This is a genomic window from Pseudomonas sp. R3.Fl (assembly GCF_023516765.1).
Lineage (GTDB): Bacteria > Pseudomonadota > Gammaproteobacteria > Pseudomonadales > Pseudomonadaceae > Pseudomonas > Pseudomonas citronellolis.
The window spans coordinates 5,117,000-5,174,670 of the sequence record NZ_JAMGSO010000001.1 but is presented as its reverse complement, the minus strand read 5'-3'; the positions used below and the strand labels follow the sequence as shown (position 1 = coordinate 5,174,670).

At 68.5% G+C, this 57,671-nt stretch carries 42 protein-coding genes and 2 pseudogenes (2 of these 44 running past the window's edge); 18 read left to right on the top strand and 26 right to left on the bottom strand.

Annotated features, from left to right (window positions below; all coding sequences use genetic code 11):
• Positions 1-2,828: the 3' portion of a valine--tRNA ligase gene (locus M8R19_RS22815; protein WP_249918998.1), read on the top strand. 22 nt of this gene lie to the left of the window's left edge; only the last 2,828 of its 2,850 coding nucleotides appear in the window; its start codon lies beyond the left edge, outside the window; the stop codon is at positions 2,826-2,828.
• Positions 2,829-3,296: 468 nt separating this feature from the next.
• Here the strand turns inward: M8R19_RS22815 and M8R19_RS22810 are convergent, their stop codons facing one another.
• Positions 3,297-5,201 carry a M14 family metallopeptidase gene (locus M8R19_RS22810; RefSeq protein ID WP_249918997.1) on the bottom strand — a complete coding sequence of 635 codons (1,905 nt, stop codon included), beginning with the start codon at positions 5,199-5,201 and terminating at the stop codon, positions 3,297-3,299.
• 209 nt (positions 5,202-5,410) lie between these two features.
• Here M8R19_RS22810 and M8R19_RS22805 point away from each other — a divergent pair, with 209 nt between their 5' ends.
• From M8R19_RS22805 to rlmF, 4 genes are all read left to right on the top strand, one after another.
• Positions 5,411-7,066, top strand: coding sequence for a thiamine pyrophosphate-binding protein (locus M8R19_RS22805; RefSeq protein WP_249918996.1), 1,656 nt, complete (start codon positions 5,411-5,413; stop codon positions 7,064-7,066).
• Between the two features lie 94 nt (positions 7,067-7,160).
• Positions 7,161-8,993 carry an SLC13 family permease gene (locus tag M8R19_RS22800; RefSeq protein ID WP_249918995.1) on the top strand — a complete coding sequence of 611 codons (1,833 nt, stop codon included), beginning with the start codon at positions 7,161-7,163 and terminating at the stop codon, positions 8,991-8,993.
• 17 nt (positions 8,994-9,010) lie between these two features.
• Positions 9,011-9,307, top strand: a complete 297-nt coding sequence (locus M8R19_RS22795; protein ID WP_249918994.1) for a winged helix-turn-helix domain-containing protein — start codon at positions 9,011-9,013, stop codon at positions 9,305-9,307.
• Between the two features lie 652 nt (positions 9,308-9,959).
• Positions 9,960-10,943, top strand: coding sequence for a 23S rRNA (adenine(1618)-N(6))-methyltransferase RlmF (gene rlmF / locus M8R19_RS22790; protein ID WP_249918993.1), 984 nt, complete (start codon positions 9,960-9,962; stop codon positions 10,941-10,943).
• Here the strand turns inward: rlmF and M8R19_RS22785 are convergent, their stop codons facing one another.
• Positions 10,944-12,479, bottom strand: a complete 1,536-nt coding sequence (locus tag M8R19_RS22785; protein ID WP_249918992.1) for an MFS transporter — start codon at positions 12,477-12,479, stop codon at positions 10,944-10,946.
• A gap of 162 nt (positions 12,480-12,641) precedes the next feature.
• On the opposite strand from M8R19_RS22785, the gene M8R19_RS22780 reads away from it, so the two are divergent.
• Entirely contained in the window at positions 12,642-13,532 is an 891-nt protein-coding gene (locus M8R19_RS22780) for a LysR family transcriptional regulator (RefSeq protein ID WP_249918991.1), read from the top strand.
• A 7-nt stretch (positions 13,533-13,539) separates the two neighbouring features.
• Here the strand turns inward: M8R19_RS22780 and M8R19_RS22775 are convergent, their stop codons facing one another.
• The 4 genes from M8R19_RS22775 to sbcD form a co-directional block, all read right to left on the bottom strand.
• The gene (locus M8R19_RS22775; RefSeq protein ID WP_249918990.1) at positions 13,540-14,082 is read right to left on the bottom strand and encodes a hydrolase; all 543 of its coding nucleotides are present in this window, start codon (positions 14,080-14,082) and stop codon (positions 13,540-13,542) included.
• A gap of 381 nt (positions 14,083-14,463) precedes the next feature.
• Complete coding sequence (locus M8R19_RS22770; RefSeq protein WP_174672433.1) at positions 14,464-15,150, bottom strand: Dps family protein; 687 nt, start codon at positions 15,148-15,150, stop codon at positions 14,464-14,466.
• 191 nt (positions 15,151-15,341) lie between these two features.
• The gene (locus M8R19_RS22765) at positions 15,342-18,782 is read right to left on the bottom strand and encodes an AAA family ATPase (RefSeq protein ID WP_249918989.1); all 3,441 of its coding nucleotides are present in this window, start codon (positions 18,780-18,782) and stop codon (positions 15,342-15,344) included.
• Positions 18,782-20,002: an exonuclease subunit SbcD gene (gene sbcD / locus M8R19_RS22760; RefSeq protein WP_249918988.1), complete on the bottom strand. Its 1,221-nt coding sequence runs from the start codon at positions 20,000-20,002 to the stop codon at positions 18,782-18,784. The genes M8R19_RS22765 and sbcD overlap by 1 nt, the downstream gene beginning before the upstream one ends.
• A gap of 106 nt (positions 20,003-20,108) precedes the next feature.
• Here sbcD and M8R19_RS22755 point away from each other — a divergent pair, with 106 nt between their 5' ends.
• Both M8R19_RS22755 and yejK read left to right on the top strand, forming a co-directional pair.
• Positions 20,109-21,476 carry a TAXI family TRAP transporter solute-binding subunit gene (locus tag M8R19_RS22755; RefSeq protein ID WP_116422883.1) on the top strand — a complete coding sequence of 456 codons (1,368 nt, stop codon included), beginning with the start codon at positions 20,109-20,111 and terminating at the stop codon, positions 21,474-21,476.
• A 64-nt stretch (positions 21,477-21,540) separates the two neighbouring features.
• A complete protein-coding gene (gene yejK, locus M8R19_RS22750) occupies positions 21,541-22,545 on the top strand; it encodes a nucleoid-associated protein YejK (RefSeq protein ID WP_074979075.1) in 1,005 nt (334 codons plus the stop codon).
• A gap of 307 nt (positions 22,546-22,852) precedes the next feature.
• Here the strand turns inward: yejK and M8R19_RS22745 are convergent, their stop codons facing one another.
• From M8R19_RS22745 to M8R19_RS22710, 8 genes are all read right to left on the bottom strand, one after another.
• A complete protein-coding gene (locus tag M8R19_RS22745) occupies positions 22,853-23,788 on the bottom strand; it encodes a glutathione S-transferase family protein (RefSeq protein ID WP_249918987.1) in 936 nt (311 codons plus the stop codon).
• Positions 23,789-23,862: 74 nt separating this feature from the next.
• Positions 23,863-24,162: a GIY-YIG nuclease family protein gene (locus tag M8R19_RS22740; protein ID WP_116422881.1), complete on the bottom strand. Its 300-nt coding sequence runs from the start codon at positions 24,160-24,162 to the stop codon at positions 23,863-23,865.
• Entirely contained in the window at positions 24,159-24,857 is a 699-nt protein-coding gene (locus M8R19_RS22735; protein ID WP_249918986.1) for a glutathione S-transferase C-terminal domain-containing protein, read from the bottom strand. The genes M8R19_RS22740 and M8R19_RS22735 overlap by 4 nt, the downstream gene beginning before the upstream one ends.
• A gap of 893 nt (positions 24,858-25,750) precedes the next feature.
• On the bottom strand, positions 25,751-26,467 hold the full coding sequence (gene pcsA, locus M8R19_RS22730) for a phosphatidylcholine synthase (RefSeq protein WP_135499956.1): 717 nt from the start codon (positions 26,465-26,467) through the stop codon (positions 25,751-25,753).
• Between the two features lie 262 nt (positions 26,468-26,729).
• On the bottom strand, positions 26,730-27,503 hold the full coding sequence (locus M8R19_RS22725; RefSeq protein WP_043273076.1) for an amino acid ABC transporter ATP-binding protein: 774 nt from the start codon (positions 27,501-27,503) through the stop codon (positions 26,730-26,732).
• Positions 27,504-27,515: 12 nt separating this feature from the next.
• Positions 27,516-28,613 carry an amino acid ABC transporter permease gene (locus M8R19_RS22720; RefSeq protein WP_074979079.1) on the bottom strand — a complete coding sequence of 366 codons (1,098 nt, stop codon included), beginning with the start codon at positions 28,611-28,613 and terminating at the stop codon, positions 27,516-27,518.
• Positions 28,614-28,622: 9 nt separating this feature from the next.
• Positions 28,623-29,807, bottom strand: a complete 1,185-nt coding sequence (locus tag M8R19_RS22715) for an amino acid ABC transporter permease (protein ID WP_074979081.1) — start codon at positions 29,805-29,807, stop codon at positions 28,623-28,625.
• A gap of 118 nt (positions 29,808-29,925) precedes the next feature.
• Positions 29,926-30,954, bottom strand: a complete 1,029-nt coding sequence (locus M8R19_RS22710; RefSeq protein ID WP_074979083.1) for an amino acid ABC transporter substrate-binding protein — start codon at positions 30,952-30,954, stop codon at positions 29,926-29,928.
• Between the two features lie 468 nt (positions 30,955-31,422).
• On the opposite strand from M8R19_RS22710, the gene M8R19_RS22705 reads away from it, so the two are divergent.
• The 7 genes and pseudogenes from M8R19_RS22705 to M8R19_RS22680 all read left to right on the top strand — a co-directional run bounded on the left by M8R19_RS22705 (position 31,423) and on the right by M8R19_RS22680 (position 39,447).
• Positions 31,423-32,076: an alpha/beta hydrolase gene (locus M8R19_RS22705; RefSeq protein ID WP_116422878.1), complete on the top strand. Its 654-nt coding sequence runs from the start codon at positions 31,423-31,425 to the stop codon at positions 32,074-32,076.
• 179 nt (positions 32,077-32,255) lie between these two features.
• A complete protein-coding gene (locus tag M8R19_RS22700; protein ID WP_116422877.1) occupies positions 32,256-33,194 on the top strand; it encodes a GGDEF domain-containing protein in 939 nt (312 codons plus the stop codon).
• A 104-nt stretch (positions 33,195-33,298) separates the two neighbouring features.
• Positions 33,299-34,855 carry an ATP-dependent RNA helicase RhlB gene (gene rhlB, locus M8R19_RS22695; RefSeq protein ID WP_249918985.1) on the top strand — a complete coding sequence of 519 codons (1,557 nt, stop codon included), beginning with the start codon at positions 33,299-33,301 and terminating at the stop codon, positions 34,853-34,855.
• A 327-nt stretch (positions 34,856-35,182) separates the two neighbouring features.
• Positions 35,183-36,055: pseudogene (locus tag M8R19_RS33510) on the top strand (cache domain-containing protein); the annotation flags it as partial.
• A gap of 579 nt (positions 36,056-36,634) precedes the next feature.
• Positions 36,635-37,141, top strand: a pseudogene (locus M8R19_RS33505) (methyl-accepting chemotaxis protein); the annotation flags it as partial.
• A 344-nt stretch (positions 37,142-37,485) separates the two neighbouring features.
• Positions 37,486-38,628: an NAD(P)/FAD-dependent oxidoreductase gene (locus M8R19_RS22685; protein ID WP_249918983.1), complete on the top strand. Its 1,143-nt coding sequence runs from the start codon at positions 37,486-37,488 to the stop codon at positions 38,626-38,628.
• 588 nt (positions 38,629-39,216) lie between these two features.
• The gene (locus tag M8R19_RS22680; protein ID WP_009616111.1) at positions 39,217-39,447 is read left to right on the top strand and encodes a hypothetical protein; all 231 of its coding nucleotides are present in this window, start codon (positions 39,217-39,219) and stop codon (positions 39,445-39,447) included.
• A gap of 291 nt (positions 39,448-39,738) precedes the next feature.
• Here the strand turns inward: M8R19_RS22680 and moaA are convergent, their stop codons facing one another.
• The 8 genes from moaA to M8R19_RS22640 all read right to left on the bottom strand — a co-directional run bounded on the left by moaA (position 39,739) and on the right by M8R19_RS22640 (position 51,260).
• Positions 39,739-40,728, bottom strand: a complete 990-nt coding sequence (gene moaA, locus M8R19_RS22675) for a GTP 3',8-cyclase MoaA (RefSeq protein ID WP_249918982.1) — start codon at positions 40,726-40,728, stop codon at positions 39,739-39,741.
• Between the two features lie 100 nt (positions 40,729-40,828).
• Positions 40,829-41,647, bottom strand: coding sequence for a peptidylprolyl isomerase (locus tag M8R19_RS22670; protein WP_249918981.1), 819 nt, complete (start codon positions 41,645-41,647; stop codon positions 40,829-40,831).
• 64 nt (positions 41,648-41,711) lie between these two features.
• Entirely contained in the window at positions 41,712-42,398 is a 687-nt protein-coding gene (gene narI, locus M8R19_RS22665; RefSeq protein WP_009616108.1) for a respiratory nitrate reductase subunit gamma, read from the bottom strand.
• A gap of 2 nt (positions 42,399-42,400) precedes the next feature.
• Positions 42,401-43,132 carry a nitrate reductase molybdenum cofactor assembly chaperone gene (gene narJ, locus M8R19_RS22660; protein ID WP_116423176.1) on the bottom strand — a complete coding sequence of 244 codons (732 nt, stop codon included), beginning with the start codon at positions 43,130-43,132 and terminating at the stop codon, positions 42,401-42,403.
• A gap of 17 nt (positions 43,133-43,149) precedes the next feature.
• On the bottom strand, positions 43,150-44,685 hold the full coding sequence (gene narH / locus M8R19_RS22655; RefSeq protein ID WP_074979100.1) for a nitrate reductase subunit beta: 1,536 nt from the start codon (positions 44,683-44,685) through the stop codon (positions 43,150-43,152).
• Positions 44,686-44,696: 11 nt separating this feature from the next.
• Positions 44,697-48,476: a nitrate reductase subunit alpha gene (locus M8R19_RS22650; RefSeq protein ID WP_249918980.1), complete on the bottom strand. Its 3,780-nt coding sequence runs from the start codon at positions 48,474-48,476 to the stop codon at positions 44,697-44,699.
• A gap of 63 nt (positions 48,477-48,539) precedes the next feature.
• Entirely contained in the window at positions 48,540-49,946 is a 1,407-nt protein-coding gene (locus M8R19_RS22645) for a NarK family nitrate/nitrite MFS transporter (protein WP_249918979.1), read from the bottom strand.
• 12 nt (positions 49,947-49,958) lie between these two features.
• Positions 49,959-51,260, bottom strand: a complete 1,302-nt coding sequence (locus M8R19_RS22640) for a nitrate/nitrite transporter (RefSeq protein WP_116422868.1) — start codon at positions 51,258-51,260, stop codon at positions 49,959-49,961.
• A 173-nt stretch (positions 51,261-51,433) separates the two neighbouring features.
• Here M8R19_RS22640 and M8R19_RS22635 point away from each other — a divergent pair, with 173 nt between their 5' ends.
• The 3 genes from M8R19_RS22635 (at position 51,434) to M8R19_RS22625 (ending at position 54,938) form a co-directional block, all read left to right on the top strand.
• The gene (locus tag M8R19_RS22635) at positions 51,434-53,296 is read left to right on the top strand and encodes a histidine kinase (RefSeq protein ID WP_249918978.1); all 1,863 of its coding nucleotides are present in this window, start codon (positions 51,434-51,436) and stop codon (positions 53,294-53,296) included.
• Positions 53,293-53,946: a two-component system response regulator NarL gene (gene narL, locus M8R19_RS22630; protein WP_249918977.1), complete on the top strand. Its 654-nt coding sequence runs from the start codon at positions 53,293-53,295 to the stop codon at positions 53,944-53,946. The genes M8R19_RS22635 and narL overlap by 4 nt, the downstream gene beginning before the upstream one ends.
• Before the next feature lie 623 nt (positions 53,947-54,569).
• Positions 54,570-54,938: a putative zinc-binding protein gene (locus tag M8R19_RS22625; protein ID WP_074984560.1), complete on the top strand. Its 369-nt coding sequence runs from the start codon at positions 54,570-54,572 to the stop codon at positions 54,936-54,938.
• A gap of 8 nt (positions 54,939-54,946) precedes the next feature.
• Here M8R19_RS22625 and ubiT read toward each other — a convergent pair whose 3' ends face one another.
• The 4 genes in view from ubiT to M8R19_RS22605 are tightly spaced (at most 59 nt apart) and all read right to left on the bottom strand, a layout consistent with a single transcriptional unit that may run on beyond the window.
• The gene (ubiT, locus tag M8R19_RS22620; protein WP_058072773.1) at positions 54,947-55,423 is read right to left on the bottom strand and encodes a ubiquinone anaerobic biosynthesis accessory factor UbiT; all 477 of its coding nucleotides are present in this window, start codon (positions 55,421-55,423) and stop codon (positions 54,947-54,949) included.
• Complete coding sequence (locus tag M8R19_RS22615) at positions 55,417-56,307, bottom strand: U32 family peptidase (protein WP_043273099.1); 891 nt, start codon at positions 56,305-56,307, stop codon at positions 55,417-55,419. Before M8R19_RS22615 ends, ubiT begins: the two co-directional genes overlap by 7 nt.
• Positions 56,308-56,318: 11 nt before the next feature.
• Positions 56,319-57,314, bottom strand: a complete 996-nt coding sequence (gene ubiU / locus M8R19_RS22610; protein ID WP_043273102.1) for a ubiquinone anaerobic biosynthesis protein UbiU — start codon at positions 57,312-57,314, stop codon at positions 56,319-56,321.
• Between the two features lie 59 nt (positions 57,315-57,373).
• Positions 57,374-57,671 carry the end of a molybdopterin molybdotransferase MoeA gene (locus M8R19_RS22605; protein WP_249918976.1) on the bottom strand. Its footprint extends 938 nt past the window's final position, so 298 of the gene's 1,236 nt are visible here — the last part of the coding sequence; the start codon falls outside the window, past its right edge; the stop codon is at positions 57,374-57,376.

Here is a 57,671-nt window from a genome sequence, read left to right as displayed (position 1 = left end):
ACGCCATCGAATCCCACTGGTACCCCACCTGGGAGCAGAACAACTACTTCGCCCCGCAGGGTTCCGGCGAGCCGTACACCATCATGATCCCGCCGCCGAACGTCACCGGCAGCCTGCATATGGGCCACGGCTTCAACAACGCCATCATGGACGCGCTGATCCGCTACCGCCGCATGCAGGGCCGCAACACCCTGTGGCAGCCGGGCACCGACCACGCCGGCATCGCCACCCAGATGGTGGTGGAGCGCCAGCTGGCCGCCCAGGGCGTGGCGCGCCACGACCTCGGCCGCGAGAAGTTCCTGGACAAGGTCTGGGAGTGGAAGGAACAGTCCGGCGGCACCATCACCCGGCAGATCCGCCGCCTGGGCTCCTCGGTGGACTGGTCGCGCGAGCGCTTCACCATGGACGACGGCCTGTCCAACGCGGTGAAGGAAGCCTTCGTCCGCCTGTTCGACGACGGCCTGATCTACCGCGGCAAGCGCCTGGTCAACTGGGACACCAAGTTCCACACCGCCATTTCCGACCTGGAAGTGGAGAACCACGACGAGAAGGGCCACCTCTGGCACCTGCGTTACCCCCTGGCCGACGGCCACAAGACCGCCGACGGCAAGGACCACCTGGTGGTCGCCACCACCCGCCCGGAAACCCTGCTCGGTGACAGCGCGGTCGCCGTGCACCCGGAGGACGAGCGCTACCAGGCCCTGATCGGCACCTTCGTCGAGCTGCCGCTGGTGGGCCGGCGCATCCCGATCGTCGCCGACGACTACGTCGACCGCGAGTTCGGCACCGGCTGCGTGAAGATCACCCCGGCCCACGACTTCAACGACTACGAAGTCGGCAAGCGCCACGACCTGCCGCTGATCAACATCTTCGACAAGGACGCCGCCGTCCTCGCCACCGCCCAGGTGTTCAAGCTCGACGGCAGCGTCAACCCGGATGTCGACGCCAGCCTGCCGGCCGCCTACGCCGGCCTGGACCGCTTCGTCGCGCGCAAGCAGATCGTCGCCGACTTCGAGGCCAAGGGCCTGCTGGAGAAGATCGACGACCACGCGCTGAAAGTGCCCAAGGGCGACCGCTCCGGCACCGTCATCGAGCCCTGGCTGACCGACCAGTGGTACGTCTCCACCAAGCCGCTGGCCGAACCCGCCATCGCCGCCGTGGAAGACGGCCGCATCCAGTTCGTGCCCAAGCAGTACGAGAACATGTACTTCAGCTGGATGCGCGACATCCAGGACTGGTGCATCAGCCGCCAGCTGTGGTGGGGCCACCGCATCCCGGCCTGGTACGACGAGGCCGGCAACGTCTACGTCGGCCGCGACGAGGCCGAAGTGCGCGCCAAGCACAACCTCGGCGACGCCAAGCTGCGCCAGGACGAAGACGTGCTGGACACCTGGTTCAGCTCGGGCCTGTGGACCTTCTCCACCCTCGGCTGGCCGGAACAGACCGAATACCTGAAGACCTTCCACCCCACCGACGTGCTGGTGACCGGCTTCGACATCATCTTCTTCTGGGTGGCGCGCATGATCATGCTGACCATGCACCTCATCAAGAACGAGGACGGCACCCCGCAGATCCCGTTCAAGACCGTGTACGTCCACGGCCTGGTGCGCGACGGCCAGGGCCAGAAGATGTCCAAGTCCAAGGGCAACGTGCTCGACCCGCTGGACATCGTCGACGGCATCAGCCTCGACGCGCTGCTGGAGAAACGCACCAGCGGCATGATGCAGCCCAAGCTCGCCGAGAAGATCGCCAAGCAGACCAAGGCGGAATTCCCCGAAGGCATCGCCAGCTACGGCACCGACGCCCTGCGCTTCACCTTCTGCTCGCTGGCCTCCACCGGCCGCGACATCAAGTTCGACATGGGCCGCGTCGAGGGCTACCGCAACTTCTGCAACAAGCTGTGGAACGCCGCCAACTTCGTCATCGAGAACACCGATGGCCAGGACACCGGCGTGAACGGCGAGCCGGTCGAGCTGTCCGCGGTGGACCGCTGGATCATCTCCGCCCTGCAGCGCACCGAGCAGGAAGTCGCCCGCCAGCTCGACGCCTTCCGCTTCGACCTGGCCACCCAGGCCCTCTACGAGTTCGTCTGGGACGAGTACTGCGCCTGGTACCTGGAACTGGTCAAGCCGGTGCTGTGGGACGAGAACGCGCCCGTCGAGCGCCAGCGCGGCACCCGCCGCACCCTGGTGCGCGTGCTGGAGACCGCGCTGCGCCTGGCGCACCCGTTCATGCCGTTCATCACCGAGGAAATCTGGCAGCGCATCAAGGCCTCCGCGGGCAAGCAGGGCGACACCCTGATGCTGCAACCCTGGCCGGTGGCCGACGAGGCGAAGATCGACGCCGCCGCCGAAGGCGACATCGAGTGGGTCAAGCAGCTGATGCTGGGCATCCGCCAGATCCGCGGCGAGATGAACATCTCCATGGCCAAGCGCATCGACCTGGTGCTGAACAACGCCTCCCCCGAAGACCACCGCCGCCTGGCCGACAACGAGCCGCTGCTGATGAAGCTGGCCAAGCTGGAGTCGGTGCGCGTGCTCGACGAAGGCGAGGAACCGCCGATGTCGGCCACCGCGCTGGTGGGCGAACTGCAAGTGCTGGTGCCCATGGCCGGGCTGATCGACAAGGCCGCCGAACTGGCGCGCCTGGACAAGGAAATCCAGCGCCTGGAAGGCGAGGTCAAGCGCGTGGGCGGCAAGCTGTCCAACGAAGGCTTCGTCGCCAAGGCCCCGGCCGAAGTGATCGAGAAGGAACGCGCCAAGCTCGCCGAAGCCGAGCAGGCGGTGACCAACCTGATCCAGCAGCGCGAGAAGATCGCCAGCCTGTAACAGGCGTCATCCACAGGGCCCGCGAATGCGGGCCTTGTGCTTTCTGGCACCGACGTTACGGCCGGCGGCGCATAACCGCGAACGGTTATGCGCCCTACGGTTCCAGAGAAGCACGGTCGTAGGAGCGGACCTTGTCCGCGATAGCCGGAACCACCGGCGCGGTTCGCGGATGAGATCCGCTCCTACGACGGTGCTTCTCCCGTACCTGTAGGAGCGGGCCCTGCCCGCGATTCGCGCGCAGGGCCCGCTCCTACAGGGGAATGGCGCAGGTGGGGCAGCGTAGGAGCGGATCTCATCCGCGATTGCGCCGGCAGGGCCGGCGTTCGGTCCATCGCGTGTGGAGTCCTACCATACCGGCGAGCACGGCTTCTCGTAGGAGCGAGCTTGCTCGCGAACAGACTCCGCTGCGGGGCTCATTCGCGAGCAAGAACTAGGCGTCCCCCTCGCTCCTACGAAGAGCCTTGTCCCTCAGAACACCGTGCCGACCGGGTAGACGTAGGCATTCACGTCATAGAAGGGCGTGCGCTGGTAGAACCATTCCAGCCGTGCATGCGGGTCCTTGGCGAAGGCCTTGTCCTCCTTCAGCTTCTTCTCGAACTCCGCCTTCAGCTGCGGGTCCTCGGCGAGCATCTTGCGCGCCATCGGCTCCATCACGTATTCCTCCGGCTCTTCGGCAGACACCAGCGTCGAGTTGAAGAAGCCCCAGGACCAGAACGAATCCGGGCTCTCGGCGGTCAGCAGGTTGATCGCCAGCACACCCAGCGGCTGGTCGGTGTCGATCACCACCGAGCCTGCCGGGAAGGTCTGCAGGCGCTGGAACGGCTTGCCGGTTCCGCTGACCAGCAGGTGCCCCTCGTAGCCGGGGATTTCGTTGGCCGCCGCGCGGTCCGGTTCGAAGCCGCCGGCCAGCTTGATGTCGTCCATGCGGTACAGGGTGACTTCGATGGCAGCCGGCTGCTCCAGGGTCTTCATGCGGATGCCGTGGGCCTTGAGCCGGGCGATGACCTCGCGCCACTGCACCGGCACCACGTACTGCTTCGGCCGCTTGACCACAAGGTCAGGCACCGAGTTGTCGCTGATCGGCACCTGCAAGGTCTTCGGCTTGTTGCTCCAGACGATGGTCCTGGCGCCGGTGATGGGCGATTGCTCGTAGTGGTAGTCGCCGACGACGAAGGGCGTGTGCTGCTCCTTGCCCGGCTTCCAGGTCAGGATCACCTCCTTCTGCGCCTCCAGGCGCTCGCGGTCCTTGGCGATGGCGGCCTTGAGCGACTCGGCGTTGTCACCGATCACCTGGAACATCGCCTTGAGCATCACGTAGTTGCCCAGCACCTGGGTTTCATACGGGTGCAGCGCGTGCTGTTCGATGAGGATCGAGGGCACGTTGCGGATGTCCCCGTACTGGTTGGAGAAGCGCGCAAGGTCCGTGCGGTAGGGGTAGTAGCCCTTGGCCGGGTCCTGGTTATCGTTGAGGCTGATGCACTCGTGCACCACGTGGCCGTCGTCCTCCAACTCCTTGTACACCGGGCCGCGCATGACCTTGTCCATCCACTGGCTGGACGCCGGCGACCAGCCGTTGCCGTTGTGGCAGTAGGAGCTGTCGTAGGGGTACATGGCGCCGTCGGTGGAGTGGGTGTCGGCGAAGAAGCTCAGGTCGTACTGGTTGAACACCCAGGCGACGTTGCGGATTTCCGCGCTGTCGAGCTTGGTGAAGTCGCGGTTGAGGTTCAGGTTCAGGCCGTTGACGCGCCAGCCGGTGACCTCCGGGCCGTTCTGGTTGATGCGCCCGTAGGGGCTGCGGCGCAGGTCGCCGTCGACGTTCACGGTGGGAATGAAGAGGATGTTGACCTTCTCCAGCAGCCCCGCCAGCGGCTTGACCCCGGCGGTCATGTCGCGCAGCAGCATGAACATCGCGTCCTTGCCGTTGGCCTCGCCGGGGTGGATCTCGGCCTCGACGAAGAGCGTCGGCTTGCCCGAGCCGTTCAGCCCGCTCGGCGACTTGTCGGCCTCGCTGGACGCGGTCACCAGCAGCATCGGCTCGCCGCTGGCGCTCTTTTCCGGCAGCTCGCTCAGCTGCAGCTTGCCGCCGGAAGCATCGGCCAGCTTCTTCAGGTACTCGCGGGTCTGCTGGTAGTCGCTGGTCTGCCGGAAGCCGCTGGACTCGGCCAGGGTGATCAGCGGGTCGTCGGGCTTGGCCAGGTAGCGGGTGCTGCTCAGCTTCTGCTCGAACATCGGCGGCAGGATGCGCTGCTTGGCGGCCGCCGGGTAGCCGCTGTCGTCGACGTAGCCGGGCGCCTGGGGCAACGCGGCCAGGGCCGGCAGGCTGCCGCTCAGCAGCAGCGCGGCGTACAGCGGGCGGAATCCTCGATGGCGCATGGTGGGCCTCCTTTCGCGGTGAGCCATGGCCCGGAAACCTTAGACCATGATCCGCGCGGCCGAAGGGGCCGGTTGTCGCAGGTGTCATTCCGGGGTGGAATGACTACCCGAAGAAAGCTCGCTTGGCGCGGCGCAGGCTTTGGGCCGAAGATCGACGCGCCAGCGCGGCCCGGAAAGCCGCCGTCCCGACTTCCACAGGAGCCCGCACCATGTCCGACCTCCCCGCCCGCAATGGCGGCCAGATCCTCGTCGAAGCCCTGCTGCGCAACGCGGTGGACACCGTCTACTGCATCCCCGGCGAAAGCTACCTGCCGGTGCTCGACGCCCTGCACGACGCGCCTTCGATCCGCACCATCGTCACCCGCCACGAAGGCGCCGCCTCGAACATGGCCGACGCCTACGGCAAGCTCACCGGGCGCCCGGGCATCTGCTTCGTCACCCGCGGGCCGGGCGCCACCCACGCGGCCAACGGCGTGCACACGGCGAAACAGGACTCCACGCCGATGATCCTCTTCGTCGGCCAGGTGGAAAGCGCCTTCAAGGGCCGCGAGGCATTCCAGGAAGTGGACTACCGGCAGATGTTCGGCGGCCTGGCCAAATGGGCCACGGAGATCGACGACATCCAGCGCATCCCCGAGGTGGTCGCCCAGGCCTTCGCCGTGGCCCAGTCCGGCCGCCCCGGCCCGGTGGTGGTCGCCCTGCCGGAGGAAGTGCTGTTCGGCACCGCGCAGGTGGCGGACGCGCCCGCCCCGCGCATTCCGCAGGTCGCCCCGCCGCTGGCCGCGCTGGAGGAACTGCGCAGCCTGCTCGCCCGCGCCCGCAAGCCGCTGCTGGTGATCGGCGGCACCGGCTGGGACGAGGCCGGGCGCCGCGCCCTGCAACGCTTCGCCCGGGCCAACGAACTGCCGGTGGTGGCCTCGTTCCGCCGCCAGGACCTGTACGACAACCGCGACGAGCAGTACGCCGGCCAGCTCGGCTTCGGCGCCTCGCCCAAGCTCGCCGCGCGGGTGCAGGAGGCCGACCTGCTGCTGGTGCTCGGCTCGCGCCTGAGCGAGACACCCAGCGCCGGCTACACCCTGGTGCGCAGTCCGAAACCCGGGCAGACGCTGATCCACGTCCACCCCGACGCCAGCGAGCTGGGCCGCGTCTACCAGGCCGACCTGCCGATCCAGGCCAGCCTGCCGGCCATGGCCGCCGCCCTCGACGCCCTGGCGCCCCTGGAAAACCGCCCCTGGGCCGAGTGGACCGCCGAGGCCCGCGCCGACTACCTGGCCTATTCCACCCCGCCGGCCAGCCCCGCCGAACTGCAGGGCGTGGACCTGGCCGCGGTGGTCGGCCACCTCGCCGAAACCCTTCCCGAGGACGCGGTGATCAGCAACGGCGCCGGCAACTACGCTGTCTGGGTGCACCGCTTCTACCGCTACCGCGCCGCCCGCAGCCAACTGGCGCCCACCAACGGCGCCATGGGCTACGGCTTCCCCGCCGCCATCGCCGCCAAGCTGCGCGAGCCGCAGCGCGAGGTGGTGTGCTTCGCCGGCGACGGCTGCTTCATGATGTACCCGCAGGAACTGGCCACCGCCGTGCAGTTCGGCGCCGCGCTGATCGTCATCGTGGTCAACAACGGCATGCTCGGCACCATCCGCATGCACCAGGAACGCGAGTACCCGGGGCGCGTCTCGGCGACCGGGCTGCACAACCCGGACTTCGTCGCCCTGGCCCGGGCCTTCGGCGCCCACGGCGAGTTGGTGGAGCGCACCGAGGACTTCGCCGCCGCCTTCCAGCGCGCCCAGGCCTGCGGCAAGCCGGCGCTGATCGAGCTGCGCACCGACCCACGGCAGATCACCCCGGTGGCGCGGCTTTCCTGAAAACCGCCGAAGGCTTCGCTAAGCTGCATCGGATCAAGGCATTGCGCCCGTCGCCTGGGCACAATGCCCGCCGATTCGCCGGCTAAGGAAGCGCATGAATCCGCAACTGCTCTGGGTCCTGTTCCTGCTCGCCACCGCGGTGGCGCTGTTCGTCGTCAACCGGCCGCGCATGGACGTGGTCGCCCTGCTGGCCATGGTGGCCCTGCCGCTGACCGGCGTGCTCAGCGTGCAGGAAGCCCTGGCCGGCTTCGCCGACCCCAGCGTGGTGCTGATCGCCGCGCTCTTCATCATCGGCGAGGGCCTGGTGCGCACCGGCGTGGCCTACCGCATCGGCGAGTGGCTGACGCACAAGGCCGGCAGCGACGAGACGCGCCTGCTGGTGCTGCTGATGCTGGCGGTGGCCGGGCTGGGCTCGGTGATGAGTTCCACCGGCGTGGTGGCGATCTTCATCCCGGTGGTGCTCAGCGTCGCCGGGCGCCTGAACGTCTCGCCGGCGCGGCTGATGATGCCGCTGAGCTTCGCCGGGCTGATCAGCGGCATGCTCACCCTGGTGGCCACGCCGCCGAACATGGTGGTGCACAGTGAACTGGTGCGCGAGGGCGAGCCGGGCTTCGGCTTCTTCAGCTTCACCCCCATCGGCCTGGTGATCCTGGTCCTGGGCGTGGCCTACATGCTGGTGGCCCGGCGCTGGCTCGGCGACAACCATGACGGCCCCGGCAACGCCGCGCAGCGCCGCTCGCTGCGCGACCTGATCCGCGACTACCAGTTGGCCGGGCGCGAACGCCGGCTGCGCATCCGCCCCGACTCCACGCTGGCCGGCATGACCCTCGGCGACGTCCAGCTGCGCACCGAGCGCGGCACCAACGTGATCGCCATCGAGCGCCTGGCGCGCTTCCGCCTGAAGATCCTCAGCCCCGGCGCCGACGTGGTGCTGCAGGTCGGCGACGTACTGCTGGTGGACATCTACCAGCCGGGCATCGACCTGCTCGCCCTCTACCACGAATACGGCCTGGAACCGCTGAGCCTGCACGGCGACTACTTCACCGAGCGTGCCCACGAGGTGGGCATGGCCGAGGTGACGCTGCCGCCGGAATCCGCGCTGCTGGGCAAGAGCATCCTGCAGCTGGGCTTCCGCAGCCAGTACGGGCTCAACGTGGTGGGCCTGCGGCGCAACCGCGAAGCCGTGGTCGACGGCCTGCTGGACGCCAAGCTGAAGGTCGGCGACACCCTGCTGGTGGTGGGTGCCTGGAAGGACATCCGCCAGCTCCAGGGCCAGGGCCGCGACTTCCTGGTGCTGAGCCTGCCGGCGGAAGTGGACGAGGCCGCGCCGGCGGCCAGCCAGGCGCCCCATGCGCTGCTGAGCCTGGGGGTGATGGTGCTGCTGATGGTCAGCGGCCTGGTGCCCAACGTGCTGGCCGCGCTGATCGCCTGCCTGCTGATGGGCGCCTTCCGCTGCATCGACATGGACAGCGCCTACCGCGCCATCCACTGGCAGAGCCTGGTGCTGATCGTCGGCATGCTGCCCTTCGCCCTGGCCCTGCAGAAGACCGGCGGCATCGACCTGGCGGTGCGGGCCCTGGTGGCGGCCCTGGGCGGCGCCGGGCCCTACCTGATCCTCGCCAGCCTGTTCCTGCTCACCGCGCTGATCGGCCTGTTCATCTCCAACACCGCCACCGCCGTGCTCATGGCGCCGGTGGCCATCGCCACCGCCAGGGCCCTGGGCGCCCAGCCGGAACCCTTCGCCATGATAGTCGCGCTGGCCGCCTCGGCGGCCTTCATGACGCCCATCTCCTCGCCGGTGAACACCCTGGTGCTGGGCCCCGGGCACTACCGCTTCGGCGATTTCGTCAGGGTCGGCGTGCCCTTCACCCTGCTGGTGATGATCGTCAGCGTGTTGCTGGTACCCTGGCTGCTGCCGCTGCATTGACCGAACAAGGAAAGCCCATGGAAGTGAGCAAGACCAAGAGCAGTTTCTACCGCCGCCTGTACGTCGCCTGGCTGGTGCACAGCGGCCAGGCCAGCAGCGTGCCGGCGCTGATGGAAGCCACCGGCATGCCCCGGCGCACCGCCCAGGACACCCTGGCGGCACTGGTCGACCTGGACATCGACTGCGCGTTCGAACAGCACGCCGGCGAGCGCAACAACGCCGGGCACTACCGCATCCGCGACTGGGGCGCCATCGATCCGCGCTGGATCGAGGCGAACCTGGCGAAGATCAAGGCGATCCTGGAATACCCCTGAATCCGCCTTGTAGGAGCGGACCTTGTCCGCGATAGCCGGACGCCCGGCGCGATTCGCGGATGAGATCCGCTCCTACGCCGCCCCACCCACACCATTCCCCTGTAGGAGCGCGCCCTGCGCGCGAGATCGCGGGCAGGGCCCGCTCCTACAGGTTGCCTGGAGACATGGCATTCCTAACCGTAGGAGCGGACCTTGTCCGCGATAGCCGGACGTCCCGACGCGGTTCGCGGATGAGATCCGCTCCTACGCCGCCCCATCCACGCCATTCCCCTGTAGGAGCGCGCCCTGCGCGCGAAATCGCGGGCAGGGCCCGCTCCTACAGGTTGCCTGGAGACATGGCATTCCTAACCGTAGGAGCGGACCTTGTCCGCGATAGCCGGACGTCCCGGTGCGGTTCGCGGATAAGATCCGCTCCTACGCCGCCCCACCCACGCCATTCCCCTGTAGGAGCGCGCCCTGCGCGCGAGATCGCGGGCAGGGCCCGCTCCTACAGGTTGCCTGGAGACATGGCATTCCTAACCGTAGGAGCGGACCTTGTCCGCGATAGCCGGACGTCCCGGCGCGGTTCGCGGATGAGATCCGCTCCTACGAGAAGCAGAAGGCGCGCTTCTGTGGGAAAATCGCCCTCCGCTCCCCTGCCCTGCCGCCCGCCATGCCCAAGCCGCCGAAACGCCCCGCCAAGCCGCAACCGCTGCGCGATCCCGCCGCGAAGAAGCCCGACCTGCTGCACCCGCGCAACCGCCACCAGGGGCGCTACGACTTTCCCAGCCTGATCGCCGCCAGCCCCGAGCTGGGCGAATACGTGATCACCAACCCCTACGGCAAGCCCAGCATCGACTTCGCCGACCCGCAGGCGGTGCGGGTGTTCAACCGCGCGCTGCTCAAGGCGCAGTACGGCATCGGCCACTGGGAAATCCCCGCCGACTTCCTCTGCCCGCCGATCCCCGGCCGCGCCGACTATGTGCACTACCTTGCCGACCTGCTGGCCGAAGACAACGCCGGCAGCGTGCCGCGCGGGCCCGGCGTGCGGGTGCTGGACATCGGCGTCGGCGCCAACTGCATCTACCCGCTGATCGGCCACCGCGACTATGGCTGGCGCTTCCTCGGCGCCGACATCGAACCCGCCGCCCTGGCCTCGGCGCGCAACATAGTACTGGGCAACCCGGGCCTGGCCGAGGCCATCGAGCTGCGCCAGCAGAACGAGCCGCAGCACATCTTCCACGGCCTGCTGCACGCCGACGAACGCTTCCACGCCAGCCTGTGCAACCCGCCGTTCCATGCATCCCCCGAGGAAGCCCGCGCCGGCAGCCGGCGCAAATGGAAGAACCTCGGCAAGCTCGACCCCTCGCGCAAGCTGCCGCTGCTGAACTTCGGCGGGCAGAGCAACGAGCTGTGGTGCGAAGGCGGCGAGATCGCCTTCCTCAAGCGCATGGCCAGCGAGAGCCGCGAAGTGGCGCAGCAGGTGCAGTGGTTCAGCTCGCTGGTGTCCAAGGCCGGCAACCTCGACGACTTCCGCCGCGCCCTGAAGAAGGCCGGCGCGCTGCAGGTGCGCACCCTGGACATGGCCCAGGGGCAGAAGCAGAGCCGCTTCGTCGCCTGGACCTTCCAGAGCGACGAACAACGCCGCAGCGCCTGATCAGGCCTCGGCGGCCAGCGCCGGGCTGCGGGCGCGATCCAGCAGCAGGAACACCAGCACCGCCACCAGCGCGGTGATCCCGGCGAGCACCTGCAACACGCGGCCGAAGGCCGCCACATAGTCCGCGCGCAATTGCTCCACGGTCAGTTGCGGAGCCCCGGCCGCGGCCGCCGCCAGGTTGCCGATGGCCAACTGGTTGGCAGTGGCCAGGCGCAGCTCGGCCGACAAGCCCGGCGCCTGCAACTGGGCGGCCAGCAAGGTCGCCAGCAGCGCGCCGACCACCGCGATGGCCACGCCGTCGGCGGACACCCGCACGGTATTGAAGATGCCGGTCGCCATGCCGGCGCGCTCCGGTTCCACCACGCTCACCGCCAGGCCGTCCATCAGCCCCCAGGGCAGGCCGATGCCCACGCCGATGCACAGCAGCGGCAGCCCCAGCGACAGCTCGCCAGCCAGGTTGCGGGCCAGCCACAGCAGCCCGCCGGCAACCACCAGCAGGCCCAGCGCCGACAGCCCGCCGGCGCTGAAATGGCGCGCCAGCAGCGCCGCCAGGAAAGGCACCAGGAGCAGCGGCGCGGACAGCGCCAGCAGCGTCCAGCCGGCCTGCACGGCGCTCTGTCCCTCGATGCCGATGAAGCGCCCCGGCAGCAGCACAATCAGCACCACGTAGGCGAAGGCCGGCGAGGCGGCCAGCAACTGCACGCCGACGAAGCGCCACTGGCGGAACAGCGAGAGGTCCAGCATCGGTTGTGCCACGCGCCGCTCCACGCGGACGAACAGCGCCAACAGCGCCACGCCGGCCAGTAACCAGGCGGACACCGCGGGGTTGCTCCAGCCACGCTCCGGCGCCAGCAGCAGGCCATAGGTGAAGGCACAAAGAGCGGCGGTGAAACTCAGCGCGCCCGACCAGTCCAGGCCGAGCGCCCGCGGGTCGCGGCTCTCCCGGCAATGGCGCATGACCAGGGGGATGGACGCGAGCCCGCAGGCCGCCGGCAGCAGGAATACCCAGCGCCAGCCCGGGCCATCGCTGAGCCAGCCGGCCAGCAGCGGGCCGAACGCCAGGCCCACGCCGAAGGTGGTGCCGAGCAGGCTGAACACCCGCGTGCGCAGCGGGCCCTGGAACACCTGGGCCAGCGCCGCCATGGCCGCGGCGAACGCCGCCGAGCCGCCGACGCCCTGCACCACGCGCAGCACGTCCAGCACCGGCACCGAGCCGGCCAGGGGGACCGCCAGGGTGGCCAGGGCGAACAGCCACAGGCCGAGCAGCCAGACGCGCCGGCGCCCATAGACGTCGGCCAGGCTGCCGGCGGCCATCATGGCCGCGCCATAGGCCAGCACGTAGCCGTTGACGATCCAGTTGAGCGCCACCGCCGAGCCGCCCAGCTCTTGGCTGATCGCCGGCAGCACCACGGCCGGGCCGGTGAAGCACAGCGGGATGAGCACGGCAGTGAAGCTGGCCGCCAGCAGCAGGAGCCAGCGCGAGGCGGCCGGAGGTGCGCCGACGTCATCGGTTCGGGAAGAGCGGGAAAGGGTCATGGCAGGTCCGTCGTTGAGCCAGGGGAACACCCGACGCACGCTAACCATCCCGGCATTGCGGAAAAACCGGCTAGGATTCCGAACATAACGGACTTATCTGTCCGCAATCCTTCGCGAGCGCCGCCGCACAATGGACGCACGCCCAACCCAAGGTGCTACGCCATGGATAGCCTCAACGGCCTGCGGGTCTTCCTGCAGGTCGCCGAAACCCTCAGCTTCGCCCAGGCCGCGCGCCTGCTCGGCCTCTCCGCTTCTGCAGTGGGCAAGAGCGTCGCGCGCCTGGAGGAACGCCTGGGCGTACGCCTGTTCCACCGCAGCACGCGCAGCCTCAGCCTGAGCAACGAAGGCCTGCTGTTCCTCGAACGCTGCCGCCGCGTGCTCGACGAACTGGCGGCGGCGGAACAGGAACTGGCCCAGGCCACCCAGCAGGCCCGCGGCCGCCTGAAGATCAGCATGCCGCTGGTCAGCGGGCTGTTCCCCCAGGTGCTCCCGGAGTTCATGCGCTGCTACCCGCGCATCCAGCTGGACATCGACTTCACCGACCGCCTGGTGGACGTCATCGAGGAAGGCTTCGACCTGGTGGTGCGCAGCGGCGAGCTGCGCGACTCGCGGCTCAAGGCGCGCCAGCTGGGCGACTTCCGCCTGCTGCTGGTAGCCGCGCCGGCCTACCTGCGCCAGTACGGCACGCCCCGGCGCCCGGCCGACCTGGCCGGGCACCTGTGCCTGCACTACCGCTTCCCGAGCACCGGCAAGCTGCAGAAGTGGCCGCTGCGCCTGGCGCCGGGCGAGGCGGAACCGCGCCTGGACGGCGGTCTCACCTGCAACACCGCCGACACCCTGATCAGCGTCGCCGGCCAGGGCATGGGCATCGCCTGCCTACCGGACTTCGCCGTGCGCGGCGCGCTGGCCGACGGCAGCCTGGTGCAGGTGCTGGCCGAGCATACCGAACACCAGGGCAGCTTCCACGCGCTGTGGCCGGCCGGGCGGCGCATGCCGCTGAAGCTGCGGGTGTTCCTCGACTTCCTCGGCGACCGCCTGTTCGCCGCGCGCTGAGCCGCCGTCAGCGGATGAACTCGCGGCTGACGGCGCGGAAGGTCTCGCTGCCGGCGCGCTCCAGCCATTCGAAGGCGACCATCTCGCGGTTGACGATCACCGCGCCGGCCTGGCGCATGCGCTCCAGGGCCAGGGCCTTGTCCTCCGGGCGTCGCGAGCCGACCGCCTCGGCCACCACGTAGACCTCGCGGTCCTCCGCCAGCAGGCCGAGCACGGTCTGCAGCACGCAGACATGGGCCTCGGTGCCGCACACCACGAACTGCCGGCGCTCGCCGCCGGGCAGTTGCAGCAGGCCCGGGTCGGCCACCGCGGAGAAGGCGATCTTCTCCAGGATGGCCGCGGCCGGCAGGTGCTCGCGCAGCTGCGCCAGTGTCGGGCCCAGGCCCTTGCTGTACTGCTCCGTGGCCAGCACCGGCACGCCCAGGCGCTGCGCCACGGCCAGCAGCCAGGTGCTGTGCTGCAGCAACGCCTCGGCGTCGTGAATGGCGGGGAACAGGCGTTCCTGGATGTCGATGAGGAGGAGGGTCGAGGTGGGGGCGTGGAGCAGCATGAGGGAGGTCTCCTGGGGGTGGTTCTTCTTTTTCGGCTTGCGGTGTGGGGGTGTCAACCGGGAAAGCTGGTCGACACAAACGCAGAGAGGAGAATGAGCGAAGGTGAAGCGCTGGAGCAGCGTCGAAGTCCGCTCCCTCTCCCCAGCCCTCTCCCTGAAGGGAGAGGGGGCTTGTCCGTGCCCACGCAGAGGAATGGTTTCAACCTGCAACTTCGCTTCCGGCTAACGCCAGAATATCCATCTGCGCCGAACGGTCCCCTCTCCCTTCAGGGAGAGGGTTAGGGAGAGGGAGCCACGCCCACAAGCCGCGCCGAAACCTCCCCTCGCGCCAAAGAAAAAGGCCCCTGCAAAAGGGGCCCTCCTCTCTTCAGCCATGCACCCTCAATGCCCCGTCACATCCCCGCGGCGGCTGGTCTCGAAGAGGAACCAGGTGCGCTGCTCGGTCTCGTCGATCCAGTTCTCGATGAGGCTGGCGGTGGCGATGTCGTGGTACTCGTCGCACAGGTCATGGACCTCGCGCATGTAGGCGGTCAGCGACTTGTTGTCTTCCTGCAGCTCGGCCAGCATGTCCAGCGGCTGGACGAACTCGGCGTCGTTGTCGGCGATGCGCTTGATGCGGCCGATGTGGCCGATGGAGCGGATAGTGTTGCCGCCGATCTTGCGCACGCGCTCGGCGATCGGGTCGGTCATGGCGAAGATTTCGGTGGCCTGGTCGTCCAGCAGCAGGTGGTAGTCGCGGAAGTGCGGGCCGCTCACGTGCCAGTGGAAGTTCTTGGTCTTCAGGTACAGGGCGAAGACGTCGGCCAGCAGGCGGCTCAGGGCCGCGCTGAGGTCGCGGGTGGCGTCCTTGGACAGGTCCGACGGGGTCGCCAGGGCCGGTGCGCGGCGCGGTGCCGGCTTGGCCGCGGCGGCGGGTTTGGCGGCAACTGCCGGCTTGGCGGCGGGTTTCTTCGCTGCCGGCTTCTTCGCCGCGGCAGGTTTGGCTGCCGCGGGTTTGGCGGCGGCCGGCTTGCTGGCAGCGGTCTTGGGTGCAGCGGGTTTCTTCGCAGTGGCTGCGGGTTTCTTCATCTCGATCACCTCAAGGGGTCTTGTGGATGCCGCCCCTGTGCGTGCCGAAACTGGCGGTCCGGGACGAGCCTGACGCACTCCCTGCGTTATTCCTCTCACGGCCAAGAGTGCGCTCTTGAGCCTACCTCGCCGCGCTTCGATTGCAAGTCGTCGCGCCGCCCAACGTGCGGCGCAATGACGCCGGGCAAGGCTCAGGATTGCACGGCGAAGCACGCGTCGAGGCGGCTGTACCCCATACCGACACCTTTGTGCACCTTGAGTTGCACGGGAATGCGTTCCTTGAGCGCCTCGACGTGGCTGATCACGCCGATGCTCTTGCCGCTGGCGTTGAGGTTGTCGAGGGCGTCCAGCGCCACTTCCAGGGTCTCGCCGTCGAGGGTGCCGAAGCCTTCGTCGAGGAACAGCGAATCGATGCTGGTCTTGTGGCTGACCAGGTCGGACAGCGCCAGGGCCAGCGCCAGGCTGACCAGGAAGCTCTCTCCGCCGGAAAGGGTGCGGCAGTCACGGGCGACGTCGCCCTGCCAGGTGTCCACCACCTCCAGTTCCAGCTCGCCGTCGCTGCGCCGCGCCAATTGGTAGCGGCCGTGCAGGCGCTGCAGTTGCCGGTTGGCCAAGTGCACCAGGTGATCAAGGGTCAGACCCTGGGCGAAGCGCCGGTACTTGGCGCCATCGGAGGAACCGATCAGACCGTTCAGGCGCTGCCAGAGGTCGTGGTGCGCCTCCTGCGCGGCGATCTCGGCGAACAGCGCCTGCTGGCTGGCGCGGCGCGCGTCGTCACCCTGCAGTTGCGCGCGCACTTCGCCCTGGCGCTGGCCCAGTTCGCGCAACTGGGTGGCGAGGGCCTGCAACTGCTCGTCGAGGGCCGGCAGCTCCAGTTCGCCCAGCGGCTGCGCACGCAGTTGGCGCTCGGCTTCTTCGGCGGCGGCGCGCAGTGCCACGGCCTCGGTCAGTGCGGTGTCCAGGCGCGTCTTGAGTTCACCCAGGCGCTGACGTTCGCTGTCTTCCAGCAACGCGGCGAGGAAGGCCGCCAGGTCGGCAAATGGGCTTTCTGCCAAAGCCTGCTGCCAGGTGCGCTCGCATTCGACCAGGGCAGTACGCGCCTGCTCCAGGTGCGCGGCGAGGCTCTGCTCGCGGCCGAGCAGCGCATCGGCCAGGCGCTGCGCCGCCTGCAGGGCCGACTCCGCCCCTTGCAGGGCCTGCTGCGGCTGCGCCTCGGGCGCCGGTTCCGGCAATACCTGCTCGCCACTGGCGCTCCAGCGTTCGCGCCATTGCCCGGCCTGCGCTTCGGCTTCCTGCAGCAGGCGCCGGGCTTCGCGCTCGGCCTCCTGCAGTTGCTGGTCCCGTTGCTGGGCCTGCTGCCAGGCGCGCCATTCGCCTTCGCGCTCGGCCAGCCAGGCTGCGCCTTGCTCGGGCAAGGCGGCGGCGAAACCGTCGAGGCTGGCCAGCAGTTCGGCGGCCTGGCGTTCGGCCTGCACCTGCAATTGTTCCAGGCGTTGCTGCTGTTCCGCCTGGCGCTGCTGTGCATTGTCCAGATCGCGACGCAGCAAAGCCTCCTGCTGCAACGCGGCCGCATGGCTGCGCTCGGCGTGCTCGCGGGCGCTCGCGGCCTGCTGCAACTCGCCCTTGAGCGCATCGAGCGCCGCCAGGCGTTCCTGCAGGTCGGCCAGGGCCTGTTCCTGGGCCTGGCGAATCGCGGCCAAGCCGGCGGCATCCTCGATGGCTAGGTTCTGCTCGATCGACTGGCGCTGCCATTCGGCATCGAGCTGATGCAGTTGTTCGCGCAGTTGCTCCAGTTGCTGCCGGACCTGTGCGGCCTGGGCCGTCACGTCGGAGAGTTCGTCGCGCAGCGCCACGCCGTCGCTTTCCAGTGCGGTCAAGGCTGCGCGGCATTCATCGAGGGCGCGGCGCGTCTGCGACACGTCCAGCGCCTGGTAGCTGGCGATGGCCGGGTGTTCGTGGGAGCCGCACAAGGGGCAGGCTTCGCCGGGCTGCAGTTGTGCTCGATATGCCTCCAGGGCCTGGATGCGCTGCTCCTGCTCCAGCAGCTTCTCCTTGTCGGCGACCTGCTGTTTCAGCCCCTTGTAGCGCTCGCGCAGTTCGGCGATCGCGGTTTCCTTCTGCGCCTGGCGTTGCTGCAGCGAATCGAGCTGGGGTTGCAGGCGGGCAGACTGCGCGCTGGCCTGCTCGCGGCTCTGCGCCAGCTGTTGCAGGCGGTCCAGCGCCCTGCCCTGCTGCTGCAGTTGCTGCCAACGCTCGCGCAGGGCGCTTTCACCGGCGCCTTGCAGCAGGGCCTGCAAGCGCGCCTGTTGCTGCGCCTCGGCCTGGCGCGCCGCGTCCAGCGCTTGCCCGGCGCCAGCCAGGGCCTGGCCATGGGCGGCGAGTTGGCCGTGCAACGATTGGATGGCGGAGGCTTCCTGCTCCAGGCGCGCGCGGGCGCCCTGAAGTTCACCACCGAGCTGTTCGCGCTGGGCGAATTGCGCGCGCCAGCCCCCCAGCAGTTCACCCAGGCGGGCGCGTTGCGGGTGCGCGGCAAGCTGCGCCTGTACTTCGCGGCGCTGCGTTGCGAGTTCATCGATGGCGCGCTGGCGCTGCCCCGCCCACTGCGCGCTGTACTGGCTGGCCTGCCACAGGCTGCGCACGGCCTGCTCCGCGCAGTCCCGCTGCTGGCGTTGCAGGTCCGCCAGGCCGGTTTCGTCTCGCTCCAGCGCCTGGCGCGCCTGTTGCCAGGCCCCATGCAGCGGCTGCAGGCGTGCCGCTGGCTCGCTGGCGGCCAGGCGCTGCAGGTCGGGGGTTGCCTGGAGCAGGGCATCGCGGGCCTGCTGCTCCCGCGCGGCGGCCTGCTGGTGCTGGTGTTCGGCGCGGGAAAGGTCCTCGCGCCAGCGGCGCTGGGCCTGCAGTTCGGCCTGGCGCTGGAGCAGCGGTGCTTCCTCGGACAGCAGGCGTTCGGCTTCGGCCTGCAGCTCGCCGCGCTGTTCCTCGCTGAGCAGTTCCATGCCTTCGGCACGGCTCTTCAGCAGTTCCAGATCGTTCTGCGCCGCCTTGCTGCGCTCGTACACGCGCTGGGAGATCAGCCCGTAGATCTCGGTGCCGGTGAGTTCTTCCAGCAGTGCCGCGCGGTCGTTGGCGCTGGCTTCGAGGAAGGCGGCGAAACCGCCCTGGGCCAGCAGCATGGACTTGGTGAAGCGGCCGAAGTCGAGGCCGGTGAGCTGCTCGGTCTGGCGCAGCTTGTCGTTGATCTTGTCGGTGAGGATTTCCCCCTCGCCGCCGGCCGCCTCGATGCGCGCCAGTTCCACCTTGGGCGCCTGCAGCGCGCCGTCGACCTTGTCGCGGGCCCGGCGCTGGCTCCAGAAGGCGCGGTAGCGGCGGCCCTTGACCTCGAACTCGACCTCGGCGAGGCAGTCGGCGGTGTGCCGCGTCATCAGCTCGTTGCCGCTCTGCGACAGCGTGTTCATGCGCGGCGTGCGGTGGTACAGGGCCAGGCAGATGGCGTCCAGCAGGGTGGTCTTGCCGGCGCCGGTGGGCCCGGTGATGGCGAACAGGCCGTTGCCGGCGAAGGGCTCGGCGGCGAAGTCGATCTTCCACTCGCCCTTGAGCGAGTTGAGGTTCTTCAGGCGCAGGCTGAGGATGCGCATCAGGCTTGCTCCTCCTGCAGTTCGGCGACCACCTGGCGGTACAGCCCGGCCAGTTCCTGGCGCAGCGGCGGTTCCAGCTGCTCGGCGTCCAGGCGTTGTTCGAAGACGTCCTCGGCGGAGAGTTCGTCGAGGGTCTCGCGCGCCTCGCCGAACAGCCCGGCCTGCTGGTTGCCGCGTTCACGGCGGGTGCGCAGCACTTCCACCGGCAGTTCCTCGCAGAGCTTCTCCAGGCGCGCCTGCAGGTCGTTCAGGTAGTCGTCGCTGCGCACCAGCACTTCCACCCATACCGGGCGTTCCGGCGTGCCCAGGTTGGCGGCTTCGGCCAGCGCCGCGGGCAGGCTGTCGAGGTCGCCGGCCAGCGACTGCAAGGGCTGGAAGCAGGGCACGGCCAGCGGCGTCACCGCGCGCAGGCCGCTTTCGTCGAGGTCCACCAGCAAGACCTCCTTGGCCTGCCGCGCCTCGTCGAAGCTCAGGGCGATGGGCGAGCCGCAGTAGCGGATGTGCTCCAGGCCGCCGACCTTCTGCGGCCGGTGGATGTGCCCCAGGGCGATGTAGTCCGCCGCCGGGAAGGCGCTGGTGGGGAAGGCCTCCAGGCTGCCGACGTAGATTTCCCGCACCGACTCGCTGGCGCTGGCGCCGACCGTGGTCAGGTGCCCGGTGGCGACTATCGGCAGCTTGCCACCGAGTTCGGCGCGTCGGGCCTCGGCCAGGGCGAACAGTGCCTGGTAGTGCGCCTGGATGCCCTGCTGCAGTGCCAATTGCTTGTCCTGCGCGCTCTGCCCGGCCTGGCTGGCCAGCAGGTCACGCGGGCGCAGGAAGGGAATCGCGCAGAGCACCGCGCCCGGCGTGCCGTCGCGTTGCGGCAGCACCAGCAACTGCCGGTCGAGGTCGGCGCCGGCGGCAGCGATCACCCGTGTGCCGAGCACCGCCAGCAGCTCGCGGGACTCCTCCAGCATGGCCACCGAGTCGTGGTTGCCGCCCAGCACCACCAGGCTGGCGCCGGTCTCGCGCAGCTCGACGATGAAGCGGTTGTACTGCTCGCGGGCGTAGCTGGGCGGCGCGCCGGTGTCGAACACGTCGCCGGCGATGATCACCGCGTCCACCGCGTGCTCGCGCACCCGCTCCACCAGCCAGCGGCAGAAGGCGCGGTGTTCGGCCTCGCGGCTCTTGCCCATGAAGTGCTGGCCGAGGTGCCAGTCGGAGGTGTGGAGGATGCGCATGCGCCTGCTGTCCCGCTGTCTGATCCAGCCGGCGATGATACCCGCTTCCGGGGTGCGCCGGCGCCAGGCTGGCTATCCTGAAGGAATGCCGGCCGGGAATCAGACCATGCAACGCCTGCTCAATATGCTCCGCGACCTCGCCATTCTGGTGCGCGCCAACCTGTGGATAGTGCCCGTGCTGGCCGCCCTGGTGGCCGCGGTCTTCTACTTCGTCGCGCCGCCGCCGCCGATGAGCGCCACCCTCGCCACCGGCGCCCCCGACGGCGGCTACGCGGCCTTCGGCGAAAAGCTGCGGGCCGAGCTGGCCGAACAGGGCTTCGAGCTGAAGCTGGTGCCCAGCGCCGGCTCGCGGCAGAACATGGACCTGCTGCTGGACGAGCACAGCGGCGTGGACATCGCCCTGGTGCAGAGCGGCCAGGAGCGCCAGCTCGCCGCCGGGCAGCGGCAACGCCTGCAGACCCTCGGCGCCATGTTCCAGGAGCCGCTGTGGCTGTTCCAGCGCCGCGACGTGCACATCGACCGCATCGCCGACCTGCTGCCCCTGCGCGTGGCCCTGGGCAGCCGCGGCAGCGGCACCGAGGCGATCACCGCGGCCATCCTGCAAGCCAACGGCATCGGCGACGAACAGCACCCCGCCGGCTGGCAGGCCAGCGGCGGCGACAGCGCCGCCGACGCGCTGCTGGCCGGCAGCCTGGACGCCGCCTTCTTCGTCGGCCCGGCGGACAACCCGCTGATCCAGCGCCTGGCCGCCAGCGAGCAGTTGCTGCTGGCCGGCTTCCGCCGCGCCGACGCCTACGAGGCGCGTCTGCGCTTCCTCAAGCGCCTGGAGGTGGGCGAAGGCCTGTTGAACCTGGAACACAACGTGCCGCACCGCAACCTGACCACCCTGTCGCCGGTGGCCACCCTGGTGATCAACGAGCGCTTCCACCCGGCGCTGACGCCGCTGATCCTCCAGGCCGCGCGCCAGGTGATGCGCCAGGGCAGCCTGCTCGACGCCCCCGGCGCCTTCCCCGCCGCCGAGCCGCGCACCCTGCGCCTGAACGAGGACGCCGAGCGCTACTACAAGAGCGGCCTGCCGCTGCTGCAGCGCTTCCTGCCGTTCCGCATCGCCTCCCTGGCCGACCGCTACATCATCCTGCTGATCCCCTTCATCGCCATCCTCATCCCGCTGTTCAAGTCCATCGGCCCGCTGTACCGCTGGCGCATCCGCGCGCGCATCTACCGCTGGTACCGCTACCTGCGGGAAATCGATCGGCGCCTGGACGAGCACACCGGCAGCGCGGAACTCAGCCGCGAGATCGAGCGCCTGGAGAGCCTGGAGGCCGAGCTGTCGCGGGTGGAGGTGCCGCTGTCGTACTACAACGAGCTGTACGAGCTGCACCTGCACCTGAACTACGTGATCCGCCGCCTGCGCCAGCTGCGCCGCAACCGCCGCGAGCGCGACGGCGAGGCGCCGCTGGACAAGGCCGGGTGAGCGTGGCGCGCCGCGCTCGGGTAAACTGGCGGCTTTGCCACCATCGTCCAGAGCCGAGCCCGAGATGCCGATTCGTCACGCCATCGTCCACCTGATCGACAAGAAGCCCGACGGCAACCCCGCCACGCTGCACGCGCGCGACGCCGAACTGGGCGACTCCCAGGCCATCGAGAACCTCATGGCCGACCTCAACGAAAGCTACAACGCCAAGCCGAACAAGGCCTGGGGCCTGTTCCAGGAAGAATCCGGCGCCTACCCGTTCAGCGGCTGGCTGGCCGAGTACCTGGACGGCGGCAAGGACTTCGTCGCCTTCAGCCGCCAGGCCGTGGAGCACCTGAAGAGCCTGATGGAGGAGTCCAACCTCTCCACCGGCGGCCACGTGCTGCTCTGCCACTACCAGCAGGGCATGACCGACTACCTGAGCATCGCCCTGCTGCACCACAGCGAGGGCGTGGCGGTGACCGAGGCGCTGGAAGTGGCGCCCTCGCGCCACCTGGACCTGGGCCAGCTGCACATGGCGGCGCGGATCAACTGCTCGGAATGGCGCAACAACAAGACCTCCAAGCAGTACATCTCGTTCATCAAGGGCAAGGGCGGCAAGAAGGTCTCGGACTACTTCCGCGACTTCATCGGCTGCCAGGAAGGCGTCGACGCCCCCAGCGAGACGCGCACCCTGCTCAAGGCCTTCAGCGACTACGTGGAAAGCGAGGACCTGCCCGAAGAGCAGGCCCGCGAGAAGACCGACACCCTGGTCGACTACGCTACCAGCCAGGCGCGCATCGGCGAGCCGATGGCCCTGGACGCGCTCTCCGAGCTGATGGACGACCAGGCGCCGCGCGCCTTCTACGACTACATCCGCAACAAGGACTACGGCCTGGCCCCGGAAATCCCCGCGGACAAGCGCACCCTCAACCAGTTCCGCCGCTTCACCGGCCGCGCCGAGGGCCTGTCGATCAGCTTCGAGGCGCACCTGCTGGGCAGCAAGGTGGAATACGACGAAGAGCGCGACATGCTGATCATCCGCGGGCTGCCGACGCAGTTGCACGATCAGCTCAAGCGCCGCAAATAACCGCGAATCGCGGACGGAGTCCGCTCCTACGTGTCCAGGAAGCACGGTCGTAGGAGCGGACCTTGTCCGCGATAGCCGGACATTCCGGCGCGATTCGCGGATGAGATCCGCTCCTACGTCCCCCCACCCACGCCATTCCCCGTAGGGCGCATAACGCCTACGGCGTTATCCGCCGTTGTCCCGGCTGTAGGAGCGGGCCCTGCCCGCGATTCGCGCGCAGGGCGCGCTCCTACAAGGGAATGGCGTGAAGGGAATGGCGTGGCTGGCGCTTTTCGGGCCAAAGGCCAAGGGCCGTGGCTCCTGCGTTTCAGCGCACCTCGATGGCGAACCCCAGCCGCGGGAAATGCACATGCACCACCCCGGCGCGCGGGTCCTCGCGGCGCAGGATCAGTTCCTCGCTGCCCACGTGCAGCAGCTCCCCCTCCACCGGATCGACGCCGTAGTCGGTCGCCGCGATGGCCACCCGCTGGCCGGCCCGCAGGCCGTTGGCGTCGCTGAACGGCTCGTCCGGCAGCGCCGCCGGCTGGCTGTCGCGGGCCACGGCGATGGCTTCCTCGCTGCTCATCTCGCTGTGCGCGCCATGGCCGAAGCCGAGTACCCGGCCCAGCCAGGCCACCACCGACGGGTAGGCGTCCACCAGCGGCGAGGTCACCGGGGTGGCCTTGACGAACCAGAGCACGTGGGCGACGGCGAAATCCGCCACGGACGGCTCGCCGAACAGGAAGTCGCCCTCCTCCCGCGCCAGTTGCTGCTCCAGCCGCGCCATGAACACCGGCCACTGCTGGCGCGCCTGCTCGGCCGGCAGGCGCGCGGCGCTGCCGCCGCTGAACAGCTGGCTGCGGTCGGCGACGAAGGCCTTGAGGAATTCCGGCGGCAGCTTGCCGAAGCGCACGGCGATGGACTCGGGCTGGAACACCAGGCTCACGCCGTGCTGGAACAGCACCGAATCGGCCCAGGCGGCGAAGGCGGCAACGCTGAATTCCTGGCCCTCGGGGAACAGCGCCGGGGTGGCCTTCTCCTGCTCCAGGCGGCGGGCGATCAGCGCAGTGTCGCAATAGACGTCGGCGCCTACCTGCAGCACCGGCGTCTTGCGGTAGCCGCCGGTGATCGCCAGCAGGTCGGGCTTGGGCATGATCGGCGGGATCAGCACCGAGCGCCACGACAGCTGCTTGAAGCCCAGCAGCAGGCGGGCCTTCTCGGCGAAGGGGGAAGTCGGGTAGTGGTGCAGAATCAGCTCGGACATGCGGGGCTCCGTTGGCCGGCGTTGAGGGCCTTCCAGCTTACTCCGCCGCGGCGCGCGGTCCTACCCGGTCGAAGCTATGGACGGCTATCCGCCGCGCTGATGGCCAGGGCCGCGCCGGCCAGCGCCAGGCGTTCCTTGGCCGGCTTGCCCAGGGCCTTGATCGCCCGCTCGCGGCGCAGCGCCTCGCCCTTGCCGGCGCAGGGCTCGACGTACACCAGCGCCTGCGCCGGGCTGGAATGGAAGAAGCGCGCGCCACGCCCGCTGCAGTGCGCCTCGAAGCGCCGCTGCGGGTCGTCGCTGATGCCGCAGTAGAGCGCGCCGTTGGCGGCGCGCACCAGGTAGACGAACCAGGGCTTGGGCTCGGCCTGGGTCATGTCCAGACCCGCTGCTGCATGCGCTCGCAGTAGCCGACCAGCCGCTCGTATTCGCGCGCCATGTGGTTGAGGGGGGTTTCCAGGGTGCACAGGACCAGGTTGGCGAGTATCCCGTAGGCCGCGGCATCGGCGCTGCAGGGCTGGGCGCCGCCGAAGTACGGCAGGTCGCCGAGCATGCCATCGAGTGCGTCCAGGTCCTGGCGGGCGAAGCTCAGCAGTTCCTCGCGGCTGTGGGCGGTCAAGCCGCGGCCACGCATCTCGCCGCGGATCTTGCGGCGCACCAGCGCGCCGACCACCGGCCGCAGCGGCGCCGGGATGCCGCGCAGCAGCACCGGGGCGACCTGGCGCCAGCCGTCCTCCTCCAGCCAGCGGAAGTACACCAGCAGCGGCGCCAGGTGGTCATCGCACAGCCGCGTGATCGACACCGCCCAGCCACGCCCGCGGGCGTCGAGGCCGGCGTCCAGGTCCAGGGCGAAGCGCTGCTGGAGGTCGTGGATGATGATCTCGGTATCGGCGACGGTCTGCCCCTCGACCTTGATGAAGGGCAGCTTGCCCTTGGGCCCCTTGCGCGGGTCCGTCACATGCTGCACCTGGTATTCCAGCCCGGACAGGCGCAGGAAAGTCTCCAGCTTCAGGCAGAAGGGGCTGACGTTGGGCACATTGAAGGCCGGGGGGAACTGGAACAGGGTGATCATGGCGAGGCTTCCTGCGCGGGCTCGCCTGACATTTAAGCGCATGCCAGGCGCCGCGGCGAGCCCTGTCGGAGTGCTATCAGACATGACAGGGTTTGCAGGATGGCTCCGTAGGAGCGGGCTCTGCCCGCGAATCGCGCGCAGGGCCCGCTCCTACAGGTGGGCATGGCGTGCGCCGGGACGCTCCTACGGTGCGAGCGGACATGGCTTTTCGTAGGAGCGAGCTTGCTCGCGAACAGGGGTTACCGGTGACGTAGGTGTTGGGTTCAAGAGCGCCCTCTCCCCAACCCTCTCCCTGAAGGGAGAGGGGGCTGTCCTGAGCTGCCGGAAACTCCAAAGTCATCCTGAGACGCCTATCTATCCCCGTCATTCCCGCGAACGCGGGAACCCAGGGTTCGCGAGCAAGCTCGCTCCTACGAAGAGCAAAAGCAAAAGCGCGTTTGCTCTTGGACTTCCAGAGAAATAGCCGCGCGCACCGAAACGCCCCTTCAGAAGGCCGAACGAACCCCCCGCTCAGGAGGTCATGCGACATGGATGTCGCGAGAGCCCCGCGGGCTACAGGGACGTACCCTCGGGGCGGGCCTCCGTGGCGGGGGAATTCGTGAGGGTAGCCCGACTCTGTCGGGCCCGTATGTTGGGGCAAGCCTTTTTGGTTCCTTTTGTGGCGTTTGACAAAAGGGACTCGCCCGAGGGGGCGAAACAAGAAGCTCGGGCAAACTCGGTGCTACGCAGAAACACCCAAGTCAAGGCAACTGGGTTATTCCCCTTCGGGCCAGCGCAAGCGCTGTTCGCGATGGAGCCGCGTCCCGCGTTCGCGGGAATGACGAGGTGGGGGTAAGGAGCGGAGGACGCGGTTCGCGAGCAAGCTCGCTCCTACACGAACGTCCCGCCCTACCTCAGTTGAACCACTCCATCGCCGTCCGCCAGACACAAACCCCGATGAAATACGCCGAAGCCGCAAACCACAGCCACAACAGCCAGGTCTGGTCCACCGGCTGCTGCAGAATCAGCAACGCACTGCTGAACATCCAGACAAAGGTCACCGCAATATTCAGCGGCATGAACTGGCGCACCCGGAAGGGGTGCAGGAACTTCATCCGCGTCAGCGTCAGCCCCGCCAGCACCAGCACCGTGACCAGGCTCACCCACGGGCCGGGCCCGAGGACGAAGAAATACACCGCCACCACGTTCCAGGCCGCCGGGAAGCCGACGAAGTAGTTGTCCTTGCTCTTCATGTTCACGTTGCAGAAGCAGAACAGCGAAGACACCAGGATGACGCCGACGATCGCCAACTCGCTGTGCACCGGCAGCGGCACGTAGCGGTAGATGAAGATAGCCGGGATGAACACGTAGGTGAGGTAGTCGATCACCAGGTCCAGGGTGGAGCCGTCGAAGTGCGGCAATACCGCCTTGACGTCGAACTTGCGCGCCAGGGTGCCGTCCAGGCCGTCCACCAGCAGGGCCGCGCCCAGCCACAGCAGGCAGGCCTGCGGGCGGTTGTCGACCAGCGCGAGCAGCGCCAGCAGGGCCAGGATGACGCCGCTGGCCGTCACCGCGTGGGCGCTCCAGGCCTTGGCTTTGCTCAGGTTCAACGGAGTGAGGGTCAGGTTCACGGCGCTTCTCTTCAGTCAGGCGGCAGTGCGAGCTATTTCAACGTATAGCCCATCCGTGGGTTTCCACAGGATGCTCCTGGGTATCGGAACACCGATCCGACGGCCGAGTTCAGCCGGCCGGCCTTGGTGGGCGTGGAAAAGGCCAGGATACGCCGAAGCGCACCCGCAGTGCCAAGGGCGCTGACGAGCGTAGGACGGCTTTGCGACGGCTTTCGGACGCCAGGGATGCGGCGCGGCCCGCGGGGGGCCGCGCCGCGCAGGCTCAGTGGATGATCTGGCTGAGGAACAGCTTGGTGCGGTCGGATTGCGGGTTGTCGAAGAACTGGTCCGGCGGCGCCTGTTCGACGATCTCGCCCTTGTCCATGAAGATCACCCGGTTCGCCACGGTGCGGGCGAAGCCCATCTCGTGGGTCACGCAGAGCATGGTCATGCCGCTTTGGGCCAGGCCGATCATGGTGTCCAGCACTTCCTTGACCATTTCCGGGTCGAGCGCCGAGGTGGGTTCGTCGAACAGCATGATCTTCGGCTTCATGCACAGCGCCCGGGCGATGGCCACGCGCTGCTGCTGACCGCCGGAAAGCTGCCCGGGGAACTTGCCGGCCTGCTCGGGGATGCGCACCCGCTCCAGGTAGTGCATGGCCACTTCCTCGGCCTCGCGCTTGGGCATCTTGCGCACCCACATCGGCGCCAGGATGCAGTTCTGCAGCACGGTCAGGTGCGGGAACAGGTTGAAGTGCTGGAACACCATGCCGACCTCGCTGCGGATCGCCTCGATCTGCTTGAGGTCGTTGGTCAGCTCGGTGCCGTCGACGATGATGCTGCCCTGCTGGTGCTCCTCCAGGCGGTTGATGCAGCGGATGGTGGTGGACTTGCCCGAACCGGACGGCCCGCAGAGGACGATGCGTTCGCCCTGGCGCACGGTGAGGTTGATGTCCTTGAGCACGTGGAACTGGCCGTACCACTTGTTCACGCCCTTCATCTCGATCATCACGTGATCGCCGATGGCCGGGACGGTCTTGTTGCTGGCTTCAGACATGATGACGAACTCCTAACGCTTGTGGCCGGTGTCCAGCTTGCGCTCCAGGTGCATGGAGTAGCGGGACATGCCGAAACAGAAGATCCAGTAGACCAGCGCGGCGAACACGTAGCCCTCGGTGGACATGCCCAGCCAGGCCGGGTCCGCGGTGGCGCGCTTGATGCTATTCAGGAAGTCGAACAGGCCGATGATGATCACCAGGCTGGTGTCCTTGAACAGCGCGATGAAGGTGTTGACGATGCCGGGGATCACCAGCTTCAGAGCCTGGGGCAGGATCACCAGGCCCATCATCCGCCAGTAGCCCAGGCCCATGGCCGCGGCCGCCTCGTACTGGCCCTTGGGGATGGCCTGCATGCCGCCGCGGACCACCTCGGCGATGTAGGCGGCCTCGAACAGCACCACCATCACCATGGCGCGCAGCAGCTTGTCGAGGTTCATGCCCTCGGGCAGGAACAGCGGCAGCATCACCGAGGACATGAACAGCACGGTGATCAGCGGCACGCCGCGCCAGAACTCGATGGTGGTGACGCACAGGACCTTGATCGCCGGCATCTTCGAGCGCCGCCCCAGGGCCAGCAGGATGCCCAGCGGCAGCGCCCCGGCGATGCCCACGGCGGCGATCACCACGGTCAGCATCAGGCCGCCCCACTGGCTGGTGGGCACGTTGTCCAGGCCGAGGAAGCCGCCGTGCAGCAGCCAGTAGGACACCAGCGGCAGCGCCAGCAGGTAGGCCAGGCCGTACTTGAGCTTGTGCTGGAACTGGCGCAGGAACAGCGGCGCGGCGCCGACCACCACCAGCAGCACGTTGAGGTCCACCCGCCAGCGCAGCGCCTCGGGGTAGAAGCCGTACATGTACTGGCCGAGGCGGGTGCTGATGAACACCCAGCAGGCCCCCTCGCGGCTGCAGTCGGCGCGGCTCTCGCCGACCCAGTCGGCCTTGAACACCGCCCACTCCAGCAGCGGCGGGACGATCAGCCAGATGACGTAGAGCCCGACCAGGGTCAGCAGGGTGTTGATCCAGTTGGAGAACAGGTTGGCGCGCAGCCAGCCGATGACCCCGACGCTGAGCGCCGGCGGCGGCAGATCGGGCTTGAAGGTATGGTTTGCCATGGCGTCCCCCTAGCGTTCGATCAGCGCGATGCGCTTGTTGTACCAGTTCATCAGCAGCGAGATGCTCAGGCTGATGGCCAGGTACACGCTCATGGTGATGGCCATGGTCTCGATGGCCTGGCCGGTCTGGTTGAGTACGGTGCCGGCGAACAGCGAGACCATGTCCGGGTAGCCGATGCCGGCCGCCAGCGAGGAGTTCTTCGCCAGGTTCAGGTACTGGCTGGTCAGCGGCGGCACTATCACCCGCAGCGCCTGCGGGATGATGATCAGCCGCAGCGTCTGCCCCGGGCGCAGGCCCAGGGAGCCGGCGGCCTCGGTCTGGCCGTGGCTGACCGCCTGGATGCCGGCGCGCACCGTCTCGCCGATGAAGGCGGCGGTGTAGATCGACAGCGCCAGGACGATGGACACCAGCTCCGGGATCACCACCCAGCCGCCGCGGAAGTTGAAGCCCTGCAGCACTGGCACGTCCCAGTGCACCGGCACGCCGGCCACCAGGATGGTCAGCGCCGGCAGCACGATCAGCGTGACCAGGCCCGTGAGGAACACCGGGAAGGTCTTGCCGGTGGCGTGGCGGCGCACCTTGGCCCAGCGCCAGAGCACGGCCCAGGCGACGATGGCCAGGAGGATGGCGATGAGGAACGCCGGCATCGCCTCGGTGGCCACCGGCGCCGGCATCTGCATGCCGCGGTTGTTGAAGAACAGCAGGCCGCCGACGCTCAGGCTCTGCCGCGGCCCGGGCAGCTGCGCGAGCACGGCGAAGTACCAGAAGAAGATCTGCAGCAGCGGCGGGATGTTGCGGAAGGTCTCGATGTACACCGTGGCGATCTTGCGCACCAGCCAGTTCGGCGACAGCCTGGCCACGCCGAGGATGAAGCCGATGATGGTCGCCAGGACGATGCCGATCACGGTCACCAGCAGGGTGTTGAGCAGGCCGACGAAGAACACCCGCCCGTAGGTGTCGGACTCGCTGTAGTCGATCAGGTGCTGGGAGATGCCGAAGCCGGCGCTGTTGTTCAGGAAGCCGAAGCCGGACTGGATGCCGCGGTGGGCGAGGTTGGTCTGGGTGTTGTCGAAGAGGAACCAGCCGAACGCCACCACGGCGACGACGGCGATGATCTGGAAGGCCCAGGCGCGCACGGCCGGGTCGCTGAGCGACAGGCCGCGCGGGCGCCGGGCTTTGACGGAATTCTGCATGTAAGCCCTCTCGCAGGCCGCCCCGGCGGGCACGGGGCTACGCCCGTGACTGCGCGGGGGACCTCACGTCGTTCGAAACAGGGCCCGCGCCCAGGATCCGGGCGCGGGCTGTGGGAGGTCAGCGCACCGGCGGCGCGTACTGCAGACCACCCTTGTTCCACAGGGCATTGAGGCCGCGCTTGATCTTCAGCTCGCTGCCTTCGCCGACGTTGCGCTCGAAGATCTCGCCGTAGTTGCCGACCTGCTTGACGATCTGCACCGCCCAGTCCTTCGGCAGCTTCAGGTCCTTGCCGTAGTCGCCCTCGGCGCCCAGCAGGCGGTTGATGTCGGGGTTCTTCGAGGACTTGGCCATCTGCTCGACGTTCTTCGAGTCGATCCCCAGCTCCTCGGCGTTGAGCATGGCGAACAGCGTCCAGCGGACGATGTCGAACCATTCCTCGTCACCCTGGCGCACGGCCGGGCCGAGGGGCTCCTTGGAGATCACTTCCGGCAGCACCACGTAGTCGTCCGGCTTGCCCAGCTTGATGCGCTGCGCATAGAGCTGCGACTGGTCGGAGGTGAGCACGTCGCAACGCCCGGATTCCAGCGACTTGGCGCTTTCGTCGGAGGTGTCGTAGGTGATCGGGGTGTACTTGAGGTTGTTCGAGCGGAAGTAGTCGGACAGGTTCAGCTCGGTGGTGGTGCCGGCCTGGATGCACACGGTGGCGCCGTCCAGCTCCTTGGCGCTGCTCACGCCGAGCTTCTTGTTCACCAGGAAGCCCTGGCCGTCGTAGTAGGTCACGCCGGCGAAGTTCAGGCCCATGGCGCTGTCGCGGGAACTGGTCCAGGTGGTGTTGCGCGAGAGCACGTCGATCTCGCCGGACTGCAGCGCGGTGAAGCGCTCCTTGGCGGTCAGCGGAGTGAACTTGACCTTGCTGGCGTCACCGAAGACCGCAGCGGCGATGCCATGGCAGACATCGACGTCGATGCCCTTGTAGACGCCCTTGGAATCGGCATAGGAGAAGCCCGGCAGGCCGTCGCTGATGCCGCACTGCACGAAGCCCTTCTTCTTCACCGCGTCCAGGGTGGCGCCGGCCTGGGCCATGCCGCTGAGCCCGAGAACGCTCAGAGCGGTCAGCACCGCCAGCGTGGATTTCACCATCTTCATCGATCACCTCCAGTTGCTTTTATTCGTGTTGGAGTCCCGGCCCACCCGCCCTCGTGAGGCGCCGCACGGTCTGCTCCGGACCTTGCATCGAAGTGGAAACCTTAGGTCAGTCTAGCCGGCTCTGCGGATACGTCCCGCACCACCGCCCAGGCTGCCCCGCTCGCGGATGACGCGAGCCGGACGTATTGCGGGGGCCGCCCTCACCTTGGCGGCCTGTTCAATGGGCTGCCCGCCCCGCCGACGGCACTGGTTTCCGGATGGGGGTCGGATAGAGTGTTACGCCGGCGGGACGGATCGCAGCCTGGTGCCTGAGTTAGCAAGGGCCGTACCAGAATGCCTCCCGGCCCCCGTTTCGGCGAAGGTCAAGTCGATAAGTTATGGCAAAGCGACATCCTTTTCGCAGATTCGCCGATCCTTTTTCCGGCGTGCGCGCCTTTGCGGCGCACATGCCCCATCCTGGAGCCCCCGATGAGCCAACCCCTGCTACTCGAACCTACCCAGCCGGCCGACTCGTGCGTCATTTGGTTGCACGGCCTAGGCGCCGACCGTTACGACTTCGAACCGGTGGCGCGCATGCTGCAGACGATCCTGCCGCGCACCCGCTTCATCCTGCCCCAGGCGCCCACCCGCCCGGTGACGGTGTTCAACGGCATGCCGGCGCCCAGCTGGTACGACATCAAGGCCATGGCGCCGGCCCGGGCCATCGACGAGGCGCAGCTGGACGCATCGGCCGACGCGGTGATCGCGCTGATCGAGGGCCAGCTGGCCCAGGGCATCGCGCAGGAGCGCATCATCCTGGCCGGCTTCTCCCAGGGCGGCGCGGTGGTGCTGCACACTGGCTACCTGCGCTGGCCGGGCGAGCTGGGCGGGGTCATGGCGCTGTCCACCTATGGCCCGACCTTCGACGATGACCTGCAACTGCCCGAGACGAAGAAGCAGCAGCCGGCGCTGTGCCTGCACGGCACCTACGACGACGTGGTGGCGCCCGCCATGGGCCGCGCCGCCTACGACTTCCTCCACGGGCAGGGCGTGGCCGTGCAGTGGCGCGACTACCCCATGGCCCACGAAGTGAGCAACCAGGAGATCGCCGACATCGGCGCCTGGCTGCGCGAGCGCCTGTGACGCCGCATTTCGGGCGGCTCGCGGGGTAGTCGTCAGGGTGGGCCGACCGCTGGTCGGTCCACCCGGCCAGCGAATTGCCAGTACGCAAAAGTCATTAATACTGAAGTTCCCGAAGGACGAACCAGACTACGGAGAGTCATCGTGCCCCTCAGCGGAACCTGTCGAAAGCCCCATCAGCCATGAAGCCGACACAGTGGCAGCAGGATATCCAGCAGTTGCGCCACCTGCGGCTGTTCCAGAACGTCGCCGGGACCGCCTTGCAGCGGCTGCTCAACGAATTCCGCGCGCTGGAGCTGGAGGCCGGCGAGGTCCTGCTTTCGCCCTTCAACCGCAACCACTTCCTCTACCTGGTGCTCGAAGGCCAGCTCAAGGTCTACCTCGGCTCGCTGGACAATTCCCCGGTATCCACCCTGGGCAGCGGCGACTGCGCCGGCGAGATCAGCTTCATCGACCATGACCACCCCTCGGCCTACGTGGTGGCCACCGAGCCCACCCGCGTGCTGCGCCTGCACCGCGAGGCGCTGCTGAGCCTGTTCGAACACTCCCCGCAGTTGATGCAGAACCTGCTGGAGATGCTCTGCGCGCGGGTGCGCCAGGGCAACCGGATCATCCTCAACACCGAGCAGAACGCCAACATCGACACCCTCACCGGGCTGTTCAACCGGCGCTGGCTGGAGCACGTCTACGAGCGCGAGAGCACCCGCTGCGCGTTCAACGAACAGCCGCTGGCGATGCTCATGCTGGATGTCGACCACTTCAAGGACTACAACGACCGCCACGGCCACCTGGCCGGCGACTACGCCCTCTGCCTGGTGGCCCATACCCTGCGCAGCCAGCTGCGGCCCAAGGACAGCATGGCGCGCTTCGGCGGCGAGGAATTCGTCATCCTGCTGCCGGAAGTGAGCCTGGACGAGGCCCGCGCCATCGGCGAGCGCCTGCGCATGAGCCTGGAGCAGATCGACTCCTTCTATTCCCCGCTGGGCGCCCTGCCCGGCGTCACCGTGTCCCTCGGCGTGGCCGAGATGTACCTGCAGGAAAGCCTGCAGGGCCTGCTGCGGCGCGCCGACGAGGCCCTGTACCGGGCCAAGCAGCACGGCCGCAACCGCCTCTGCGGCTGATCCACGGCAGGCTTTGGCCGGCGCCCCCAGCGCACGGATTTCGCCTGGCTGGCAACTTGCTTTACACTGGCGGCCGTTCAATCCTTAACCACTACGAGATCACCGTGCTCAAGGCACTCAAGAAAATCTTCGGCAAGGGCGAGGGCGAGCAGCCCGCCGCAACGCCCACCCAAGCCCCCTCCTCCCCCGCAGCCGCCAGCCAGGACGGCGAACAGCGCCCGCGCAAGCCGCGCGCTCCCCGCCCCGAAGGCGAACGCAACGACAAGCCGCCGCGCCCGCCCAAGGGCGACAAGCCGCGCGGCGAGCGCCAGGACAAAAGCGAACGCCAGGACCGCAGCGGCGACCGCCCGGAGAAGGCCGAGCGCACTGACAAGCCGCCGCGCGAAAAAACCGAGAAGGCCGAGCGCCCGCGCCGCGAGCGCAAGCCCAAGGCCCCGGTGGTGGACAACTGGAAGCTGGAAGACTTCGTGGTCGAGCCGGCCGAAGGCAAGACGCGCTTCCACGACTTCAACCTCGACCCGCGGCTGATGCACGCCATCCACGACCTCGGCTTCCCCTATTGCACGCCGATCCAGGCGCAGGTGCTGGGCTTCACCCTCAAGGGCCAGGACGCCATCGGCCGCGCCCAGACCGGCACCGGCAAGACCGCCGCCTTCCTCATCTCGATCATCACCCAGCTGCTGCAGACGCCGCCGCCCAAGGAACGCTACATGGGCGAGCCGCGCGCGCTGATCATCGCGCCGACCCGCGAGCTGGTGGTGCAGATCGCCAAGGACGCCGTGGGCCTGGCCAAGTACACCGGGCTGAACGTCATGAGCTTCGTCGGCGGCATGGACTTCGACAAGCAGCTCAAGACCCTCGAATCGCGCTACTGCGACATCCTCGTGGCCACCCCCGGCCGCCTGCTGGACTTCAACCAGCGCGGCGAGGTGCACCTGGACATGGTCGAGGTGATGGTGCTGGACGAGGCCGACCGCATGCTCGACATGGGCTTCATCCCCCAGGTCCGCCAGATCATCCGCCAGACCCCGTACAAGGGCGAGCGCCAGACCCTGCTGTTCTCCGCCACCTTCACCGACGACGTGATGAACCTGGCCAAGCAGTGGACCGTGGACCCGGCCATCGTCGAGATCGAGCCGGAGAACGTCGCCAGCGACACCGTCGAGCAGCACGTCTACGCCGTGGCCGGCAGCGACAAGTACAAGCTGCTGTACAACCTGATCGCGCAGAACGACTGGACCCGCGTGATGGTCTTCGCCAACCGCAAGGACGAAGTCCGCCGCATCGAGGAACGCCTGACCAAGGACGGCATCAGCGCCGCGCAGATGTCCGGCGACGTGCCGCAGCACAAGCGCATCAAGGTCCTGGAAGGCTTCCGCGAAGGCAAGATCCGCGTGCTGGTGGCCACCGATGTGGCCGGCCGCGGCATCCACGTCGAAGCCATCAGCCATGTGATCAACTTCACCCTGCCGGAAGACCCGGACGACTACGTGCACCGCATCGGCCGTACCGGCCGCGCCGGCAGCACCGGCACCTCGATCAGCTTCGCCGGCGAGGACGACGCCTTCGCCCTGCCGCCGATCGAAGAGCTGCTGGGCCGCAAGATCACCTGCGAGATGCCGCCCACCGAGCTGCTCAAGCCGGTGCCGCGCAAGCACTGATCCAGGCGCGAAACAGAAAAAGGCGAAGCCACGGGCTTCGCCTTTTTCGTTTCCGCCGGCGTTACGCCCGGTGACGCCGGGCGCCCACGGTGACGCACCAGCGCGGTGCGCAGCGCCCCATTCGTCCCGCCGGGTCCGCCGGGACGACGCCTCCCCTCTCCCCGCCAACAATGGCACCCGGCCATCGTCCTGCCTGGGCCCGGGGCTGCCGACCGGGCAGATAAACGAACGGCCTGATCGATTTTGTTTACGCTCGTAAAGAAATTTGCACGCTTCTTGCAGAATTTTTTACGACGCCCTTCAGAACAAGCCTTCGGAATCCCGCCCATGCCCTTGCGCGCCAAGCTCGCCCTCAGTTTCCTGCTCATCGGCCTCATCCCGGTGCTGGTCATGGCCATGGTGGTCTATCACCAGGCCAGCCGCGCCCTCGAAGAACAGAGCCTGAACGCCCTGGAGGCGGTGGCCAGCATCAAGCAGCGGCAACTGATGGACGCCTGGCAGGCGCGCCACGACCAGCTCAGCAGCCTGGCCGGCAACCTCGGCGCCAACTACGCGGGGCTGGAGAGCGAGGCGCTGGTCACCACCGCCAACTACGACCGCCCGGTGTTCGAGAACTTCACCAAGACCTTCGGCTACCGCGAGCTGCGCCTGGTGGCCAGCGACGGCAGCGTGGTCTTCAGCCTGGGCCGCGGCGCCGACTACCAGCAGAACATGAACGCCGAGCAATGGCGCGATACGCCCTTCGGGCGCTTCGTCCGCGGCGCCCTGGGCAGCGGCAAGGCGAGCATCAGCGACCTGGAGCCGGCCCTGGACGACAAGCAACCGGTGCAATGGCTGGCCGCGCCGATCAAGGACCACGACAAGCTGCAGCTGCTGCTGGTGCTGGAACTGCCGCTGAAGGCGATCAACGACGTGATGCAGAGCCGGCAGAGCCTGGGCGAGGCCGGCGAGACCTACCTGGTGGGCGGCGACGGGCGCCTGCGTTCGGACTCGGTGCGCTTCGCCGACCACCGAGTGCGCCGCGCCGGCGACGCGCCCGCCGCCCTCCCCGGCCAGGCCAGCGAAAAAGCCCTGGCCGGCGAGCAGGGACGCCTGACCGAGACCGGCCTGAGCGGCGCGACGGCGCTGAAATCCTTCGTGCCGCTGAACCTCGACGGCCTGCACTGGGCGCTGGTGGCGGAAATGGACCAGGACCAGGCCTTCGCCCCGGTGCGCAAGCTGATGTGGCAGATGCTGGTGCTGGGCCTGCTGACCCTCGCCGGCGTGGCCGCCGGCACCTGGCTGGTCAGCCGCAGCGTGATGCGCCCGCTGGGCGGCGAGCCGGCGAGCATGGCGGCCCTGGCCCAGCGCCTGGCCAATGGCGAACTGAAACTGGCCGGCGGCGCCGATGCCGCCAGCGGCCTGATGCAGGCCCTGCACGAGATGGCCGCGGCCTGGCGCCAGGTGGTCGAGCGCCTGCGCCAGGCCAGCGAGGCGGTGGGCGACGCCAGCGGCGACATCCTCGACGCCGCCGGGCGCACCAGCAGCCACCTGGACCAGCAGCAGGAGGCCCTGGAAATGGTGGTCAGCGCCGTCGACCAGATGGCCGCCACCGTGCAGGAAATCGCCGGCAGCGCCAGCCGCAGCGCCGACGGCAGCGCCGCCGCGCGCGAGGCCTTCGTCACCATGCAGGGCACCCTGCAGCGCATGATCGGCCGCCAGGACCAGCTGCTCGCCGGCCTGCGCGACGCCGACCGGGTGGTGCAGGCCCTGGCCGGCGACAGCCAGCAGATCAACTCGGTGCTGGAGGTAATCCGCTCGATCGCCGAGCAGACCAACCTGCTGGCCCTGAACGCCGCTATCGAAGCCGCCCGCGCCGGCGACGCCGGCCGCGGCTTCGCCGTGGTGGCCGACGAAGTGCGCAGCCTGGCCCAGCGCACCCGCAGCGCCACCGACGAGATCGTCACCATAGTCGGCGCCCTCGGCGACTCCTCCAGCCAGGCCCAGGCCAGCATGGGCGGCGCCAGCGAGCAGGCGCGCACCCTGGAGCACGACACCCAGGCGGTGCTGGACTCCCTCGGCGCCCTCGACGAATCCCTGCAGGGCGTGCACGCCATGGCCTTCCAGATAGCCGCGGCGGCCGAACAACAGGCGGCCACCACCCAGGAAGTGAACCAGCACATGCACCGCCTGAGCGACATGACCGCGGAGAACCGCAAGACCGCCGCGCACACCCGCGACTGCGGAGAGCACTTGCGCAAGGTGGCTGGGAGCCAGGAGGCGTTGGTGGCGCAGTTTCAGCTGTAGGGCGCGAATCGCGGACGGAGTCCGCTCCTACGGTTCCAGGAAACACGGCTTTTCGTAGGATGGCGTTGAGCGAAGCGATACCCATCCTACGAAGAGTACCTCGGCGCAAGACAGTTGCTCCTACGGTTCCAGGGAAGCACGGGCGTAGGAGCAGACTTTGTCCGCGATAGCCGGACGTTCCGGCGCGATTCGCGGGCAAAGGTTGACGCCAACCCCCACGCCAGAGCCCTCCATCCTTGCCGCCCCCACCTCCAAGAATCCAGAATGGAAAAAATCATCCATCCCGGAGCCCCGGCATGCCCATCACCCTTCCCCGCAGCCGAGCTCCCGACACGGAGACGTCCATGACCGAGGTCGACTTCCTGATCATCGGCGCCGGTATCGCCGGCGCTTCCACCGGCTACTTCCTCTCCCCCCACGGCAAGGTCGCCGTGCTCGAGCGCGAATCCCATGCCGGCTACCACTCCACCGGCCGCTCGGCGGCGCTGTATACCGTGGCCTACGGCACGCCCCAGGTACGCGCCCTGACCGCCGCCAGCCGGGCCTTCTTCGACGCCCCGCCGGAGGGCTTCGCCGAGCACCCGATCCTCAGCCCGCGCGGCGAGTTGATCGTGGACTTCGCCGGCAACGCCGAGGAACTGCGCCGCCAGTTCGACAGCGCCCGCGCCAACGTGCCGGAGATGCGCCTGCTGGACGCCGACGAGGCCTGCGCCATGGTCCCGGTGCTGCGCCGCGAGAAGGTCCACGGCGCGCTGTACGACCCCAGCGCCGCCGACATCGACACCGACGCCCTGCTGCAGGGCTACCTGCGCGGCATCCGCCGCAACGGCGGCAGCGTGCAGTTCGACAGCGAGGTGCTCGCCGCGGCCTATATCGACGGCCAATGGGAAGTGCGCACGGCCCAGCAGAGCTACCGCGCCCCCGTGCTGGTCAATGCCGCCGGCGCCTGGTGCGACAAGCTGGCCGAACTCGCCGGCGTCGCCCCGCTGGGCCTGCAGCCCAAGCGCCGCGCGGCCTTTCTCTTCGCTCCGGGCGAAGGCGTGGACAGCCATGCCTGGCCGGTGCTGGTGAGCCTGGACGAGTCCTTCTACTTCAAGCCCGACGCCGGCCTGCTGCTCGGCTCACCGGCCAACGCCGACGCGGTGGAGCCCCACGACGTGCAGCCCGAGGAGCTGGATATCGCCCTGGGCATCCATCGCATCGAGGAGCACACCACCCTGAGCATCCGCCGCCCCAGCCACACCTGGGCCGGGTTGCGCTCGTTCTTCGCCGACGGCGAGCTGGTGTCCGGCTATGACCCGCAGGCGCCCGGCTTCTACTGGGTGGCCGGCCAGGGCGGCTACGGCATCCAGACCTCGGCGGCCATGGGCCAGGCCAGCGCTGCGCTGATCCGTGCTGATGAGCTGCCCGAGGTGCTGGTGCGCCATGGGTTGAATGCGGATGGGCTGGCTCCGGCGCGGCTCAAGCCGAGGTCAAGCGGCGGATAACCGCGGACGGTTATCCGCCCTACGCTGCGCCAGCCATGGCATTCCCCTGCACGCGATTCGCGGGCAGGGCCCGCTCCTACAGGTTGACGTCGGACTTCCCGCCCACGCCGAGCTGCCCCCTCTCCCTCTGGGAGAGGGTTGGGGTGAGGGAGCGGAGGCAACCTGGCACACACAGCCGCCGGTCAGCACCGTTCGCGAGCAAGCTCGCTCCTACAGGTTGACGCCAAACTTCCCACCGACGCCGAACGGCCCCCTCCCCATTGTAGGAGCGCGCCCTGCGCGCGATTTCGCGGGCAGGGCCCGCTCCTACAGGGTGACGCCGAACTTCTCGCCGACGCCGAGCGGCCCCCTCTCCCTCTGGGAGAGGGCTGGGGTGAGGGAGCGGAGGCAACCTGGCACACACAGCCGCCGGTCAGCACCGTTCGCGAGCACGCGAAGACAGCCCCTTCCGCGTGACCATGTCCGCGCACACCGGACGTTTCCCACCGTCCGGCGCGCCCATCCCGAATGGCCCGCCTGCGCGGTGGCCGGGAGAATGCGGGTCGGCCCATCCTGGGCCGATCCCTTTCCTGCTTGCGAGAGACAGCCATGAACGATCTGAAAGTACTCAACGAAAACGAAATCGACCAGGTAGCCGGCGGCTTCCTCTTCGGCATGCTGGGCGACCTGTTCGGCACTTCCGGCTCGCAGTCCGGCGGCCTGCTGGGCGGCGTGTTCAACGTGCTGCAGAACCTGCCGATCGTCGGTGGCCTGTTCGGCCTGGTCAACAGCATCTTCGGCGGCCTGTTCGGCGGCGGCTCCTCCAGCAACCCGCGCTGAACGCCAGGCGGCGGATAACGTCGCCGCACTCTCTTTCGCCTCGGGCGGACTACCCCCTACGAGGGATGTCAGTGCCCCGGCGCTGGCCTAGTCTGACTTGCAACGACAGCCATATGGAGGGACCGCCAGACGAGATGATCTGCCTTTCCAACCACGGTTATCCAGCGCAGACATGCGCCCAGGCCCCAGCGAACCGCTCATTTCGCCGGGGCCTTTTCTTTGGGGACGGGAAAGCGCGACCGTAGGATGGGTTGAGCTTGCGATACCCATCGGGCCGGGGCGTTCTTTAGATCAGCCGCCGCTGAGGTTCATGAAGCGCAGCACCTGCACATCGCCACCGGTGCTGAATTCGTGGCGGGCGGGCTTGCGTTGCAGGGCGGCGTGCAGGGCGTCGAGGATCGGCGCGTCGTCCAGCGGGTAGCGGCGCAGCAGGCCGCGCAGGTCCACGGAGTGCTCGTGGCCCAGGCACAGCAGCAGGCGGCCTTCGGCGGTCAGGCGCAGGCGGTTGCAGGTGGCGCAGAAGTTGTGCGAGTGCGGCGAGATGAAGCCGATGCGCGTGCGCGGGTGCTGCGCCAGGCGCACGTAGCGCGCCGGGCCGCCGCTGTGTTCGGCGCTGTCCAGCAGTTCGAAACGCTCGGCGATCAGCGCGCGCACCTCGTCGCTGGAGCAGAAGCTCTCCTCGCGGTCGCGACCGACCTGGCCCAGGGGCATTTCCTCGATGAAGCTGATGTCCAGTTCGTTGGCGATGGCGTAGTCCACCAGCGCCGGCACCTCGTCGGCGTTGCGGCCCTTCATCACCACGCAGTTGAGCTTGATCCCGGGAAAGCCCACCTCCCGCGCCGCGTCTATGCCGCGCAGCACCTGGTCGAGGCGGCCGGTGCGGGTGATGGCCTGGAAGCGCTGCGGGTTCAGGGTGTCGAGGCTGATGTTCAGGCGCGTCAGGCCCGCGGCGCGCAGGTCGCCGGCCAGGCGGACGAGTTGCGAGCCGTTGCTGGTCATGCACAGTTCGCGTAGGCCGGGCAGCGCGGCCAGGCGTTCGCACAGGCCGACGATGCCGGGGCGCACCAGCGGCTCGCCGCCGGTGAGGCGCAGCTTGCGCACGCCGCGCTCGACGAACAGCCGGGCGACGCGCTCGATCTCTTCCAGGGTCAGCACCTGCTGGCGTGGCAGGAAGCGCATGTTCTCGGCCATGCAGTAGACGCAGCGGAAGTCGCAGCGGTCGGTCACCGACAGGCGCAGGTAGTCGATCTTGCGGCCCTGGCCGTCGATCCAGTCGGACATGTGGGTGCTCCGGTTGATGCTTTGGCGAAGGCGGATGATCCGGCCCTCTCCCCAGCCCTCTCCCTGAAGGAAGAGGGGGCTGTCCAGTGCGGCGGCTGCCTCACTGCACCAGCGGCGAGTCCGCGGCGTCGAAGGCGAAGCCTTCGATGTGCGCCTCGCCGGCCAGCACCGCGATGTACTGGCTGACCGCGCGCTGCAGCACCTGGGCGCGCAGGTAGGCGGCGATGCGCGGGCGGGCTTCGGCGAAGGGCAGCGGTTCGCCGCCCTCGCGCGCCAGCAGTTCGACCACGTGCAGGCCGTAGCGGCTTTCCAGGGGCTGGGCCAGCAGGCCGGGGGTTTCCCGCAGCAGGCGTTTCTCGAACTCGGGCACGGTCTGGCCCGGCTCGATCCAGCCCAGGTCGCCGCCCTCGTCCTTCGACGGGCAGGCGGAGAAGCGCATGGCCTTTTCGGTGAAGCGCTCGGGGTGTTCGCGCAGCGCTTCCAGCAGGGCCAGGGCCCGTTCGCGGGCCTTGGCGCGGCCTTCCAGGTCGTCCGGGGCGCAGGCCAGCAGGATGTGCCGCAGGCTCATGCGCCAGGGGCTGGTCAGGCGGCCGGGGTTGGCCTCGTACCATTGCCGGCAGCTGGTTTCGTCAGCCTCGGGTGTCCCTACGTCACGGTCGACCAGGGCACGGATGCGGGCTTCCTCGGGCGCCTCGTCCTCCTCCGCCTCGGCGCTGATGCCCAGCGCGTCGGCGCGCTGCAGCAGCAGCTGGCGCACCACCAGCGCGCGGCAGGCGGCGTGCAACGCCTCGGCGTGGCTGGTGGCCGGGTGGTACTGGAGTTCGCGGGCCAGTTCGTCGGCGTCGATGGCGATGCCGTTGACCGCCAGCTTCGGCAGCTCGACGTGTTCGACGCGGTTTTCGTAGTGGGAGCAGCTCATGGGATTCACCTTCGGTGGCGGATAACCGCGAACGGTTATCCGCCCAGTGGGTTGGCGCGACTGTTCAGGCCGCGCGGCTCTTCTGGCGGACCACCTGGTAGCGGCGGCCCAGGTACCACACCGGGGCGCTGACGATGTGCACCAGGCGGGTGAAGGGGAAGAGCACGAACAGCGTCAGGCCGAGCATCACGTGCAGCTTGTAGACCAGCGACACCGGGGCGATGGCCTCGGCCGCGGCCAGCGGCTGCAGGGTGACCACCGACTGCGCCCAGTCGGCCAGCATGACCATCACCGAGCCGTCCAGGTGGTGGGTGGAGGCGACGATGGTGGACAGGCCGAGGATCAGCTGGGCGTAGAGCACCAGCAGGATCATCAGGTCCGAGGCGTTGCCGGTGGCGCGCACCCGGGCGTCGGTCAGGCGGCGCAGGATCAGCCCGGTCAGGCCGATGAAGCAGAGCACGCCGAAGAAGCCGCCGGAAACCATGGCCAGCAGTTGCTTGTGCTCGGTGCTGATCAGGTGCTCGTAGACCGCGTGCGGCGTCAGCAGGCCGACGAAGTGGCCGGCGAGGATGAACAGCACGCCCACGTGGAACAGGTTGCTGTACACGCGCATGCCTTTCTTGCTCAGCATCTGGCTGGAGCCGGCCTTCCAGGTGTATTGCGACAGGTCGAAGCGCGCCCAGCTGCCCACCAGGCAGATGAACAGGGCGACGTAGGGGTAGACCCCGAACAGCAGGGTATTGAACGACATGATCAGGCTCCTTGGCTGGCCACCCGGCGCGGCGGCACCGGCTGGGCGACCCATTGCAGGGGTTGTTCGAGGGCACTGGAGGGCTGCCGCGGGTTCGACGGGCAGCCGGCGGCGGGCTCGCCGAAGCTCACCTGGGTTTCCTCCCAGGCCTTGTCCAGCGCCTCCAGGCTGTCGTCGCGAGCCTCCTGCTCGCAGTCGCGGTGCAGCCCGGCCAGGTCCGGGCGCTCGCCGGAGAGTTCCAGCAGGCCGTGGAACACCGCCGCGTAGGCGCTGCCGCGCTCGTCCAGGCGCGTCGCCAGCAGGGCAAGGATGTGCGCCACCTCGGCCAGGCCGACGCGCGCGCCCTCGGCGTCCTGCAGGGCGAGGAACTCCAGGTACAGCGGCAGGTAGTCCGGCAGCTCGTTGACGTGGATGGCCAGGCCCGCGGCGTTGTAGCGGTGCAGCAGATCGACCATGGCCTGGCCGCGGTCGCGGCTCTCGCCGTGGACGTGCTCGAAGAGCAGCAGCGAGACCGAGCGGCCGCGTTCGAACAGGCCGTCGTAGCGCGCCTGCACGTCCAGCAGGTCGCCCTGGCAGAGTTCGTTGAGCAGCGCGGCGAGGCCGTCGCGCTGCGCCTCGGGCAGGTCGCTGGTGCGGATCAGCGCGTGCAGCGCCAGGCTTTCCTCGCGCACTTCCAGGCGCGGGTAGTCCAGCAGCAGCGCGCAGAGCTTGAGCAGTTGGCTGTGGCTTTCCAGGGAGATAGTCATGGCCTTCACTCCTGGATCTGCACGGTCTGGATGACGTTGCGGCGGTCCACCGGCTTGCCGCCGAACAGGTTCACGCCGGAGTTGCCCGAGCAGCCGCTGCCGAAGCTGAAGCCGCAGCCCGAGCGCTCGGCGAAGGCGTCAGAAAGCGCCTCCTCGCGGTGCGCGGTGGGGATGACGAAGCGGTCCTCGTAGTTGGCGATGGCCAGGTAGCGGTACATCTCCTCGACCTGGCTGACGCTCAGCCCGACCTTGGCCAGCACGTCCAGGTCCTGCTTGCCTTCCACCTGCTCGGCGCGCTTGTAGGCGCGCATCGCCAGCAGGCGCTTGAGGGCGCGCAGCACCGGCGCGGTGTCGCCGGCGGTGAGCAGGTTGGCCAGGTACTGCACGGGGATGCGCAGCGATTCGACGTCCGGGATCACCCCGTCGCTGCCGATGTGACCCTCGGCGGCGGCGTTCTGGATCGGCGACAGCGGCGGCACGTACCAGACCATCGGCAGCGTGCGGTATTCCGGGTGCAGCGGCAGGGCCAACTGCCAGTCCATGGCCAGCTTGTACACCGGCGACTTCTGCGCCGACTCGATGACGCTGTCCGGCACGCCGTCCTTGCGCGCCTGCTCGATCACTTTCGGGTCGAACGGGTCGAGGAAGATTTCCAGCTGCTTCTGGTACAGCTCGCGCTCGTCGGCGCAGCTGGCCACTTCATGGATGCGGTCGGCGTCGTAGAGCAGCACGCCGAGGTAGCGGATGCGCCCCACGCAGGTCTCCGAGCACACGGTGGGCTGGCCGGCCTCGATGCGCGGGTAGCAGAAGATGCACTTCTCGGACTTGCCGCTCTTCCAGTTGAAGTAGATCTTCTTGTACGGGCAGCCGCTGATGCACATGCGCCAGCCGCGGCACTTGTCCTGGTCGATGAGGACGATGCCGTCCTCCTCGCGCTTGTAGATCGCCCCGCTCGGGCAGGACGCCACGCACGCCGGGTTCAGGCAGTGCTCGCACAGGCGCGGCAAGTACATCATGAAGGTGTTCTCGTACTCGCCGTAGATGTCCGCCTGGACCTGGTCGAAGTTCTTGTCCTTGCGCCGCTTGGCGAACTCGGTGCCGAGGATTTCCTCCCAGTTCGGGCCCCATTCGATCTTCTGCATGCGTTGCCCGCTGATCAGCGAGCGCGGCCGCGCCACCGGCTGGTGCTGCGCCTTGGGCGCGGTGTGCAGGTGCTGGTAGTCGAAGTCGAAGGGTTCGTAGTAGTCGTCGATCTCCGGCAGGTCGGGGTTGGCGAAGATGTTCGCCAGCACCCGGAACTTGCCGCCGATGCGCGGGACGATGGAGCCGTCGGCGTTGCGCACCCAGCCGCCCTTCCACTTCTGCTGGTTCTCCCACTCCTTCGGGTAGCCGATGCCGGGCTTGGTCTCGACGTTGTTGAACCAGGCGTATTCCATGCCCTCGCGGCTGGTCCAGACGTTCTTGCAGGTGATGGAGCAGGTGTGGCAGCCGATGCATTTGTCGAGGTTCAACACCATGCCGACTTGCGAACGAATTTTCATGGCGTCTCTCCTCAAATGTCCCGGGGCAGCGGCTGCGGCAGGGCGTCGCCGCCCAGGCCACCGTGTTCCGGCTCGTCGAGCCAGTCGACCTTGTTCATCTTGCGCACCACCACGAACTCGTCGCGGTTGCAGCCCACGGTGCCGTAGTAGTTGAAGCCCCAGGCCTGCTGGGCGTAACCGCCGATCATGTGGGTGGGCTTGAGCACCACGCGGGTCACCGAGTTGTGGTGGCCGCCGCGGGTCTTGGTGGTCTCGCTGCCGGGCACGTTCACGATGCGTTCCTGGGCGTGGTACATCAGCACCATGCCGTCCTTCACCCGCTGGCTGACCACCGCGCGGCAGGTGGCGGCGCCGTTGGCGTTGAAGACTTCGACCCAGTCGTTGTCCTCGATGCCGGCGCGCTTGGCGTCATGCTCGCTGAGCCAGATGATCGGCCCGCCGCGCGACAGGGTGAGCATCAGCAGGTTGTCGCTGTAGGTGGAGTGGATGCCCCATTTCTGGTGCGGGGTGATCCAGTTCAGGGTGATCTCCGGGTTGCCGTTGGGCTTCTTGTTGAACAGCTTGTCGGTGCTGCGGGTGTTGACCGGCGGCCGGTAGCTGACGAAGCCTTCGCCGAAGGCCTGCATCCACGGGTGGTCCTGGTAGAACTGCTGGCGGCCGGTGATGGTGCGCCACGGGATCAGCTCGTGGACGTTGGTGTAGCAGGCGTTGTAGCTCACGTGCTCGTCTTCCAGGCCCGACCAGGTGGGGCTGGAGATGATCTTGCGCGGCTGCGCCTGGATGTCGCGGAAGCGGATCTTCTCCTCTTCCTTGGGCAGCGCCAGGTGCTCGTGCTCGCGCCCGGTGATCTTGGCCAACGCGTTCCACGCCTTGACCGCCACCTGGCCGTTGGTTTCCGGGGCCAGGGCGAGGATCACCTCGGCGGCGTCGATGGCGCTCTCGATGCGCGGCCGGCCCTGGCTGACGCCCGGCTCCAGCACTCGGTGGTTGAGATCGCCCACCAGTTTCACTTCCTTCTCGGTGTTCCAGCCGATGCCCTTGCCGCCGTTGCCCAGCTTGTCCAGCAGCGGGCCGAGGGAGGTGAACTTCTTGTAGGTGTTCGGGTAGTCGCGCTCGACCACATGCAGGGTGGGCATGGTTTTGCCCGGCAGCGCTTCGCACTCGCCTTTCTTCCAATCACTGCCGCCGAAGGGCTGGGCCAGTTCGTTGGCGGTGTCGTGCAGCAGCGGCACGGTGACCAGGTCCTGCTCCACACCCAGGTGGCCGACGGCGACCTCGGAGAATTTCTTCGCGATGGCCTTGTAGATCTCCCAGTCGCTCTTGGCCTCCCAGGCCGGGTCGATGGCGGCCGACAGCGGGTGGATGAAGGGGTGCATGTCGGAGGTGTTGAGGTCGTCCTTCTCGTACCAGGTGGCCGTCGGCAGGACGATGTCCGAGTACATGCAGGTGGAGGACATGCGGAAGTCCAGGGTGGTGACCAGGTCGACCTTGCCTTCGGCGCCCTGCTCCACCCAGTCCACCTCGGTGGGACGCGGGCCGCCGGCCTTGCCGAGGTCCTCGTTCATCACGCCGTTCTTGGCGCCCAGCAGGTACTTGAGCATGTACTCGTGGCCCTTGCCCGAGCTGCCCAGCAGGTTGGAACGCCAGATGAACATGTTGCGCGGGAAGTTCTGCGCGTCGTCCGGCTTCTCGCTGGCGAAGCGCAGGTTGCCGGCCTTGAGCTCGCGCACCACGTAGTCCTGCACCGGCAGCCCGGCCTTCTCGGCGTCGGCGGCGATGCGCAGCGGGTTGCGGTCCAGCTGCGGCGCGGAGGGCAGCCAGCCCATGCGCTCGGCGCGGATGTTGTAGTCCACCGCGTGCTCGGGGAACTGCCTGCTGTCGGCCAGGGGCGAGAGCACTTCGTGCATCGACAGCTTTTCATGGCGCCACTGCGAGCTGTGCAGGTAGAAGAAGCTGGTGCCGTTCATCTGCCGCGGCGGGCGGCTCCAGTCGGTGCCGAAGGCCAGCGGTACCCAGCCGGTCTGCGGGCGCAGCTTCTCCTGGCCGACGTAGTGGGCCCAGCCGCCGCCGCTCTGGCCGATGCAGCCGCACATCATCAGCATGTTGATGACCGCGCGGTAGTTCATGTCCATGTGGTACCAGTGGTTCATCGCCGCGCCGATGATGACCATGGCCTTGCCGTGGGTCTTGTCGGCGCTGTCGGCGAACTCGCGGGCCACCTGGATGGCGCGGGCGGCCGGCACGCCGGTGATGCGCTCCTGCCAGGCCGGGGTGTAGGGGGTTTCGGCGTCATCGAAGCCGCGGGCCACGTTGGCGCCGCCCAGGCCGCGGTCGACGCTGTAGTTGGCCATCTGCAGGTCGTAGACGGTGGCCACGCGCAGGGTCTTGCCGTCGGCGCCCTGGATGTCGCGGAAGGGCACGCGGCGCAGCAGCACCTCGTCGTTGTCCACGCCCTTGAAGTGCGGGTGCAGCTGGCCGGCGAAGTACGGGAAGCCCACCTCGCAGGCGTGTTCCGGGCCGTCGATCAGGCTCAGGCTCAGGCGCGTCTCGCGGCCCTGGCCGCCTTCCTTCTCCTCGATGTTCCACTTGCCCGACTCGCCCCAGCGGTAGCCGATGGCGCCGGTGGGCGAGACCAGCTCGCCGCTGCTTTCATCGAAGGCGATGGTCTTCCACTCGGGGTTGTTGTCCTGGCCCAGCTGGCCGTCGAGGTCGGCGGCGCGCAGGTAGCGGGTCGGCTTGAAGGCGCCCTCGCCGTGCGGCTCCAGCAGCACCAGCATGGGCATGTCGGTGTACTGCCGGCAGTAGTCGACGAAGTAGGCGCGCGGCTTGTCGAGGTGGAATTCCTTGAGGATCACGTGACCGAAGGCCATGCCCAGCGCGGCGTCGGTGCCCTGCTTGGGGTTGAGCCAGAGGTCGGTGAGCTTGGCCACCTCGGAGTAGTCCGGGGTCACGGACACGGTCTTGGTGCCCTTGTAGCGCACCTCGGTGAAGAAGTGCGCGTCGGGGGTCCGCGTCTGCGGCACGTTGGAGCCCCAGGCGATGATGTAGCTGGAGTTGTACCAGTCGGCCGACTCCGGCACGTCGGTCTGCTCGCCCCAGATCTGCGGGCTGGCCGGCGGCAGGTCGCAGTACCAGTCGTAGAAGGACAGGCACACCCCGCCGATCAGCGACAGGTAGCGGGCGCCGGCGGCGTAGCTGACCATGGACATGGCCGGGATCGGCGAGAAGCCGATGACGCGGTCGGGGCCGTAGGTCTTCACGGTGTAGACGTTGGCCGCGGCGATGATCTCGGTGACCTCGTCCCAGCTGGAGCGCACGAAGCCGCCCAGGCCGCGCTCGCTCTTGTAGCTTTTCGCCTTGGCGGCGTCCTCGACGATGCTCGCCCAGGCGTCCACCGCGTCCTTGTGCGCGGCGCGCGCCTCGCGCCACAGCTTGAGCAGCGGCTTGCGCACCTTGGGGTACTTCAGGCGGTTGGCGCTATAGATGTACCAGGAGTAGCTGGCCCCGCGCGGGCAACCGCGCGGCTCGTGGTTGGGCAGGTCCGGGCGGGTGCGCGGGTAGTCGGTCTGCTGGGTTTCCCAGGTGATCAGGCCGTTCTTCACGTAGATCTTCCAGGAGCAGGAACCGGTGCAGTTCACCCCGTGGGTGGAGCGCACGATCTTGTCGTGCTGCCAGCGCTGGCGGTAGCCGTTCTCCCAGGCGCGGCTCTCGTTGGAGACCTCGCCATGGCCATCGGCGAATTCGCCCTGTTTCTTCTTGAAGAACTGCAGGCGGTCGAGCAGGTAACTCATCTGTATCTCCTCACCCGGTCTACGCCGGGCGTTCAAACGCTAATCAGGCTCGCGAAACGGGGCTCAGCAGGGGCTTTCCGCACCCTTGCGCGCATACCACCACCAGGTCGCAACGATGCAGCTGAGGTAGTAGGCGACGAACACGTAGAGGGCGCCCTCGGCGCTGCCGGTCATGTCCAGCGAAGTGCCGAAGGCCTTGGGGATGAAGAAGCCGCCGAAGGCGCCGATGGCGGCGGAGAAGCCGATCACCGCGGCCGACTCCATGCTGGCGTTCCGGGCCGCCTCGGCCTCGCTGTAGCCGCCACGCTTGAAGCGCGCGGCCCATTCGTTGCGGAAGATCACCGGGATCATGCGGAAGGTGGAGCCGTTGCCGATGCCGGCGAAGAAGAACAGGCCGATGAAGGCGCCGAGGAAGCCGAAGAAGCTGCCCGCGCCACCGTCGCCGGGGAGGAAGGCGATCACCGCGAACACCCCGGCGATCATCGCCGCGTAGTTCCACAGGGTGATGCGCGCGCCGCCGAACTTGTCCGCCAGCCAGCCGCCCAGGGGCCGGCTCAGGGCGCCCACCAGCGGGCCGAGGAAGGCGTACTGCAGCGGGTTGATGTCCGGGAACTGCGTCTTGCTGAGCATGGCGAAGCCGGCCGAGAAGCCGATGAAGCTGCCGAAGGTGGCCACGTACAGCCAGCACATCAGCCAGTTGTGCTTGCGCTTGAAGATCACCGACTGCTCGCTGAACGAGGCCTTGGCGTCGGCGATGTCGTTCATCCCGAACCAGGCGGCGATGGCCACCACGGCGATGAACGGCACCCAGATCCAGCCGGCGTTCTGCAGCCACAGGCGGCCGCCGTCGGAAAGCTGCTGCGGCTCGCCGCCGAAGCTGCCGAACAGGCCGCCGGCCACCGCCAGGGGCACGGCGAACTGCATCACCGAGACGCCCAGGTTGCCCAGCCCGGCGTTCAGGCCCAGGGCCGTGCCCTGCTGGCTCTTGGGATAGAAGAAGCTGATGTTGGACATGCTGGAGGCGAAGTTGCCGCCGCCGAAGCCGCACAGCAGGGCGATGGTGGCGAACACCCAGTAGGGCGTCTGCGCATCCTGCACGGCGAAGCCCAGCCAGATGCACGGGATCAGCAGCGAGGCGGTGGACAGCGCGGTCCAGCGGCGGCCGCCGAACACCGGCACCATGAAGGAGTAGAACACCCGCAGGGTGGCACCGGAGATCGACGGCAGCGCGGCCAGCAGGAACAGCTGGTCGTTGCTGAAGGCGAAGCCCACGGCGTTCAGGCGCACGGTGACGGTGCTCCAGATCATCCACACGGAGAAGGCCAGCAGCAGCGCCGGGATGGAGATCCACAGGTTGCGCGTGGCGATGCGCTTGCCGGACTGCGCCCAGAACTGCGAGTCCTCGGGGCGCCAGTCGACCAGCAGGGGCCCCCGCGCGGCTTTGAGTTGGGAATTGGCGATCATGCCCATGTCGGCACTCCGTCAGGATTGGCTGGAAGTCAGAGGGGAAAGGTCGACGTCGGCCGTCTGGGCCCGGCCGTCGAGGCGGCGCTGCTGCTTGATCGCGTAGTGCATCCAGACCATGCAGACGATGGTCAGGCCGAACAGCAGCATGAAGCAGGAGGAACGCACGCCGATGTGGTCGGCGGCATAGCCGAACAGGATGGGCAGGCAGAAGCCGCCGAGGCCGCCGATGACGCCGACCATGCCGCCGACGGTGCCCATGTTCTGCGGGTAGTAGTCGTGGATGATGCGGTACACGCTGGCCTTGCCGAAGCCCTGGGCGATGCCGACCACGAACACCAGGAAGGTGAACAGCCAGACGTTCAGGCCCACGCCCAGGCTGAGGTCGCCCTGGATGCCGTGGATGGTCATGGTGGTCTGCGGGTAGGACAGGAAGAACAGGCACACCAGGCACACCCAGAACACGCCCCAGTTCACCGCGCGGGCGCCGTAGCTGTCGCTGAACCAGCCGCCCAGGGCGCGGATCAGGCCCGACGGCAGGGTGAACAGCATGGTGATGAAGGACGCGGTCTTCAGGTCCAGGCCGTACTCGGCGATGTAGTACTTGGGCAGCCACAGGGCCAGGGCGACGAAGCCGCCGAAGACGAAGAAGTAGTACAGGCCGAAGCGCCACACCCGCAGCTCGGCCAGCGGCGCCAGCTGCTTGGCCAGGGTCGGCCGGGCGCGGTTGGCGTCGGCCTCGCCGCCCTTGGCGTGGGCCGGGTCGTTCCAGGTGCAGAACCAGAACAGCGCCGCGGTCACCAGCATGGCCACCGAGTACACCTGCGGCACCATGCGCCAGCCGAAGGCGACCACGATCAGCGGCGCCACCAGGTTGGTGATGGCCGCGCCCGCGTTGCCGGCGCCGAAGATGCCCATGGCGGTGCCCTGGCGCTCCTTCTCGAACCAGGCCGAGGTGTAGGCGATGCCCACCGCGAAGGAGCCGCCGGCCAGGCCGACGAACAGGCCCAGCACCAGGTACTGCCAGTACTGCGTGGCGAAGGCCAGGCCGTAGATGGGGATGGCCACCAGCAGCATGTGGATGAAGAACACGATGCGCCCGCCGAAGCGGTCGGTGATCAACCCCAGGGGCAGGCGCACCAGCGAACCGGTGAGGATCGGCAGCGCCACCAGCAGGCCGAACTGCGCCTCGGACAGGCCCAGTTCCGCCTTGATGCGGATACCGATGATCGAGAACATCGTCCAGACCGCGAAATTCACGGCGAACGCCAGTGTGCTCATGCCGAGCACGGAGTACTGTTTCTGTCGATGCGATGCCATGGCCAACACTCTTTCGTCGATGCCGTTGGCCGCACGTTAGGCAGAGCCCATTTCGTGTCCGTTGACCGCGATCAATGAGCCCGGGGCCGTTTCATGGGCAGATGTGCGCCGCTACCTACAAATGGGTATCGCCGAAACACATGCACAACACATTGATTTAAAAGGCTTTTTAAATGAACACAGGCACTCGTTCGGAGCCTGATGCGGCCGAGCGGTTCTTTGGAGGTACGGCCCCCGCCGGCCGCCAGACCCTGCGCCGCTCCATCGTCCTGCGCTTCGGCTGCTACCTCACCCTGCTGGTGTCCCTGGCCCTGGCCGGCATGTTCAGCGCCCTGCTGTTCGCCGACTACTCGCACCAGGACGCGGCGGTGATCAACCAGGCCGGCTCGCTGCGCATGCTCAGCTACCGCCTGGCCCTGGAGCCCTCGGCGGAAGGCCGCCAGGCGCTGCGCAGCACCCTCGGCGAACGCCTGGAAAGCAGCGAGATCGCGCGCCTGCTGCAACGCGCCGACGCCGACGACCCGCTGCGCCACCAGCACCAGCTGCTGCGCCTGGAACTGGCCAGCCTGGACGTCGCCCAGACCCCGGCCCTGGCCACCCTCGATACCCTGGTCGGGCACATCGACGCCTTCGTCGGCACCCTGCAGCGCAACGCCGAGCAGCGCTCGCAAATGCTCAGCACAGTGCAGGGCCTGTGCCTGTTCCTCAGCCTGCTGGTGGTGTTCGTCAGCCTCTACGACCTCAGCTACCACGTGGTCGGCCCGCTGCGCGAGCTGACGCAGACCGCCCGCCGCCTGGGCCGCGGCCAGCTGGAGGCGCGCGTCAGCTACAGCGGCGAGGACGAGCTGAGCCAGCTGGGCGAGCGCTTCAACCAGATGGCCGAGGAACTGCAGGGCATCTACGGCGAGCTGGAAGCGCGGGTGGCGGACAAGACCCGCGCCCTCTCCCACAGCCACCAGCGCCTGGAACTGCTCTACGCCAGCGCCCGCCGCCTCGGCCAGGACCCGTACGACGAGCGCAGCCTGCGCCCGCTGCTGGGCCAGCTGGAGCAGGTGCTGCAGGCCGGCAAGGTGACCCTCTGCCTGAACAAGGACGGCGTCGAGCGCGCCTACAACTCGCTGACCCCCAGCGGCGCCATCGCCGACTTCTGCCTGCAGGGCGACTGCGGCACCTGCCGCACCCGGGCCGACAGTTGTGGCGAGGGCGGCGGCCTGCAGCCGCTGCTGATGTTCCCCCTGGCCAGCGGCGGGCACCGTTTCGGCGAGCTGTTCGTGGAAGCCAGCGGCCGCCTGGAAGACTGGCAGGCGCAATGCATCGAGGCCTTCTGCGACAACATCGCCCGCACCTTCGCCCTGGCCCTGCAGCAGGATCAGGAAAGCCGCCTGGCGCTGTTCGCCGAGCGCAGCACCATCGCCCGCGAGCTGCACGACTCGCTGGCGCAGTCGCTGTCGTACCTGAAGATCCAGGTCAGCCGCCTGGGCACCCTGCTCAAGCGCGAGGCGCCGGCGGAGAAGATCGACGAGACACTGGACGAGCTGCGCGAGGGCCTCAACAGCGCCTACCGCCAGCTGCGCGAGCTGCTCACCACCTTCCGCCTGAGCCTGGAGCGCTCCAGCCTGGCGGTGGCGCTGGAGGACACGGTGCGCGAGTTCGCCGAGCGCGGTGAGCTGACCATCGAGTTGGACAACCGCCTGGCGCACATCCCGCTCAACCCCAACGACGAAATCCACCTGCTGCAGATCGTCCGCGAGGCGCTGTCCAACGTGGTCCGCCATGCCCACGCCGACTGCGCGCGGGTGGTGCTGGCCGAGGGCGAGGACGGCCAGGTGCTGGTCAGCATCGAGGACGATGGCGTGGGCCTTGACCCAACGCAGAACCGCAACGGCCACTATGGGCTTAGTATCATGCGCGAACGCAGCCAGACCCTCGGCGCCGACTTCCACATCGCCCCGCGCGAGCCGCGCGGCACGCGCGTCAGCCTGAGCTTCCAGCCACACCCCCTGTCCCAACGCCAGCGCGAGGAGTCCAGCCCATGACCGCCAGCCCCACCGACGATCGAGCCCGCATCCTGCTGGTGGACGACCACCCGATGATGCGCCGCGGGGTGATCCAGCTGCTGGAGTTCGAGGACGACCTCTGCGTGGTCGGCGAGGCCGGCAGCGGCGAGGAGGCCTTGCAACTGGCCGCCGAGCTGGACCCGGACATGATCCTGCTGGACCTCAACATGAAGGGCATGAACGGTCTGGAGACCCTGCGCGCGCTGCGCGAGAACGGGGTGGACGCGCGCATCGTGGTGTTCACCGTGTCCGACGACCGCGGCGACGTGATCAGCGTGCTGCGCGCCGGCGCCGACGGCTACCTGCTCAAGGACATGGAGCCCGAGCGCCTGCTGGAACACATCCGCCAGGCCGCCACCGGCCAGCTCAGCGTCAGCCCGCAGCTGACCCAGGTGCTGGCCCAGGCCCTGCGCGGCGACGAACACCCCAAGCGCCTGGAAGACCTGACCGACCGCGAACGGCAGATCCTCCGCCAGCTCGCCCAGGGCTTCAGCAACAAGATGATCGCCCGCAAGCTGGACATCACCGAAGGCACGGTGAAAGTCCACGTCAAGCGCGTGCTGCACAAGCTGGGCATGCGCTCGCGGGTGGAAGCGGCGGTATGGGCGGTGGAAAACCGGTTGGGTTGAGCGAAGCACGGCGCATCCCCGGAGCGCTCTTCGAGCGGACCTTGTCCGCGATAACCGGAATCACCGGCGCGATTCGCGGATGAGATCCGCTCCTACGCCGCCCCACCCACGCCATTCCCCTGTAGGAGCGCGCCCTGCGCGCGAATCGCGGGCAGGGCCCGCTCCTACAGGTTGCCTGGAGACATGGCATTCCTAACCGTAGGAGCGGACCTTGTCCGCGATAACCGGACGTCCCGGCGCGATTCGCGGATGAGATCCGCTCCTACGCCGCCCCACCCTCGTCATTCCCCTGTAGGAGCGCGCCCTGCGCGCGAATCGCGGGCAGGGCCCGCTCCTACAATTGGCGGATAACCGCGAGCGGTTATTCGCCCTACGCTCCCGGGAGGCTCTTCGTAGGAGCGAGCTTGCTCGCGAATGAGCCCCGCAGCGGAGTCTGTTCGCGAGCAAGCTCGCTCCTACGAGAAGCCATGCCCACCCGGTAACCGGACATACCGGCGCGATCCGCGGCCCCACGAAAAACCGCCGTACCTCCACAGGAGTAGCCGTCAGCACGAATTGACGCAGGTCATGTCGCCGCGCCTGGTCGCCGCCGGACACTGCGCACTCACCGCGCGGAGGTCGCCATGCACCCGAAGTCCCAGTTGCCCCTCGTGTATTCCTGTTCCGGCTGTTCCAACCTGGCCCAGTTGGCCAATGACCTGGCCCTGCGCCTGGACCGCGACGGCCTGGCGGAGATGTCCTGCATCGCCGGCGTCGGCGGCGACGTGCCGCCGCTGGTGAAGAAGGCCTGCTCCGGCCGGCCGATCCTCGCCCTGGACGGCTGCCACCTGCACTGCGTGCGCGGCTGCCTGGCGCGCCATGGGGTGATCCCGGCGCACGCGCTCACCCTCACCGAGTACGGGCTGCGCAAGCGCTACGGCGAAAGCAGTTCGCTCGACGATTTCGAGATGCTCTACGAGGAACTGCAGTTCCTCCTGCTCAGCAGCGCCTGAGCGCCGCTTCAGGCCTGCTGCGCCTGCACGCTGCGGGCGGCGCGCTGCAGGCCGTTCCACAGCCAGGGCGGCAGGCTGTCGGGGTCGAGGCTGTCGATCAGGTTCTTCAGCGCCAGGCCCAGTTCGGTGTCGCCCTCGATCACCAGGCGACGGCGGAAGAACAGGGTGTCGGGGTCCTCCTGACGCCCGGCCAGCAGCAGGAAGTCGCGCCAGCCGCCGCGGATGGTCACGCTGGGCACCGGGCCTTCCGCCAGGTGCAGGCCGTTGCGGCCGCGGGTGAGGTTCCAGCCCAGGCCCAGGTCGCTCACCTCCAGGCGCAGCCAGTGGCCCTCCAACAGATCGAAGTCCCCAGCTGCCAGGGGCGCGGCGAACAGGCGGTTGGCGGCGCGTTGCAGCACCGCCCGCTGCAGCGGCGCGGGTACCCGCGCGGCCAGTGGCAGCAGGCGTTCGGCGGCGCGCAGGGCGCCGGTTTCGAGATTCAGCACAGGTTCACCTCATCGCTGCGCAACATGCCGGGGCGGCCATGCCAGTAGCCGTTGCAACCTTCCACCGCCAGCGGCGGCGCAGCGCCGCGGCGCACCCGATCGAAGGCCTGGACCACTTCCACCATGCCCTGCGCCCGCGGGCTCAGGCGCAGCAGGTCGGCGCCGCAGTCGCGCAGCGAGGCGTAGTCGGCCAGCAGGTTGCCCGGCTCGCCGGACATCGTCTGGATGCCGTTGAGGGTGAACAGCGGCGCGCCTTCCTGGCTGAGCATCGACATCCCCTCCGGGTAGTTCTGGCAGCAGAACTGGCAGTCGTCCTTGGGCCGGTTCTCCGCGCGGGCGGTGAAGCAGCGCGCGGAGTACGCCAGGGGCAGGTGGCCGTAGGCGAACACCTCGGTTTCCAGGTCTTCCAGGCCCAGCTCCCGGGCCTGCTCCAGCACCGCCAGCACCTGCTCGCCGGAACACTCCACCGGCGGCACCCAGCGGCGCAGGCCGCAGCCGTGCAGCTCGGCCAGGGCATGGCCGTTGTACAGGTTCAGCGCCGGGCCGCCGACGAACTCGACGCCCAGGCCGTGCAGTATCTGCACCGCGCCCATGTCGTTGGCCTCCACCCGCAGCTCGCCGTTGCCGCACAGCCGGCGCAGCGCCGACAGCTCGGAGGCCGCCTCGATCAGCGCCAGCCCCGAGAGGAGGATTTCCGCCCCGCTCTGCTGCGCCAACTCGCGGCCCAGGCCCAGCCAGTCGTCCAGCGACAGGGCGCGGCGCTTGGAGCACACGGTCTCGCCGAGGTAGATGGCGTCCAGCGGCTGTTCGGCCATCTGCGCGTAGAAGTCCAGGAGTGTCCGGCGGTCCCAGTAGAACAGCACCGGCCCCAGGCTGAGTTTCATCAGGCTTTCCCTCACTGCCAGGAACGATGGTAGGCGCCCAGGGTGGTCTGGTGGCCTTCGGAAAGTTTCTCCAGCGCGGCCTGCCACTGCGCCTGCGGCTGGTAGCGCTCCGGCGCGCGGCGCCAGCTGTCCAGCGCCTGGCGCCAGACGCGGGTGACCTGCTCGACGTAGGCCGGGCTGCGCTGGCGGCCCTCGATCTTCACCGCCGCCACGCCGATCTGCGCCAGCTGCGGGATGAGGTCGATGGTGTTGAGGCTGGTGGGCTCCTCCAGGGCGTGGAAGCGCTGGCCGTCGACCACGAAGCGGCCCTTGCAGAGGGTCGGGTAGCCAGCCGGCTCGCCCGGCGCGTAGCGGTCGATCAGCACTTCGTTCAGGCGCGAGGTCAGCCCCTCGGGCTCCTCGCTCCAGCGCACCGCCTTGGCCGGCGAGCAGACGCCGCAGAGGTTCGGCGACTCGCCGGTGACGTAGGAGGACAGGTGGCAACGCCCCTCGGCCATGATGCACAGGCTGCCGAAGGCGAAGACCTCCACCGGCACCGGGCTGTTCGCCGCCACCTGGCGCACCTGGGCCAGCGACAGCACCCGCGGCAGCACCGCGCGGCGGATGCCGTAGCGCTCATGGTAGAAGGCCAGCGCCGCGACGTTGGTCGCCGAGCCCTGCACCGACAGGTGCAACGCCAGGTCCGGGTGGCGCCGCGCGGCGTAGCCGAGCACCGCGCAGTCGGCGGCGATCAGCGCGTCCACGCCCAGTTCGGCGGCGTGGTCCACGGCCCGCTGCCAGCGCGGCCAACCGGCGGCGCCGGGGTAGGTGTTGACCGCCAGGTAGAGCTGCCGGCCGGCCGCGCGGATCAACCCCAGGCCCTCCTGCAGTTGGCGGTCGTCGAGGTTCAGCCCGGCGAAGTGGCGGGCGTTGGTGTCGTCGCGGAAACCCACGTAGATGGCGTCGGCGCCTTCGCGCAGCGCCGACTTGAGGGCGGGCAGGCTGCCCGCCGGACATACCAGTTGCATGCTTCCCCCTTGCATGGAACGGCCGCCGCGCCTCGGCGAGGCCGGCGGCCAGGCTGACGTCAGCCGTACAGTTCGCTGAACGGCAGGTAGGCCACGGGCTCGCCGGCGGCGAGGGTGCGCCCCGCCTCCACCACCGCCAGGCCGTCGGCCCAGCTGGCGGCCAGCAGCATGGCCGAGCCCTGCTGCGGGTGGATTTCCACCCGGCTGACGCCACCGGTATCGGTCGCCAGGCGCGCCCGCAGGTACTGGCGGCGCTTGTTCGGCTGCGGCCAGGCGAAGGCCGCCGGCAGGTTCAGCGGCGCTACCGCTGTCTCGGCCAGCCCCTGGGCGCGGCGCAGGAAGGGCCGCGCCGCCACC

Excerpts from the sequence above, each read along its gene's own strand:
- M8R19_RS22810 (WP_249918997.1), bottom strand. The coding sequence starts at position 5,201 with ATGCGCCATCGAGGATTCCGCCCGCTGTACGCCGCGCTGCTGCTGAGC.
- M8R19_RS22805 (WP_249918996.1), top strand. The coding sequence starts at position 5,411 with ATGTCCGACCTCCCCGCCCGCAATGGCGGCCAGATCCTCGTCGAAGCC.
- M8R19_RS22800 (WP_249918995.1), top strand. The coding sequence starts at position 7,161 with ATGAATCCGCAACTGCTCTGGGTCCTGTTCCTGCTCGCCACCGCGGTG.
- M8R19_RS22795 (WP_249918994.1), top strand. The coding sequence starts at position 9,011 with ATGGAAGTGAGCAAGACCAAGAGCAGTTTCTACCGCCGCCTGTACGTC.
- rlmF (WP_249918993.1), top strand. The coding sequence starts at position 9,960 with ATGCCCAAGCCGCCGAAACGCCCCGCCAAGCCGCAACCGCTGCGCGAT.
- M8R19_RS22785 (WP_249918992.1), bottom strand. The coding sequence starts at position 12,479 with ATGACCCTTTCCCGCTCTTCCCGAACCGATGACGTCGGCGCACCTCCG.
- M8R19_RS22780 (WP_249918991.1), top strand. The coding sequence starts at position 12,642 with ATGGATAGCCTCAACGGCCTGCGGGTCTTCCTGCAGGTCGCCGAAACC.
- M8R19_RS22775 (WP_249918990.1), bottom strand. The coding sequence starts at position 14,082 with ATGCTGCTCCACGCCCCCACCTCGACCCTCCTCCTCATCGACATCCAG.
- M8R19_RS22770 (WP_174672433.1), bottom strand. The coding sequence starts at position 15,150 with ATGAAGAAACCCGCAGCCACTGCGAAGAAACCCGCTGCACCCAAGACC.
- M8R19_RS22765 (WP_249918989.1), bottom strand. The coding sequence starts at position 18,782 with ATGCGCATCCTCAGCCTGCGCCTGAAGAACCTCAACTCGCTCAAGGGC.
- sbcD (WP_249918988.1), bottom strand. The coding sequence starts at position 20,002 with ATGCGCATCCTCCACACCTCCGACTGGCACCTCGGCCAGCACTTCATG.
- M8R19_RS22755 (WP_116422883.1), top strand. The coding sequence starts at position 20,109 with ATGCAACGCCTGCTCAATATGCTCCGCGACCTCGCCATTCTGGTGCGC.
- yejK (WP_074979075.1), top strand. The coding sequence starts at position 21,541 with ATGCCGATTCGTCACGCCATCGTCCACCTGATCGACAAGAAGCCCGAC.
- M8R19_RS22745 (WP_249918987.1), bottom strand. The coding sequence starts at position 23,788 with ATGTCCGAGCTGATTCTGCACCACTACCCGACTTCCCCCTTCGCCGAG.
- M8R19_RS22740 (WP_116422881.1), bottom strand. The coding sequence starts at position 24,162 with ATGACCCAGGCCGAGCCCAAGCCCTGGTTCGTCTACCTGGTGCGCGCC.
- M8R19_RS22735 (WP_249918986.1), bottom strand. The coding sequence starts at position 24,857 with ATGATCACCCTGTTCCAGTTCCCCCCGGCCTTCAATGTGCCCAACGTC.
- M8R19_RS22725 (WP_043273076.1), bottom strand. The coding sequence starts at position 27,503 with ATGTCTGAAGCCAGCAACAAGACCGTCCCGGCCATCGGCGATCACGTG.
- M8R19_RS22720 (WP_074979079.1), bottom strand. The coding sequence starts at position 28,613 with ATGGCAAACCATACCTTCAAGCCCGATCTGCCGCCGCCGGCGCTCAGC.
- M8R19_RS22715 (WP_074979081.1), bottom strand. The coding sequence starts at position 29,807 with ATGCAGAATTCCGTCAAAGCCCGGCGCCCGCGCGGCCTGTCGCTCAGC.
- M8R19_RS22710 (WP_074979083.1), bottom strand. The coding sequence starts at position 30,954 with ATGAAGATGGTGAAATCCACGCTGGCGGTGCTGACCGCTCTGAGCGTT.
- M8R19_RS22705 (WP_116422878.1), top strand. The coding sequence starts at position 31,423 with ATGAGCCAACCCCTGCTACTCGAACCTACCCAGCCGGCCGACTCGTGC.
- M8R19_RS22700 (WP_116422877.1), top strand. The coding sequence starts at position 32,256 with ATGAAGCCGACACAGTGGCAGCAGGATATCCAGCAGTTGCGCCACCTG.
- M8R19_RS22685 (WP_249918983.1), top strand. The coding sequence starts at position 37,486 with ATGACCGAGGTCGACTTCCTGATCATCGGCGCCGGTATCGCCGGCGCT.
- M8R19_RS22680 (WP_009616111.1), top strand. The coding sequence starts at position 39,217 with ATGAACGATCTGAAAGTACTCAACGAAAACGAAATCGACCAGGTAGCC.
- moaA (WP_249918982.1), bottom strand. The coding sequence starts at position 40,728 with ATGTCCGACTGGATCGACGGCCAGGGCCGCAAGATCGACTACCTGCGC.
- M8R19_RS22670 (WP_249918981.1), bottom strand. The coding sequence starts at position 41,647 with ATGAGCTGCTCCCACTACGAAAACCGCGTCGAACACGTCGAGCTGCCG.
- narI (WP_009616108.1), bottom strand. The coding sequence starts at position 42,398 with ATGTCGTTCAATACCCTGCTGTTCGGGGTCTACCCCTACGTCGCCCTG.
- narH (WP_074979100.1), bottom strand. The coding sequence starts at position 44,685 with ATGAAAATTCGTTCGCAAGTCGGCATGGTGTTGAACCTCGACAAATGC.
- M8R19_RS22650 (WP_249918980.1), bottom strand. The coding sequence starts at position 48,476 with ATGAGTTACCTGCTCGACCGCCTGCAGTTCTTCAAGAAGAAACAGGGC.
- M8R19_RS22645 (WP_249918979.1), bottom strand. The coding sequence starts at position 49,946 with ATGGGCATGATCGCCAATTCCCAACTCAAAGCCGCGCGGGGGCCCCTG.
- M8R19_RS22640 (WP_116422868.1), bottom strand. The coding sequence starts at position 51,260 with ATGGCATCGCATCGACAGAAACAGTACTCCGTGCTCGGCATGAGCACA.
- M8R19_RS22635 (WP_249918978.1), top strand. The coding sequence starts at position 51,434 with ATGAACACAGGCACTCGTTCGGAGCCTGATGCGGCCGAGCGGTTCTTT.
- narL (WP_249918977.1), top strand. The coding sequence starts at position 53,293 with ATGACCGCCAGCCCCACCGACGATCGAGCCCGCATCCTGCTGGTGGAC.
- M8R19_RS22625 (WP_074984560.1), top strand. The coding sequence starts at position 54,570 with ATGCACCCGAAGTCCCAGTTGCCCCTCGTGTATTCCTGTTCCGGCTGT.
- M8R19_RS22615 (WP_043273099.1), bottom strand. The coding sequence starts at position 56,307 with ATGAAACTCAGCCTGGGGCCGGTGCTGTTCTACTGGGACCGCCGGACA.
- ubiU (WP_043273102.1), bottom strand. The coding sequence starts at position 57,314 with ATGCAACTGGTATGTCCGGCGGGCAGCCTGCCCGCCCTCAAGTCGGCG.